Origin of the sequence: Spirosoma panaciterrae DSM 21099 (assembly GCF_000374025.1) — a bacterium.
Lineage (GTDB): Bacteria > Bacteroidota > Bacteroidia > Cytophagales > Spirosomataceae > Spirosoma > Spirosoma panaciterrae.
Map to the genome: position 1 here is coordinate 173,015 of NZ_KB893176.1, position 47,378 is coordinate 220,392.

Annotated in this window: 43 protein-coding genes and 1 rRNA gene (1 of these 44 cut by a window edge); 31 read left to right on the top strand and 13 right to left on the bottom strand. The window is 49.2% G+C overall.

Annotated features, from left to right (window positions below; all coding sequences use genetic code 11):
- Nucleotides 1-455 carry the 3' portion of an outer membrane beta-barrel protein gene (locus B153_RS0108205; protein WP_020596214.1) on the top strand. The gene continues 133 nt to the left of window position 1, outside the view, so 455 of the gene's 588 nt are visible here — the last part of the coding sequence; its start codon lies off the left edge, out of view; the stop codon is at nt 453-455.
- 40 nt (nt 456-495) lie between these two features.
- Here B153_RS0108205 and B153_RS0108210 read toward each other — a convergent pair whose 3' ends face one another.
- Nucleotides 496-1,107 (bottom strand): outer membrane beta-barrel protein, encoded by a 612-nt coding sequence (locus tag B153_RS0108210; RefSeq protein WP_020596215.1) that lies wholly within the window; start codon nt 1,105-1,107, stop codon nt 496-498.
- Nucleotides 1,108-1,260: 153 nt separating this feature from the next.
- Between B153_RS0108210 and B153_RS0108215 the strand changes: the two genes are divergently transcribed.
- Nucleotides 1,261-1,836 (top strand): hypothetical protein, encoded by a 576-nt coding sequence (locus tag B153_RS0108215; protein WP_020596216.1) that lies wholly within the window; start codon nt 1,261-1,263, stop codon nt 1,834-1,836.
- Between the two features lie 9 nt (nt 1,837-1,845).
- Here the strand turns inward: B153_RS0108215 and B153_RS0108220 are convergent, their stop codons facing one another.
- Together B153_RS0108220 and B153_RS0108225 are read right to left on the bottom strand one after the other, a co-directional pair.
- A complete protein-coding gene (locus tag B153_RS0108220) occupies nt 1,846-2,895 on the bottom strand; it encodes a sensor histidine kinase (protein ID WP_020596217.1) in 1,050 nt (349 codons plus the stop codon).
- A complete protein-coding gene (locus B153_RS0108225; RefSeq protein WP_020596218.1) occupies nt 2,892-3,941 on the bottom strand; it encodes a sensor histidine kinase in 1,050 nt (349 codons plus the stop codon). Before B153_RS0108225 ends, B153_RS0108220 begins: the two co-directional genes overlap by 4 nt.
- Nucleotides 3,942-4,312: 371 nt before the next feature.
- Between B153_RS0108225 and B153_RS0108235 the strand changes: the two genes are divergently transcribed.
- The 4 genes from B153_RS0108235 (at nt 4,313) to B153_RS0108250 (ending at nt 8,607) form a co-directional block, all read left to right on the top strand.
- A complete protein-coding gene (locus B153_RS0108235; RefSeq protein ID WP_020596220.1) occupies nt 4,313-4,993 on the top strand; it encodes a response regulator transcription factor in 681 nt (226 codons plus the stop codon).
- Nucleotides 4,993-6,375: a sensor histidine kinase gene (locus B153_RS0108240; protein WP_020596221.1), complete on the top strand. Its 1,383-nt coding sequence runs from the start codon at nt 4,993-4,995 to the stop codon at nt 6,373-6,375. The genes B153_RS0108235 and B153_RS0108240 overlap by 1 nt, the downstream gene beginning before the upstream one ends.
- Before the next feature lie 94 nt (nt 6,376-6,469).
- The gene (locus B153_RS0108245) at nt 6,470-7,414 is read left to right on the top strand and encodes a hypothetical protein (RefSeq protein WP_020596222.1); all 945 of its coding nucleotides are present in this window, start codon (nt 6,470-6,472) and stop codon (nt 7,412-7,414) included.
- A 44-nt stretch (nt 7,415-7,458) separates the two neighbouring features.
- On the top strand, nt 7,459-8,607 hold the full coding sequence (locus B153_RS0108250; RefSeq protein ID WP_020596223.1) for an endonuclease/exonuclease/phosphatase family protein: 1,149 nt from the start codon (nt 7,459-7,461) through the stop codon (nt 8,605-8,607).
- A 9-nt stretch (nt 8,608-8,616) separates the two neighbouring features.
- Here the strand turns inward: B153_RS0108250 and B153_RS0108255 are convergent, their stop codons facing one another.
- Complete coding sequence (locus B153_RS0108255) at nt 8,617-9,144, bottom strand: CopD family protein (protein ID WP_020596224.1); 528 nt, start codon at nt 9,142-9,144, stop codon at nt 8,617-8,619.
- 183 nt (nt 9,145-9,327) lie between these two features.
- On the opposite strand from B153_RS0108255, the gene B153_RS0108260 reads away from it, so the two are divergent.
- The 3 genes from B153_RS0108260 to B153_RS0108270 all read left to right on the top strand — a co-directional run bounded on the left by B153_RS0108260 (nt 9,328) and on the right by B153_RS0108270 (nt 11,656).
- Nucleotides 9,328-9,936, top strand: a complete 609-nt coding sequence (locus tag B153_RS0108260; RefSeq protein WP_020596225.1) for a hypothetical protein — start codon at nt 9,328-9,330, stop codon at nt 9,934-9,936.
- A 111-nt stretch (nt 9,937-10,047) separates the two neighbouring features.
- On the top strand, nt 10,048-10,536 hold the full coding sequence (locus tag B153_RS0108265) for a ferritin-like domain-containing protein (RefSeq protein ID WP_020596226.1): 489 nt from the start codon (nt 10,048-10,050) through the stop codon (nt 10,534-10,536).
- A gap of 163 nt (nt 10,537-10,699) precedes the next feature.
- The gene (locus B153_RS0108270; RefSeq protein ID WP_020596227.1) at nt 10,700-11,656 is read left to right on the top strand and encodes a nitrilase family protein; all 957 of its coding nucleotides are present in this window, start codon (nt 10,700-10,702) and stop codon (nt 11,654-11,656) included.
- 141 nt (nt 11,657-11,797) lie between these two features.
- On the opposite strand, the gene B153_RS0108275 is transcribed toward B153_RS0108270, so the two are convergent.
- The 7 genes from B153_RS0108275 to B153_RS0108305 form a co-directional block, all read right to left on the bottom strand.
- Nucleotides 11,798-12,961 carry a Gfo/Idh/MocA family protein gene (locus B153_RS0108275; RefSeq protein ID WP_020596228.1) on the bottom strand — a complete coding sequence of 388 codons (1,164 nt, stop codon included), beginning with the start codon at nt 12,959-12,961 and terminating at the stop codon, nt 11,798-11,800.
- 80 nt (nt 12,962-13,041) lie between these two features.
- Entirely contained in the window at nt 13,042-14,073 is a 1,032-nt protein-coding gene (locus B153_RS0108280) for a sugar phosphate isomerase/epimerase family protein (protein ID WP_020596229.1), read from the bottom strand.
- A gap of 133 nt (nt 14,074-14,206) precedes the next feature.
- Nucleotides 14,207-15,442: a class I mannose-6-phosphate isomerase gene (locus B153_RS0108285; RefSeq protein ID WP_020596230.1), complete on the bottom strand. Its 1,236-nt coding sequence runs from the start codon at nt 15,440-15,442 to the stop codon at nt 14,207-14,209.
- A gap of 96 nt (nt 15,443-15,538) precedes the next feature.
- Entirely contained in the window at nt 15,539-16,312 is a 774-nt protein-coding gene (locus tag B153_RS0108290) for a 3-keto-disaccharide hydrolase (RefSeq protein ID WP_020596231.1), read from the bottom strand.
- Between the two features lie 131 nt (nt 16,313-16,443).
- Nucleotides 16,444-19,116, bottom strand: a complete 2,673-nt coding sequence (locus B153_RS0108295) for a c-type cytochrome (protein ID WP_020596232.1) — start codon at nt 19,114-19,116, stop codon at nt 16,444-16,446.
- A 318-nt stretch (nt 19,117-19,434) separates the two neighbouring features.
- A complete protein-coding gene (locus B153_RS0108300; protein WP_020596233.1) occupies nt 19,435-20,961 on the bottom strand; it encodes a RagB/SusD family nutrient uptake outer membrane protein in 1,527 nt (508 codons plus the stop codon).
- Between the two features lie 67 nt (nt 20,962-21,028).
- Nucleotides 21,029-24,244, bottom strand: a complete 3,216-nt coding sequence (locus B153_RS0108305) for a SusC/RagA family TonB-linked outer membrane protein (protein ID WP_020596234.1) — start codon at nt 24,242-24,244, stop codon at nt 21,029-21,031.
- Nucleotides 24,245-24,489: 245 nt separating this feature from the next.
- Here B153_RS0108305 and B153_RS0108310 point away from each other — a divergent pair, with 245 nt between their 5' ends.
- The gene (locus B153_RS0108310; RefSeq protein ID WP_026261996.1) at nt 24,490-25,506 is read left to right on the top strand and encodes a GntR family transcriptional regulator; all 1,017 of its coding nucleotides are present in this window, start codon (nt 24,490-24,492) and stop codon (nt 25,504-25,506) included.
- A 62-nt stretch (nt 25,507-25,568) separates the two neighbouring features.
- Here the strand turns inward: B153_RS0108310 and murQ are convergent, their stop codons facing one another.
- Nucleotides 25,569-26,369, bottom strand: coding sequence for an N-acetylmuramic acid 6-phosphate etherase (gene murQ, locus B153_RS0108315; RefSeq protein ID WP_026261997.1), 801 nt, complete (start codon nt 26,367-26,369; stop codon nt 25,569-25,571).
- 125 nt (nt 26,370-26,494) lie between these two features.
- Between murQ and ilvD the strand changes: the two genes are divergently transcribed.
- The 21 genes from ilvD (at nt 26,495) to B153_RS0108420 (ending at nt 47,067) form a co-directional block, all read left to right on the top strand.
- The gene (gene ilvD / locus B153_RS0108320; protein WP_020596237.1) at nt 26,495-28,195 is read left to right on the top strand and encodes a dihydroxy-acid dehydratase; all 1,701 of its coding nucleotides are present in this window, start codon (nt 26,495-26,497) and stop codon (nt 28,193-28,195) included.
- 40 nt (nt 28,196-28,235) lie between these two features.
- On the top strand, nt 28,236-28,526 hold the full coding sequence (locus B153_RS0108325; protein ID WP_020596238.1) for a nucleotidyltransferase family protein: 291 nt from the start codon (nt 28,236-28,238) through the stop codon (nt 28,524-28,526).
- Nucleotides 28,516-28,881 carry a HepT-like ribonuclease domain-containing protein gene (locus B153_RS0108330; RefSeq protein WP_020596239.1) on the top strand — a complete coding sequence of 122 codons (366 nt, stop codon included), beginning with the start codon at nt 28,516-28,518 and terminating at the stop codon, nt 28,879-28,881. The genes B153_RS0108325 and B153_RS0108330 overlap by 11 nt, the downstream gene beginning before the upstream one ends.
- 27 nt (nt 28,882-28,908) lie before the next feature.
- Nucleotides 28,909-30,654 carry a biosynthetic-type acetolactate synthase large subunit gene (ilvB, locus tag B153_RS0108335; protein WP_020596240.1) on the top strand — a complete coding sequence of 582 codons (1,746 nt, stop codon included), beginning with the start codon at nt 28,909-28,911 and terminating at the stop codon, nt 30,652-30,654.
- A 145-nt stretch (nt 30,655-30,799) separates the two neighbouring features.
- Nucleotides 30,800-31,333 carry an acetolactate synthase small subunit gene (gene ilvN / locus B153_RS0108340; RefSeq protein WP_020596241.1) on the top strand — a complete coding sequence of 178 codons (534 nt, stop codon included), beginning with the start codon at nt 30,800-30,802 and terminating at the stop codon, nt 31,331-31,333.
- A 75-nt stretch (nt 31,334-31,408) separates the two neighbouring features.
- The gene (gene ilvC, locus B153_RS0108345; RefSeq protein WP_020596242.1) at nt 31,409-32,452 is read left to right on the top strand and encodes a ketol-acid reductoisomerase; all 1,044 of its coding nucleotides are present in this window, start codon (nt 31,409-31,411) and stop codon (nt 32,450-32,452) included.
- 128 nt (nt 32,453-32,580) lie between these two features.
- Nucleotides 32,581-33,825 carry a threonine ammonia-lyase gene (gene ilvA, locus B153_RS0108350; protein ID WP_020596243.1) on the top strand — a complete coding sequence of 415 codons (1,245 nt, stop codon included), beginning with the start codon at nt 32,581-32,583 and terminating at the stop codon, nt 33,823-33,825.
- A gap of 20 nt (nt 33,826-33,845) precedes the next feature.
- On the top strand, nt 33,846-34,163 hold the full coding sequence (locus tag B153_RS0108355; protein ID WP_020596244.1) for a nucleotidyltransferase family protein: 318 nt from the start codon (nt 33,846-33,848) through the stop codon (nt 34,161-34,163).
- A complete protein-coding gene (locus B153_RS0108360; RefSeq protein WP_040761039.1) occupies nt 34,132-34,503 on the top strand; it encodes a HepT-like ribonuclease domain-containing protein in 372 nt (123 codons plus the stop codon). Before B153_RS0108355 ends, B153_RS0108360 begins: the two co-directional genes overlap by 32 nt.
- A gap of 13 nt (nt 34,504-34,516) precedes the next feature.
- Nucleotides 34,517-35,434, top strand: coding sequence for a helix-turn-helix transcriptional regulator (locus B153_RS0108365; RefSeq protein WP_020596246.1), 918 nt, complete (start codon nt 34,517-34,519; stop codon nt 35,432-35,434).
- 33 nt (nt 35,435-35,467) lie between these two features.
- Nucleotides 35,468-36,052, top strand: a complete 585-nt coding sequence (locus tag B153_RS0108370) for a Crp/Fnr family transcriptional regulator (protein ID WP_020596247.1) — start codon at nt 35,468-35,470, stop codon at nt 36,050-36,052.
- A 107-nt stretch (nt 36,053-36,159) separates the two neighbouring features.
- Nucleotides 36,160-38,319: a DAPG hydrolase family protein gene (locus B153_RS37620; protein WP_020596248.1), complete on the top strand. Its 2,160-nt coding sequence runs from the start codon at nt 36,160-36,162 to the stop codon at nt 38,317-38,319.
- Between the two features lie 40 nt (nt 38,320-38,359).
- Nucleotides 38,360-38,695, top strand: a complete 336-nt coding sequence (locus B153_RS0108380; protein WP_020596249.1) for a DUF2147 domain-containing protein — start codon at nt 38,360-38,362, stop codon at nt 38,693-38,695.
- 196 nt (nt 38,696-38,891) lie between these two features.
- A complete protein-coding gene (gene leuC, locus B153_RS0108385; RefSeq protein WP_020596250.1) occupies nt 38,892-40,295 on the top strand; it encodes a 3-isopropylmalate dehydratase large subunit in 1,404 nt (467 codons plus the stop codon).
- 97 nt (nt 40,296-40,392) lie between these two features.
- Nucleotides 40,393-40,779 carry a GxxExxY protein gene (locus B153_RS0108390; protein WP_020596251.1) on the top strand — a complete coding sequence of 129 codons (387 nt, stop codon included), beginning with the start codon at nt 40,393-40,395 and terminating at the stop codon, nt 40,777-40,779.
- 83 nt (nt 40,780-40,862) lie between these two features.
- A complete protein-coding gene (gene leuD, locus B153_RS0108395; protein WP_020596252.1) occupies nt 40,863-41,459 on the top strand; it encodes a 3-isopropylmalate dehydratase small subunit in 597 nt (198 codons plus the stop codon).
- 91 nt (nt 41,460-41,550) lie between these two features.
- Nucleotides 41,551-43,071, top strand: coding sequence for an alpha-isopropylmalate synthase regulatory domain-containing protein (locus B153_RS0108400; RefSeq protein ID WP_026262000.1), 1,521 nt, complete (start codon nt 41,551-41,553; stop codon nt 43,069-43,071).
- 111 nt (nt 43,072-43,182) lie between these two features.
- Nucleotides 43,183-43,878, top strand: coding sequence for a class I SAM-dependent methyltransferase (locus B153_RS0108405; RefSeq protein ID WP_020596254.1), 696 nt, complete (start codon nt 43,183-43,185; stop codon nt 43,876-43,878).
- A gap of 138 nt (nt 43,879-44,016) precedes the next feature.
- A complete protein-coding gene (gene leuB / locus B153_RS0108410) occupies nt 44,017-45,093 on the top strand; it encodes a 3-isopropylmalate dehydrogenase (protein ID WP_020596255.1) in 1,077 nt (358 codons plus the stop codon).
- Nucleotides 45,094-45,354: 261 nt separating this feature from the next.
- Complete coding sequence (locus B153_RS34880) at nt 45,355-46,494, top strand: 2-isopropylmalate synthase (protein ID WP_020596256.1); 1,140 nt, start codon at nt 45,355-45,357, stop codon at nt 46,492-46,494.
- A 111-nt stretch (nt 46,495-46,605) separates the two neighbouring features.
- A complete protein-coding gene (locus tag B153_RS0108420) occupies nt 46,606-47,067 on the top strand; it encodes a hypothetical protein (RefSeq protein ID WP_020596257.1) in 462 nt (153 codons plus the stop codon).
- Nucleotides 47,068-47,165: 98 nt separating this feature from the next.
- Here B153_RS0108420 and rrf read toward each other — a convergent pair.
- Nucleotides 47,166-47,277: ribosomal RNA gene (rrf, locus tag B153_RS0108425) — 5S ribosomal RNA — on the bottom strand.
- Nucleotides 47,278-47,378: the final 101 nt, after the last annotated feature.

Below are 47,378 nucleotides of genomic sequence, written 5' to 3' on the forward strand. Positions count from 1 at the left end.
ATCGGGGCACCTATCCCACCACCACCTACACGTCGCCCCGTGTTCAGTATTTTATTACCAACGGTTGGTCGTTGGCGGTTGAAGGGCGGTTTTCAGGCAGTACGATCTACCCTCAATCCGTTGATAAGCCCGATTACAGGCAATGGAGTGGGGGCGTATCAACGCGTTACTATTTTCTGCGTGGGAAACGGCTGGCTACATTTGTCCATTTGGGCACCTATCATGGCCATAGTACACTTCGGATGAAGTCCGACGCTCCTGCTACCGAATCACGTACCTGGCAAACCGAAGTGGGCCTTGGCGCGCAATATCGAGTAGCGAAGCGGTGGTCTGTCGAAGCCATGGCCGGGCGAAGCTGGCAGAAGAGTTCGCCAACGAATTCCTATTTTCTCTTAACCCCCGACAATTTTAATCGATGGCAGGTGAGTATTGGTATTAACTACCAGCTCCACTGATCTATTCTTCAGCCTGCTGGAACAGGTAAAACGGAGTTGTTTATCGCCCGAAATAGAGCTGAAAACCGAAATCCATCGAAAAAAACTTTGAATCCACTGGTGGAAAGCTCTGCTGGTTGGCCGGAATATTATCCAGAAAACCTACTTCCATATGCTGAATGGTGTAGCTCAACCCTACATTCAGGCCAATGTTTCGGGTAATAAAGTAAGCGACACCGGCATGGGGCGCAATAGTCGTAGAATATCCCGTTGCTTTCGATTCGCCATTCAGAAACGATCGGTAGTAATTAACGGTACGATTATAACTATAGGCAGCACCGATATAGGGCTTTAAAGGGCCTTTTCCGAAATAGTAATTGACAAAAGGAGATAACCCATAAATCAACTGGTAGCTCTTGAAGTCGGGCGATTTGAGATAGCTGGTCGAATAGCTAACTGGAATCCCTGTTCCCAGAAGCAGGTTTTTAGCCACAAAGTACCCTAGCGTTGGAGTGATGGTCCCGGAAAAGCTTTTTTGGGCATACTGGCCCTCATTCTGATACCTGAGGTTACCGATCTGGCTACCGATTTGCCAGCGCCCTTTTTCCGTTTGCGACCATACAAACGAACACCCAACAAGAAGTAACAGGCTGGTTAATAGATATTTTTTCATAACTAAACATGTTTTGTTTCCAATATGATACTAAATACCGCCTTTCGGTTGTAATTCTTTCCCGCGAATCGCTTCACAAGCTATCAATATTCAAAACAACATACAACCATTTACTAATTCAGTGTATCTTGACGCTTATAAACACACTCCGCTATGAAAAATGGATCGTTCCTTCCGAAGCTATTTAACCTGCTTTGGCTGCCGGCCATGATCGTTTTAGGGCTATCAGGCTGCAAAGAGGCTGAAGTTTTCCGCCCATTGGCCTATCCCGATCTATTTGGCACCTGGACTACCAACGGCTTTGTATTCGAGTCAGGTGGCCCTTTGCCAACGGCTGATCAACTAGCCTGGTTTAAACCTCTGGAGGCCTCTTCTTTTACGTTTCAATCAGACAGTACCTACCTGAAACGCTCAAAAGATTCATTCGTAAACCCAACGACGGTTTTAGTGAAATTGGAACGTGGTACGTTTAGCGTTGCCAACGGCATTCTCAAGCTATCGACTCGCGATACAATCACGGGCGTAACCCGAAACATCTACTATCGGTGTGATTTCACCAAAAAACAGATCGGCCATTCCGAGATTCGGACGGTTTCGATGCATGCCACCAGAGATCTATTGCTAAAATCACTTGCCGATCAAAACCAGACAACAGCAATGATTCAGCAAAATTTCCCTTACCTGCTGGATCGTAACCTCTTTACAGTCAGCCAGGAACTTACCCGATAACTTGTTTAGCTACCCCACCTCAGCCAGCCGCCCTTCACTGACCAGGGGCAGGCTCACTACAAACCAGCCGGGGGTCTCTTCAATCAGCAAACTCCCTTCATTGAGGAGTTCGTAGCGCGTGGCCAGGTTGCTCAGCCCAGCCCCGGCGGTTTCGACCCGAAGGTTTTTGCGCTGGAGCGTATTGGCTACATGCAATCGCTGGTCGAGGGTCGTATAGATGCGTATGTGTAGAGGATTGTCGGGCAAGATTACATTATACCGCACCGCATTTTCAATCAGAATCTGTAAGGCTAAGGGCGGAATCAGGCCGTGCTTTTCCGACACGTCTTCCGACAGGTCGAGCACCAATCCATCCTGATAGCGCGTTTGCAGCAGATGAAAATACGAGCGGATAAACGCAATCTCGTCGCGCAATGGAACCAGTTGCTGCTCACTGGCCTGCAACAGATACCGAAAAACAGCCGTTAACTCACCCAGAAATGTATCGGCTTGAATCGGGTTATCGCCAATCAGCGACGAGAGGGAGTTCAGGCTATTGAACAGAAAATGCGGGTTCACCTGATGCTGTAACGACGCCAGCTGGCTTTGCAACGATACTTTTTCGAGTGTGCTGGTCTGTACGGTTTCGCGCTGCCACTCCTGCAAAATGTACCAGCCTTCATAGATAGCGAAGTAAACGAAATGGTAAAAGATCTGGATGCCGATATTTCGGCTCAACTCAACGGCGGTGGTATAGTACGTAAACGTACCTTCGATCAGAAAGCGCAGTAGATGGCGGAGCAGCCAGGCAAACCCGACCAGAACCGGCAGCGCAACCAGTAGCCATACCAATCGCTGACGTGTATTGTTCAGACCAGGAGAGCGGTGCTGAATGGTTAAAACGACCCAACGGGCAAGCTGCCAGCAGATAATACCAGCCGTTAAGGCAATGATAACATTGACCAGCAACGTATGCAGGGTACTGGTCGCGTACAGATCGAATCGAAAAAAAAGGCTCACGAACGCATAAAGCCCTACGGGACCCAACCAGCGAAGCCAACGATCATTCAGCGGTTTCATAACGTTGTTTCGGGTTCTGATTGAGCCACTACCAGGGGAAGGGTTATGACAAATAATCCGTTTTCCTCCTGAATGGAAATACCATGCTGGCCCAGCAATCGGTATTTGGCAGCTATATGCGCCAGCCCTACCTTGTTGGACAATACGGCGGTGTTTTTCCGTTGCAGGTTGTTCTGGACAATCAGCCTGTTCGCCTGCGTTTGAATCTCAATGACCAAGGGGCGGCTCGGTAAAATAACATTGTGTTTGACCGCATTTTCTACCAGGAGTTGCAGCGTCAGCGGGGGCAGACTATGTCCCAAGACGTCATCATCAACCCTAATAATTAGCTCGACACCAGCCCCATACCGGGTTTTCAGTAATTGAAAATACGAACGAATAAACTGTAGCTCACGGCTGAGCGTAGTCAGTTCCTGATCGTTGGCCCGAAGTAAATACCGATAGACGCTGCTCAACTCGTCTACAAAGGCTTCGGCCTGACGCGGACTATCGTATATCAGCATGGACAGCGAATTAAGACTATTGAACAGAAAGTGCGGATTGATCTGGCTTTTTAGGGTATCGAGCTGATGCCGTAATTTCGCTTTTTTGAGCCGCTCATTGCGTTCATACGCTTGCTGCCACTCGCGCAGGATATATCCCCCTTCGTAAAGAATAAAGTAGACGAAGTGATAAAACAACTGAATACCGATTGAATAGGTATAACTCGACAGGCTTTGGGTCAGATACGGCAAGTTATTAAAAGCCATATGCGCAAGCTGGCGGATCAACCAGGCAAAATTGACCAGTACAGGCAGCAATATGCCCATCCAGATCAACCTCCGACGCGTATTATCGAGACCAGGATACTGCTTCTGCAACTTCAATACGGTCCATCTGGTCACGTTCCAGCAGATATAACCGGCGGTCAGGGCAATCAGGTCCGAACGAAGCATCGTATCGGTCGATCGCTCAAGATACCAGTCGAGCCGAAAGAACAGTGTGCCCACCAGAAACAGAACAAATGGGCCAATGATCCGTAATTTTTTGTCAGTAAAGACGCTCACAGACGACGTTGACGTATAGGGATTTTGCTTTCCGAAGAAAGAGATGCGTAACCTACCCACCGTTGCAGAGCACGATCCTGAAAGTTGGCAAAAACAGCCGTTTCGGCCCTGGGGTAGTACGGGCTGTTGAAATTAATCCCCTTTCGGTAGATAGCCAAGAAAAAAGGTAGATTTAGAGTTGTTTGACGGATGAACGGCAGTTCATAGGCCACACACCCCTCTCCCCAACCTCGTTTGAACTTAAATAATATCCGATTGCACCCTACAACGTTTATAGGTTGTTCAGACTCCATACGCAAGAGGTTTGTTACTCAAATCGTCTATCCAATACGTTATTTCTATAAATTCGAGGGTCGTAAGAGCCGGACCCTATGAAAATTCTGCTGATTGAGGATGAAGTCAAAACGGTTCAAAGTATCAAACAGGGGCTCGAAGAGCACCAGTGGGAGGTTGATGTAGCCTACGATGGCATTCTGGGCTTTCAGCTAGCGACCCGGTCGCCCTATGCACTCATTATATCCGATATTATCCTGCCCGGCATGAATGGCCTGGAGCTTTGTCGAAAGCTGCGCGAATCCAATATAGCCACCCCAATTCTGATGCTTACCGCGCTGGGTACCACCGACGATAAAATTGTTGGGCTCGATGCCGGGGCCGATGATTATCTGGTGAAACCATTTGTGTTTGGTGAACTCATGGCGCGCGTTCGGGCGCTTACCCGCCGAACGCATCACACCCTTCAGTCGAGTAATGTGTTGAAAATTGCCGATCTTGAGCTGAACACCGATACCAAAACCGTAACACGCGCAGGTCGTGAGATTTCGCTGACTGCCAAGGAGTTTCAGTTGCTCGAATATTTTCTGCGTCATCAGGGGCGAGTGATCTCCAAAGTAGAACTGGCTGAGCGGCTCTGGGACCTGACATTCGACACGGGTACTAACGTCATTGAAGTATACATAAATTTTCTGCGCAAAAAGATCGATAAAGACTTCAATCCCAAATTGCTTCATACACAGATCGGTATGGGTTATGTGGTAAAGCTCGTGTCGTAATGACCAATATTCGCACCCGACTTACGGTTCAATTTGCCTTACTGGTAACGGTTATTCTACTGCTTTTTTCGCTCGGTGTCTATTTTTTTAGCAAACTCTACCTCGAAAAACGCTTTTTCCGACGCCTTCAGGACCGGGCCATCACCACCACGACGCTGCTGTTCGACCTCCAGCAAACCGATAGTACGGTACTGCGCGTGATCGATGCAGGCAACAAAGAGCCTCTGCTCAACGAGAATATTTCGATCTATAATGCCAAAACCAAAAACGTACTTTTCTCCACCAATCCGGCCAATACCCGATTCCACGAACAGTTTATTCCCCAACTCGACTCTGCCGCCCAAACGATCTACCTACGCCAGGGCGAATACCAGGTGGTAGCGATTCATCTGGCCAAAGCCAACAGCAGCGACTGGGTGATTGTCAGTGGTATTGATCAGACGGGGCATGAAGCCCTGGAAGACCTGAAAAAGATCCTGATTGTGATGGTGCTGGCAGCACTCCTGCTCCTGGGTCTTTCGGGCTGGTTTTTTGCCGACCGGGCCCTGGCCCCCATGTCGGGCATTGTGCAACAGGTGAATACCATTTTTCCGGCCGATGTGTCGAAACGGGTACAGCACCCTAACCGCTCCGACGAAATTGGTGTACTGGTGGCTACGTTCAACCAGTTGCTCGACCGCATTGAACAAGCCATCCACAAGCAAAAGATGTTTATCGCCAATGTGTCGCACGAGTTGAAAAACCCGCTCACCAAAATCAACTCTCAGATCGATGTAGCCTTAATTCAGAAACGCAATCCGGATGTGTACGAACGAACCCTGCAATCGCTACAGGAAGACACCCGCCATCTGGCCCAGTTGACCAACACCTTACTGGAACTGGCCAACACCTCCATGCGAGCCGACACCCTGCCGGTTGAACCAGTTCGTATGGATGAACTGCTGTGGGAATCGAAAACGCAGTTGCAGAGCTGGCATGAGGATTACCGCATTCAGCTCACTTTTTCCGATTTTCCTGACGAGGAAGACGCGCTGATAACACCCGGAAACAGAGCCGCTCTTAAAGTGCTTCTGATGAACCTGCTGGACAACGCCTGTAAGTTTTCGCCCAGCAAAACGGCCCAGGCCACGTTCCTTACCAAGGCAAATACAATCCTCATCAGCGTTTTTAACGAAGGGCCTCAAATTCCCGAAACTGACCTCCCGTATATTTTCCAGCCCTTTTTTCGTAGTAATGCCACGGCTCCATCGAGCAAGGGCCATGGCGTTGGCCTGGCCGTTGTAGCCCAGATTGTCGAGATCCATAAAGGCACCATTTCCGTCCAGTCGGCCCAGGAGGGCACCACATTTACCCTGACCCTTCCCAGCTTAGCTCCATTTTAAGGTAATTTTAAACTCAGATTAAGTCCTGATTAAGTTCGGTGTCGTTGTTTTGTAACGCCCATAAAGGGAGGGAACAGAAAACAACAACATAACTATGGAGATCGAAACAGTGAGCCACAAGCAGAGTGTTCTGAACATGACCATCGGGGCTTTGGTGGGCGTGCTGGCACTGCTGGCCTATTTGTTTGTAGGTTCCCGAAACGAAACCCTGGAGGTTCAGAAGCTGCTGACCACCAAAGTAGAACAATTTGCCGTTACCCAGCAAAAGCTCGATTCCATTTCGTCGGTACTGGACAACAAGATTATCGAAGTCCGAAAATTAGGTGGCAGCGTAAGTGAACTGGAACGGATTAAACGACAGTTGGAAAATGATAAAAAGAAACTGAAGTACGACCTTTCGTTTTCCATTCAGCAGTATAATCTGAAAATCAACGACTATAAAGCGTTTCTTGCCCAAAACGATGTCAACCTTCGCCAGCTAAAAACCGAAAATGGCAGCTTACTCAACCGGGCGCGGGCGCTTGAAGAAGAAAAGCAAACCATTCTGACCGAAAATGAAGGGCTGAAGCACGAAAAGGCCGCCCTGACCCAAACGGTTGACGATTACTCCCTCCAGAATGCAGAGTTAAAAAATAAAGTGTCGCTGGCATCGGCCATGAAAGCGGTCAATGTAGATGTATACGCTCTGGCGGCCAATGGCAAAGAACGCCGGGGAGGCATCTACAAAGCGTCGCGCATCGACCGATTGAAAATAACCTTTATTATGCCGTCGAACCCCGTGGCCGTCAGGAATAATAAGGAGATATATGTCCGAATTCTGGATGTGAATGGGGCTGTTGTGGGTGAAAACGGTGGGGTTATATGGGCTGAAGGCCACGAAATCGGCTATAGTACCCGCCAAACCGTCTTCTTTGAAAACAGCGATCAGCAGGTCGATATCCTCTTTCGTCGGGATGCGCCTTATAAACCGGGTGCGTATACGGTGGAGTTATATGCCGAAGGTTTTCGGATGGGCAGTGGCAACTTCGACGTCAAATAACTGGCCTGTTCTGAGGCTTTTATAGCGAACTCAACGGTTACTGTATGGCAACTTTTCACAACCTGATACAATCTCTTTTGACGAGTTTACAACCTTCCTTCAAAACGCTCGGCAAGCTGGCGGCCTGCTTAGTACATAAATACCGTCAGTTTCCGATTGCCTACACAGCACTCGGGTATCTGTTTTTCAGCATGGCCTTTTGCTACTATCCCGTGGTCGATCATTGGCTGGGCGGTTTTGTCATGATGAGTCTCCCGCTCGCTATTTTGGGCGGGTTCATCACCTGCATTTATCTGTTTCGCAAACACCAAACTGCCGTAGCCATGGCGGGTATGATCTGGGTGCTGTTCTCATTTGTGGTGGTCAAACGATTGCTGGGAACCGACAGTGGCGATACCGACATGAGCCAGGCGCAGACCTTGAAGGTGCTCAGTTTCAATAGCGAAACCTTTCAGAATAGCGTCGACCTCTCCTCGTTGAAGGCGGATATTGCCTGTTTTCAGGAATATTCGCCTAATAGTCAGATCGAACGGCAATACCCGACCAAAGTAGAAAAACTTACCTGTTTCGATAAAGACCGGGAAATAGGCCTGGCCTTATTCTCTCAATATCCCATCGTTAATCGGTATGGCCATATCTGGGATCGGTCGAATGGGCCCGACATCAACGGGTTTCTATGCGCCGACATCGCCTATGGGGCCGATACCATCCGGGTGGTTAATGTCCATTTATGGTCGATGGGCGTACGGACCAACCAGGCGGTCGATGCCCTGAAATCGGGGCACCTTATCCAGTTTGCCTCTGCCCTGATCGACACATTTCAGAAATTGAAAGAAGGCTTTGAACACCGGAACGAACAGTTTCTGGAAGTTGAATCGTATGTAGCGGGTAGCCGCTACCCCGTCATTATTTGTGGCGATTTCAACGAAACGCCCATCGGCTACTCGTACGGTAAGCTTCGGCAAAACTTCAGAAATGCCTTCGAAGAAGCCGGGCAGGGACTTGGTTTTACGCTGAACCGCCATCCGTATTGCGTCCGTATCGATCAGCAGTTCGTTAGTAGCGATTGGGCCATCAAAACCTGCCAAACCTTATCGGGCATTTCGTTTTCTGACCACTTTCCCGTTCTGGCGCAGTACGTACTCAAAAAGTCGCTCCATACACCCAATGATCTACTTGCGCAGCAGAAGTAGTTCAACACCCTACCCTTTCCGCAGCCGCTTATACATACGAATACCCATCATCAGGAGGATCATTAGCCCAAATAATCCCAACAAACCCCACAGCATATTCAGGGCATCTTTCAGAACCACCAGAAAAACGATGGCAAACAGAAATAGGGTCGATACCTCGTTCCAGACCCGTAGCTGTGTGGATGTATAGCGAAACTCCCCCCGCTGCTGCTGACGGTAAAGCGCATGGCACAAACCGTGATAACCGTACAAACCAGCTACCAGCACTAGCTTGTAAATCAGCCAATCAGGTGTTGAGCCATAATTGTACCAGGTAGTCAGCCCCATAATCAGGGTAATGACCGCCGATGGCCAGGCGATAATGAACCAAAGCCGATTTTGCATCAGTAACAATTGCTTTTGCACGGCACTCCGACCCGGCTCGTCCATTTGGTTGGCTTCGGTAGCATAAATAAACAATCTGGGCATATAAAATAACCCGGCAAACCAGGTTACCACAAAAATGATGTGAAGGGCTTTGGTATAAAAAAATGTCATGGCCGACTATTGTTGGGGTAAATATACATCAATGCGCCTTTGCGAGATTCACTGCCAATCCCATAACGTGCGACCATACCCTATCAAATTGCCTATAGTTTGGGGCTATTGAACCAGCCGATAAACAGATAAAGGGCTTCCACGTTTTATTGACGGCCATAAACTATTGACGGCTCAGTCACTATGGAACGGAAGCCTATTATCGATCGAATCGAACATGAAGTACAGGCCCTACAGGGCAATGCTACTAAAGATGTCAGCTACTCCAGTGAGCGTACACTAGCCAGCGCAGCCGACGCGCGGGAAGCGTTTAAGCTGGCGGTCAGCAAATTACTAAATGTGGACGGATGGTCGGGTTTGTCCAGCCTTACCGCCGATTTTCAGCTTCACAACGCCAGCGGCCAGCCTAAGCCGAACGGCCAGCCACAGGTGGGAGATTATATTCGGATAGCCTTGCCCGGCCCTGTACCCGAAAACTGGGTACGTGTCAGCCATATAGCCAACGCCGAGAACCGAGTAGAGTTTACGGTAAGGCCTAGCCATGATCCACACCATACGAATTCGGGCCAGATTGACCATTTCTTCCACAAAGAAGCGAAGAGTACATTCCGGATCGAGCTGTTGGACCAAACAATTACTGCCTCAGAAATCGGCCAGCAGGAGGGCATCAATAACCAGCAACCTGAAGCGGGCAATCGTGCCGCAATCAACACAGTGATTGCCGAAGGTGGCTGGCTGGGTTATCAGAAGTTTCAGTGGAAGCTATTGACAGACTATCTGGTAGGCTTATGAGCCTGTTCGCGGCCAGGGGCCTGCCCCATAGCCTTACTTCCTGATGTATTCACCTGAACGCATCGTCCTTTTCCCATACAACCGGGTTAATTCCTAAAAAGCGAATCGTTTATGAAAACCATGCAGGATTTAATGGAGCACACCATCCAGGATTTGTACTCCGCCGAAAACCAGATTCTTGAAGCACTGCCCCAGCTCATCAGTAAAGCAAAAAGCAGCCAGCTACGTCAGGCCTTCGAACAGCACCAGCGCCAAACCGAAAAACACGTTCAGCGCCTTGAGCAAGTAGCCCAACAGTTGGATATTGATCCTGATGGCGAAACCTGTATGGCGATGCAGGGACTCATTGAAGAAGCGCAGGATTTGCTGGAGCAGCTTGAAGGCGATCAGATTACCGATGCTGCCCTTATTGGGGCTGCTCAGAAAGTGGAGCATTACGAAATTGCCTCCTACGGCACCGCCCGAACACTGGCCCAGCAGGCAGGTCAGGACCAGATTGCCGATTTGCTCCAACAAACGCTGGATGAAGAAAAGCAGACCGACGAAAAGCTAACGGAAATAGCCACTACGAAGGCTAACCAAAAAGCCGTGCAGGCCTGATAACTCAGTCGGGTTTGTAGCTGGATACCCATGATACAAACCCGACTGGTCTTTCATAGGATTGAGCAACCTGCTGAACACCTCGTCGCTTCATAGGATAGCTTTTTGATGTATTGAGTCCCCAATTCGGGCTACCTTTGGTTTTCATTACCACAGAACAGCCATGCAAAATCTGAAGATCGCGACGGCCCAATTCGAGAATGCGAGTGGCGACAAAGCGTATAATTTACAGGTTATCAGCAACCTGTCGGCAAAAGCTGCTCAGCAGGGTGCCCAAGTTATTGCTTTCCACGAATGCTCGGTTACCGGCTACACGTTTGCCCGACACTTATCGCGCGAACAGATGCTCGACTTAGCCGAGTACATCCCCGATGGCAACAGTATTCAGGCACTCACCCAGATTGCGAAGGCCAACGACATTGTTATTCTGGCGGGTCTGTTTGAGAAAGATCAGCAGGACCAGCTTTTTAAAGCCTACGTCTGTGTCGACAAAAATGGACTGGTTGCCAAATACCGCAAGCTGCATCCGTTTATCAATCCCCATCTCTTACCCGGCGATTCATACGTTGTTTTCGACCTGTTGGGCTGGAAGTGCGGAATTCTGATCTGCTACGATAACAACGTTGTCGAAAATGTACGGGCTACGGCTTTGCTCGGAGCCGACATTATTTTCATGCCCCACGTGACGATGCTGACCCCCTCAACCCGGCCGGGAGCGGGTTTTGCCGACCCTGCTCTCTGGGAAAATCGCGCCAACGATCCTACCTCGCTCCGGCTGGAATTCGATGGTATGAAAGGTCGGGCCTGGCTCATGAAGTGGCTTCCTGCCCGGGCGTATGACAATGGCATTTATGTAGTATTCTCAAACCCCATCGGCATGGACGACGATCAGCTAAAAAATGGCTGTTCGATGATCATCGACCCTTTTGGCGACGTTATTGCCGAATGCCGGGAGTTGGGCAACGATGTGGCGGTAGCCAATTGTATACCCGAAAAACTACAGCAGGCAGGTGGCTATCGGTATCGAAAAGCCCGTCGCCCCGACTTGTACCGCGACATTCTGGGCCAGGAACACACCCCCGAACAAAAAGTAGTCTGGCTAAACACGGATGCCAGCTAACTACCCCTCAGATGCTCGTCCTGAACGATTTCGTAGTTGAATTAAAGTAGCGTATACGCTTAACGCCTGATGCCTACTAATAAAAAGTGGCTTAACCCAAATTTGGGTTAAGCCACTTTTTATTGATGACACTCTAATGGCCTATCCGGCAAATGACTCGACGCCGGTGTCTTTCCAGCTCCTTGACGACGCTGACTCCAACACGGCTTCACACACCTTCTGGGTTTCCAGCGCATCCAGGAAGGTGGGGTGACACGGTTCACTGCTCTCCAGACTCTTCAGGAAATCAGCCACCTGATGGATGAAACTGTGTTCATAACCAATTCCTAAACCGGGTACCCACCACTTGCTCATGTAAGGCTGATCGCCATCTGTCACATGGATCGAACGCCAGCCGCGCACAATTCCTTCATCGCCATGATCAAAATACTCCAGTCGGTTCAGATCATGCAAATCCCATCGAATGGAAGCATGTTCGCCGTTGATCTCAAAGGTGTATAATGCCTTATGGCCACGGGCGTACCGCGTCGATTCGAATAAGCCCAACGAACCATTCGCAAAATGGCAGTGGAAAATACAGGCATCGTCAATCCCTACGGGCTGTACCTTACCCGTCAGCGCGTGCATCCGCTCTTTCACGAACGTCTCGGTCACGGCCGATACATCGGTAATAGCCCCATTGAGCCACATAGCCGTATCGATGCAGTGCGCCAGCAGATCGCCCGTTACGCCCGAGCCCGCAGCCTCTACATCCATCCGCCAGGTACCCGCCCCTCCCTGAGGCACATCGGCACTGATGGTCCAGTCTTGCAGGAAGTTGGCCCGGTAATGAAAGATCTTGCCCAGCTTTCCTGAATCCACCAGTTGTTTAGCCAGTGTAACGGCAGGTAAGCGACGGTAGTTGTACCAGACGGTATTGGCTACGCCAGCCTGCTCAATGGCATCGACCATCTGCTGAGCCTCAGCTACTGTACGAGCCAGTGGTTTTTCGCAGAGCACCATTTTGCCAGCGGCTGCTGCTGCTAACGCGATTTCAGCATGGGAATCGTTGGGGGTACAGATGTCCACGGCATCAATATCATCGCGGGCGATGAGTGCTTTCCAGTCGGTTTCAATGGACTCATAGCCCCATTGATCGGCAAAAGCCTGCACTTTTTCTGCATTGCGGGAGCAGACGGCTTTCAATACCGGCTTGTACGCTAATTCAGGGAAGAAATGACTGACCTGGCTGTAGCCATTGGAGTGGGTGCGCCCCATAAAGCCTGTGCCGATCAAGCCAATGCGTAGTTCTTTTTTGGTTGACATAAATTGATGTAAGGGATTTTTAGGTAGAGATCAGCTCGCCGTTGTGGCCATACCTGGCATCTCTATACTAGGTGCTGTTTCTATGCTTCGTACCAGCCGTGAGCCTGACGTACTTTGATCATCGTTGCCAGCACGTCATTCCAGGTTTGTTGTTTGAGCATCACGTCGTTGGGGAACATACAGCCGTCCCAGCAAATATGCCGGAAAGCTTTTGTCAACTCGCCATTCTCATTGCGCAGCCAGTAGCCTGCATCGTGTACAATGTCGAGCTTCCCGTTGGGGTCCAGCGCCTGGCAGTGACGTCCTGTTTTATCGTGAGAGCCCGAGCCAAATACCGTCCCATCGTTCTGCGCGACGTGGAAGTCAATTGTCCAGGGGCGTAGGGCGGCTGTCACCTTCTTCAGAGCCTCCGAAAGGGCTTCCCGGTCGCTCCAGTCGAAATCAGGCGGCAGAATGCGATCTTCGGGACTATTGTAGCCCAGGGTGTAGAGTAAGGTATGAGCCATGTCGGCCTGGAAGCCCATATTAGGCCGGTTCACCGCAACCAGTGTATCGACCATCGCTTTCCAGCTGTGCATTCCTCCCCAGCAGATTTCGCCTTCGGCGGCCAGTTTCTCACCATAGTCGGCGGCCACATCACAGGCCTGCTGGAAAGTCGACACAATGAGTTTGCTGTTGCCAACCGGGTCCACCGCCCAGTCGTGGGGCGAACTGGCCGAATCGATGCGAACCACACCGCTGGGCCGAACTCCCAACTCCGTTAAGCGCTGCCCGATGTGGCAGGATTTACGCACCATTTCGACAAACTGAGCCCGTTGTTCTGGACTACCCATGGCTGGCCCGCCCCAGATAGGCGCTACCAGCGAGCCGATTTTAAGGTTATAGCCGCCTACTTTATCGGCCAGCCGCTTAATATCATCGTCGGACAGGTTGACATCAATGTGCTCAAAGAGAGCCAGATCGACCCCATCGAATTTAACCCCATCGACTTCGGCATTAGCCGTCAACTGGAGCATGGTATCGAAGTCGATAACGGGCTCGGAGTCGGGTCCTTTGCCGACTACACCGGGCCACATGGCATTGTGGAGTTTAGGATAGTTATTCTGGTTCATGGAAAGAGAACTGTTTGAAGGTTTTAGGTAAAACGCTAACCCAGAGATTCGTCGAAAAACTACAAAGATTCACAGAGATTTCAGAAAAACTCCGTGTAATTTCCCTCTTCTTTTTGGACCTCTGTGTTGTTTTTTACACTGCGCTCAGGTCCAGATCGGGATTGGCCGGGCCAAAGTGCTTTAGCATTACAATGGGGTCGGTGGAGGACGGGTTGACAATGGTGACGCCTTCCATAGCCGCCTGCTCACTAACGAAGAATTCGTCGTTCGTCAGTTGACCATACCGGATCATGGTTGGGGTTTCAATGTCCCATACCCCCAGCTTCCCATGTCCCTGCATCATAATCAGCCCATAGGCCGCACTGTCCTTGATGGTAACCGTTTGACCAGGAAATACGGTGAGTTCTTTGGCGCTAAATGCCTCGTTTTTATAACAAACCCATACTTCGCGATAGCCTTCAGCCGCCATTTCGGCTTCATCACGGACAGGCTTAGGACGCATAAAGCGGTTCGCCATCATTTGTGGGTCGGTGTTCAGATCCCAGTCGATGGCTTCCATGAGCTGGTCGTAATCGCCAATCCGGTCTTTTGGCGTACCATTCCAGAGCAGCTCTTCAGGTATGATGGCTTCGTTGACCAGCGATTGGTACATGGCAAATACATCGGAGGCTTTCTGGGGTTCATAGGTACACAGGCTACCCGGTGCATGCAGCAAACCTGGCGGTACATCCCAGCCTGTGCCCGGTTCGAGCCGGTAAGCCGACGAATAGTTGGTAATCTTGTTATCACCTTTGGTGAAGTTCTGAAGGCACTCCTTGATCTGCTCTTTCGTAGTACCGGGAGCGATACCAATGAAGGTGTAGGGGAAATCACCACCGTGATTGTTCACCTGTGGTGGAAAGTAATACGCTTCAGGTTTACCCAACTGACCAATGAGGGCTGCCTGCTCATCGTTGTGATGAAGGTGATGCGGCAGCGGTCCCATGTTATCAAAGAATTTGGAATACATCGGCCAGCTTTGATACTGATCCCAGAGACGATCGCCGATCAGTTCACCTTTGAGTTCATCAACGGCGTCTTTGAGCAAAAACTGAACTTCCGTACCGTCTTCATCAGTGAAAACGATATGACTCAATCCTTCGTTTTCGCCGGTAAGAGGACCATTTTTAGCGGGAGTAGTCGAAGAGAACCAGCGTTCATCGATACCGCCCCGCTCTCCTCCCAGCACATAGTAATCGTCGGGATGGAGTTTGATACGTCGACCGGGTACGCAGAAGGATCGGGGTACCCAGGTAGGGGTTAGTCGCAGAACGCCCTTACCTTGTTCCAATGCTTTTTTTGCTACACTAACTGCTGAGGTTGTTTCCATTAATCAATAAGCAATTGTTTTATTATAAATAACCTGACAGGGATTGGGCCAAGGTGGCTCTAAAACGATTCGTCACCCCTATCCATTTGTATACACTTATAACTGTTTTATCATCAAATTCCGGTATTGTACCTTCATGGGCGGTCCTACGTGCACCTGCACGCCCAGTAGCCCTTTGGCTTTTCGGTTCACCGTATCATCGTCTGTCACTTCACTCATCAGCACATCATTGATGTAGTGTTGTAAACGATTGCCTTTGATCACTAAATGGAACGTGTTCCAATCTTCGCTTTTGATAAGTGTTTTGAGTGAATCGGAGCTGCCCAGCGACCCCGTGACAGTCATTCCGGTCCAGGCATTGCCTTTTACATTGGCCCGCACGGCTTCCGGTGTATTTTCTCCCGTGTAAGGTGCAATGGTCGTTTTCTGTCCGCGATAGGCCAGTGTGGTCCGTTTACGCTCCTCGTAGTTTTGGCCGGTGTATCGTATTTTGCCATCAATATCAGCCTGATACCCCTTGAGGGCAAACGGAATATCGGGCAGTCGATCACTCCGATAATTGATCCCTGAGTTCCCGGCTTCGGTAATCTTGAATTCTCCTTTTAGCTCAAAATCGGCAGGCTCCCCGCCCTGCCAGATGATAAACGAATTCGTTTTCAGCAATTTTTCAGGCGTTATTTCTCCAGTCAGACAGCCATCCTCAACCCGCCAGTAGTTTGGGTCACCATCCCAGCCTTTCAGCGTCTTCCCGTCGAAGATGGAAACAAACCCGTCTTTCTTTTTCTGCGCTATGCAGGATGTGCTGGTACCCGCGATCCCCAAAGCTGCCACGAGAAGCAGTACAGCGCTGAGATTTCTTTTTCTTACCATATCAAAATTTCGTTAAAACCAGGCAGTCTTTGTCATGCTGAGGAACGAAGCACCTTCGGTAACTGAGAAGATGCTTCGTTCCTCAGCATGACAAAAGCCTCAATTTACGGTCTAATTCTAAAAACTACTTATTACTTACCCTTCGATCCACCCGCACCTTTGTACACGTCACTATCCTGCTTTCCGCCCGACTTCAGGTAAGCGATCAGATCGGTTAACTCGCCTGGATTCAGGCTGTTGATCAGCCCCGGCAACATAATCGAAACGGTCGAATTCTTTTTCGATATGACATCCTTCTTAGGAATTTTCCGAAGGAAATCAGGAGCGAATGGGTTCTGCGAAATCGAATAGTTCACCTTATCCTCACTCACGAGCCGCCCCAGAACCGACTGCCCATTTTTCAGCGTGAAAATGGTCGATGCGTACTGATCCGAAATGGCTTTGTCGGGGTTGATGATCGCATCCAGAATGTCCTTATTCGAGAAGCGAGTTCCCAGTTGAGTCAGATCGGGGCCAATATCTCCACCCTGACCACCCATCGAGTGGCAACGGCTGCACAAAATAGCAGAGTAGATTTTCCGACCTCTATCGAAGTCGAGCGAGGCCACAAGACCTGTGTCGACGGCTGCCACGGCATTATCCAGTTTCCACTGCCGTCCGGGCCCTTTTGGCGAATAGTCGCTGACAATATCGTTGCCGGATGTGGTCAACAAATCGGCACCAGATAGCTTGTTGTATTTTTCGAACTGGTCTTTCGGCACATGCGCCAGCGCCAGTTTACGGGCTCTGTCGATAAAGCCAATATAACTCCGGCCACCCTGGAATTTGAATCCATTCGCAAACCAGGTAAAGTATTTATTCCGCAGCTCGGGTGTCCAGCCCGCATCGGCACGGCTTAGCATAACCGCATAGAATGTCTGTTGAAGGGGCGGAACTTTCTCCAGCATTTTGGCAATATCGAGTCCATACTGCGGGTTTCGCAGGATCAGGTCCGACGAGGCCGTAGCGGTTTCAAGGCCGAGATCGTGGCTACCGGGCTCATCCTTAATATCCATCAGGGCCAGCGTTTTATTCACGACGCCTGGGGCATCGAGAGAAATAAGCACCCGGCTCAGCCCCCGGTTCATCAGAGCCGTTTTGGCGGGATAATGCGGATTCAGGTACGCAATGACCCGATCTTTATCGGCCCCTTCGGGCATACCCATGCGCAGGCATATCAATTCAATAGCCCGGCATAAATCAAACTGCTGCGATTCGGGCAGTTGACCATAGTTGATCTTTAGCAGCGCGTTCAGGAGTTTGCTTTTTTGCGAAGCATCGCCCTGTCTGGCCAGTGCAACCGCCGACTGGATCAGCCGCTGGGGATCGGTTTCGGTAAAGACTTTGTCCTGCCACTGAGCCACGGGCTGGTGTTCAACCGCAATACGGGCCGCATACCGTACAAATCGGTCGGGGCTGTTCAGATTAGGCCAGGCCGCAGCAATAGCCGCTGGATTGGCACCATGATGGTACTGCTCCAGTTGAGTCCGAAGCTGATGCTCTTTTGTCAGAACAGGTGCCTTCGCCACAGGAGCTACCGATTCTGTTCCGGTATAGGTAACCCGGTAAAGATCCGACTCTAAACGGCGACCTCCGGTCAGGAAATACAACGCGCCATCTGGTCCGAACATACCATCGGTCAAAGGCAGTGGTGAGCCTGAAATAAACTCTTCCCGTTCGGCTTCATAGGTTGCTCCTTTCGGTTTCAGGTAAATCGAATAGATGATCCCGAAACTCCAGTCGAAGGCAAACAATGACTGGCGATACCGTTGCGGGAACCGGGCATTATCGCCATAAACCAGATTGGTGGGCGAGCCCTGGCCAATGTTCAAGACAGGTGGTAAATTATCGGGATTGCTGGGTAGCCACTTCCCATTTCCTGTACGCCAGCCAAACTCAGCCCCGCTGGTAACGTGGCAAATACGCGTTGGGCGATACCAGGGCAGACCAAAATCCCACTCCATATCCGAATCATAGGCGAACATATCGCCCGCTTCGTTGAAGGCAATATCGAACGCATTTCGGAAACCAGCCGCCATTAGCTCCCACCGCTTTCCTTCCGGATCAACATTGGCGATCCAGCCGCCTGGTGCCATCCGGTCGTTGGCATGACCACGCGGGTCTTTTATCTGCGGAAACAGGTTATCTTCTTTCCAGTTGGACGGTAACCGATAGGCATCCATTTGGGGCACATCGGTATGGTTACCAGAAATGACGTATAAGGATTTCTTATCGGGCGAAAGTTTTATACTGTGCGGACCGTGTTCGCCTTCGCCTTTCAGGGATTTCAGTAAGGTTACGGTTTCGAACTGGTCATCGCCATTAGTATCCTGAAGCCGGTAGAGTCCACTGCCTTTACCAAAGTTCTTGTTCTCCCGGTTATTCACCATCACATAGAGGCTATTGAAGGCATATAACAAGCCTTGCGCATAGCCCATACCGATGGTGGTATCGCCCGGCTGGACATTACCGACTTTAAGTTTCTCGATTTTGGGTTGCGACGAACCGGAGCCTATCGGCGGTAATTCCAATCGATACAACGAGCCGTATTGATCGGAGGTAATCATCCGGCCTTTGTCGTCGAATGTCATGGCAACCCATGATCCCATCTTATTCTCAGAAGGACTGTACAAGTGTTCGGCTTTAAAACCGGGCAGAAGTTTCAGTTTGTCGATTTTAGGGTTCTGCGGATCGACCGTTGTGATGGCTGCTTCCTGCATGGTAATCCAGGATGTCCCCAGCAGGACAATCGCAGCAACCACCATAGCTAATCGGACAGGTCTGTACGTCAAAAACATAATAATATTGAGTAATTAAGTGTCAACACGTCTATTGAGTGGCTGTCAGTTTGCGGATTGACGATAGGGTCCAGGCTTACAAAAGCACAGGCCGTTGAGGTTTTACCGCCCTTACTGGATGAATAAATACATGAAAAAAGAAGCAGAGCCGATACGAATCTGCTTCTATATACTCCATTACCAACCTATATTAATGCGTGAAATCAGCCCAAATGGGCTACTCGTCTTTAGAAGAAATTTATCACTCCTTCCACTTCCAGCTGGAAGCGGAAGGAGTGAAGTATATTAGAAATAAGGAGTTAATGCCGACTCAACCGCTGGCAACGGATAATAGTCGTCAAGATTTGTAAAGGCGTTTGGTGGCGGTACGGCTCCGGCAGGGAAGTAGTAATCGGCCGGATTGGCTTTCACCCGAGCACCGTAAGCCGTAATAATTTCCTTCACCCGGCCTGTGCGTGTCAGGTCGAACCAACGCTTGTTTTCGAAAGCCAGCTCAACGCGTCTTTCTTTGAAAATAGCTTCCCGCATATCGGCTTGGGACGAGGCTTTCGTAGCCGCCAGCCCCGCACGCGCCCGTACCTGATTCAGATAGATAGCCGCATCGGCCGTTTTACCCTGCTCATTGAGGGCTTCGGCCAGGAACAGCAACACTTCAGCGTAGCGATAAACCGGCCAGTTTTGCCCTGTGTTGTTGTGCAACGCGTGGGTACGAGCGTATTTTTTGATGTACGGATACACTTTATTCGCGCGTAGGCTGGTGCTCAACGTAACCGTTCCGATCGAAATATCCTTCCGCTTGTCGCCCGTTTCGTAAGCCGCGATCAGATCAGGCGTAGGAATGTTATTGCTTTCCTGCGATGTGGGCTGCGGGTTCGACGTTCCCGTAATGGGAGCAATTTCAGCAGCCGTTATCGGCGAAGGCAGGAATCGATAGATCTGGTTGCCGTTATAACCCGCCGATCCTTCCATATACTGGACTTCGAACACCGACTCATTATTGTTTTTGTTCGTGTTTGTATATGAAAACGCATCATTATAATCAGGCGTCAGGCTATACCCGTCGTTGGTCACGACATCTTTCATGAGCGTTTCGACCTGCGACCATTTTTTCTGCGTCAGATACAAATTAGCCAGTAGTGTTTTGGCCGCTCCCGAGGTAACCCGACCAGGTTCCTGGCTTTTTTTGTTCAGCAAGTTTTTACTGGCATCGGTGGCGTCTTTTTCAATCTGCGCATACAGTTGCTCGGTTGTAGCTAGCTCGGCTGGCGCATCCTGACGACCTGTTACGGGGGTTAAGTGCAGCGGAACTTTACCAAATAGCCGTACCAGATCGAAATAGGCAAACGCTCGAAGAAACTGGGCCTGGCCTTTCAGGTTATTTTTAACGGCATCACTACTAAACGTAATCCCATCGATCAGACTCAGGATCTGATTGGCCCGGGCAATGATCACATAGTTCAGTCGATACTGCACCAGCACGTTATCGTTGGCTGTCACCTTAGCCCCCCCATCGCCTGTTCCGACAGGGATGGCAAAATCGGCCACGTTTTCGGTTGCGTCTACCGCACCATACAGTGTGTTACGAGCATAATAGGTATTGTCGGAGTGCATTTCTTCCAGCACCCACGCCCGTTCGTTATACATCTGTCGGAGAGGCACATAGGCGCCATTGACTGCCTGAACAAAGTCGGCTTCGGTTTTGAAAAACGTGGCCGAACTCAATGCAGTTTCGGGCACTGCGGTCAAAAAGTCATCTTTGCAGCCGATCGATGCCAGGGTCAATAGCGCGACTGCGATATATTTTATTTTCATTGGAAACAAGGTTTTTAGGATTAGCCGCTGGTGTTATTTCGCCCCAGCGACATAATGACTACTGGTTTTAGAAATTCAGCGTTACACCGGCAGTGTACGTGCGAGGAACGGGGTAATTCGAAAAATCAACACCCTGACTCAGGTTTCCGCCATCGCCATTTCCGGCACCATTTCCGCTCGTTTCCGGGTTGGGGCCGCCCCAGTACTTGGTGAAGATGTACACTTGCTGACAGGAAGCATACACCCGGGCCGATTTAAACAGTTTATTCACTGCACCGATGTTATAGCCCAGCGTTATGTTTTTGATCGTGAAAAACGACGCATCCGCCAGGAACTGTGTGCTGTTCCAGTCACGCTCGATACCCGTGTAGTTACCACCATTGTTGGTAGCGCCGAACTGGCCAGCTCCCTGCGTGATTACGTTGGTAGCCACGGCAGCCCCATTGACAATGGTATTCTGAACCCGGAAACGATCTTTTACCCCTTCAACCATGTTGAACACACCATCCAGATTGGCCGTGCTGTACAGGTGCCGAACCCACAACTGGTTTCCGTACGACCCAGACCCCGTGATCGAAAAGTCGAAGTTGCCGTATTTCAGGTCGTTGGTAAGCCCGTAGGTAAACTTGGGGAATGGGCTACCGATGATCGTGCGGTCGTCGGCATCGCCACCATAGGTAATCACTCCGTCGCCGTTCACATCTTTCATTTTGATCGTTCCAATAGCTGAACGCCCTGGGATAATCGGCGAATTTTTGAGGTCTTCTGCACTGGTATAATACCCTTGTTTGACCAGGCCGTAGAACTGACCAAATGGCTGACCTACCTGCGTAATGTGGAACGTTCCATACACCCGGTCGATACCCGGTGCCAGTGACACGACCAGATTCCGGTTGAACGAAATGTTGGCGTTGGTGGTCCACTTCAGCTTGCCCATTGTGTTTTTGGTGGTCAGCGAGAATTCGTGGCCCCAGAATTTAATTTCGCCAATGTTATCGTTGAAGTTGGTGAAACCGGATTCCTGTGGCACCTGCACCGCATACAACAGGTTGGTGGTCCGCTTGGTATAGAAATCATAAATGAACTGGATGCGGTCGTTGAACAGACCCAGGTCAAGCCCCATGTCAAACTGCTTCGTCGTTTCCCAGCCCAGGTTTGGGTTTGCCAGCGACGTCACCACAGCCCCCGTTGCAACTGTGCTGCCAAACACGGCATTGGTGGTATTGTTTACCAGCGCGTACTGTGTGTAGTTACCGATGTTGTTGTTACCAATCACCCCGTAGCTAGCCCGTATTTTGGCAAACGAAACCTGTGGAACGGTTTTCAGGAAATTTTCGTCCGACATAATCCAGCCTACCGAAGCCGATGGGAATGTACCCCAGCGATTGTTCAAACCAAATCGGGACGATCCATCCGCACGAATAGCCGCCGTCAGCAGGTATTTGCCTTTGTAGTTATAGGTCAGCCGAGACAGGTACGAGGTCAATGTCCATTGGTTGGCACCGTTTTGCGAGTTGGTACGGTCAATGTTCAGTGCGCCCTGAATGGTTGGCAACCGGTCGTCGGCATAGGTATTGGCCTGGACCTGTGTAAACTCCGACCGGAACTTCTGATTTGTAAAACCAGCCAACAGCTCAAAGTTATGATCGTTGAAGCTCTTTGCATAGGTTGCCAGGTTCTCGTTCAGCCACGACATGCTCTCCAGCCCCTGACGGATGGACACCGCCGTGGTCGGAATCGGTACGTTGATGGCACTGGTAGCCGTCGACGGATTGAAGAAGAAGAATTTAGAATTCGTATATTCTATATTCATCGTCGATTTCAACGTCAGCCCCGTAATGGGCCGAAACTGAATGTAGGCGTTACCTAAGAGGTTGGTGTTCTTTGTTTCGTTCACCAGTTCGTTAGCGGCTCGTACCCAGTTCGGATAGTTGAAGATATTACCCGTGCTGCTCGGTAAGGTATTGTATTTTGTCAGCTCCCCATTGGCGTCATAAATCGGCATGATTGGCCAGGTATGCAGGGCATTGAACAGAATCCCGGTTCCCCGGTCGCCGTCGGTACGGGGCGTATTATCAAACACATACGAAGGCGCTACATTGAACCCGACCGCAACCTTATTGGAGAGGTTATAGTTTGAGTTCATCCGCAGGGAGTACCGTTTGTATTTGTTATTGAGTACTACCCCGTCCTGATTGAAAATACCAGCCACCAGCGATGTGTTCGACTTTTCGGTATTGTGCGAAATACTCAGGTTATAGCTTTGAAGGGGTGCTACACGGAGTAAGGCATCGTACCAGTCGTTGTTCTTCCCTTCATACTGCGATGGGTTCTGGAAAATGTCAGGTACAGGCAGCAACTGATCTTCGTAGAATTCTTTCTTAAACTGGGCAAACTGTACAGCATTCAGCATTTTTACCCGACCTTTTACAGGAACTTTTTGTAAACCCGTGTAGGCGGTGAAGCTGATATTCGTCTGACCAGGTTTGCCTTTTTTGGTGGTGATGAGCACCACGCCATTGGCCGCCCGTGACCCATACAACGACGTAGAGGCCGCATCTTTCAGAATCGAAAGGTCCTCAATTTCATCGGGGTTCAACTGCGCGATATTGCCCGTAATGGGGAAACCATCGATCACGTAAAGCGGATCGCTACCTGCCGACACCGAAACCTGCCCCCGAATCCGAATGCTGATTCCCTGGCCGGGTTTACCCGTTGCCTGGTTGATCTGAACACCCGCCAGTCGGCCCTGTAATTTCTGCCCGATCTGCGAAACGGGCAAGTCTTTAATTTCCTGAGAGCTGATGGTTTGAACAGCCCCGGTTACTTCTTTCTTTAACTGGCTACCGTACCCCACAACCACGACTTCATTGAGGGTCTGATCGTCGGGTGTCAGGGCCACAGTCAGGGAAGTCTGGCTACCTACCACGACTTCTTTTTTCGCATAACCCACAAAACTAAACACCAGTGTAGCGCGGGTATCGGGTACGGCAATCCGAAAGCTCCCCGTCCCATCCGTTGTGGTTCCCTGGGTGGTCCCTTTTACAATAACACTTACCCCTGCCAGCAAATCCCCCTTCTCATCCGTCACCTTCCCCGAAATGGTTATGTCCGCAACCTGCGCGGTTTCATAAGACAAGTCTGGTCGGGGAACATGCAGTGCCAGCAATTGCCCTGCCAGCAAATCACTTCGTTTCGGCTCAATACTCTGCATCGTCTGAGCGAAGCCGGGTACGATTCCAGCTATCAGGCTCAGCGTAGCTAGTTGATAAATTTTTTTCATGGAGGTTTAGATCGAATAGGGTTACCAGAAATAGATATAGAAAAAACATAAGCGAATACTCAAATATTGATAAACATGTAGGGGCAACTTTCCTATACCTTCCCAGTTTTAGTATTATTTGATTAAGATTTTAAGAATTTTCAATATATCAGGCGGTATTCCTGCTTTTTAGTAGATACTTGCCTTTACTATACATCCCTAAAAGCAAGTCTGCAGTGATGCTGTCTGGACATTTGACATCTGAGATGATCGATCACATTAAAATCAACGACTATTCGAATACACCCAAATACCAGCAGATTTATAACTCAATCGTAGAAGGTATTGAAAATCGGGATATTCTACCAGGCGATAAACTACCGTCGATTCATGAGCTATGTGCGTCATTCGATGTCTCGAAAGGCACGATCGAGCGAGCGTACGAGCTGCTAAAAGAGAAAGAGATTATTGGCGGGGTAAAAGGCAAAGGGTTTTATATCAACTATACCCCAACGGGAAATAACCTGAAAATATTCCTGTTATTCAACAAGTTAAGCGCCCACAAAAAAATTATCTACGATTCGTTTGTCGAGATGCTGGGCGATACAGTAGCCATCGATTTCTTTATTTATAACAACGATTTTCGATTATTTCGGGATTTAATCCAGCGTCAGGCCCATAATCATACCCATTATGTCATCATTGGCCACTTTTTCGATGGCGAAGAGAAGGCGGCAGAGTTAATCAACAGTTTACCCAAGCATAAACTGGTGATTCTCGACAAACTGCTGGACGGTATAACCGGCAATTATGCGGCTGTATTTCAAAACTTTGAGAAAGACCTTTATCAGGCGTTGATTGAAGCCTTACCTCTCCTACGGAAATACAGAACCATAAGCATCCTGGTGCCTTCCTACACCTACCATCCTAAGGCGATCTTAAACGGGTTCTATAAATTCTGCTATGAGTACGGGTTTCAGACCCGGGTCATTCACGACATTCGGCAGGAACCTATCCTCTCCCAACAAGCCTATATTAACCTGATGGAGGAAGACCTGGTCGAACTGATTAAGAAGATAAAGCAGACTGCCTATGGCATCGGACAGGAAGTGGGCATTCTTTCTTATAATGACACGCCCCTAAAAGAGTTTCTGCTGGAAGGCATTACGGTGATCTCAACCGATTTCGCGCAAATGGGACGAACGGCCGCCCAACTTATATTGAATGGTAGTCAGGAGCATATAGAAAACCCCTTCCGCCTGATCGTACGAAAATCCCTATAGAAATGCATGTGCCAGGTGGTGTCGATACTTTTAACCGACATCACCTGGCACATGCCCACTACTTACGGCTTATAGCCTTCAATTGCCCCCCGAACGTTGCCAAACTGGGCCAATAATGTTTCTGCCTTCTCGCGATCGACACCCAATTCGTCCATGACCATACGGGCAGCCCGGTCCTGGAGCTTTATATTCGACAATTGCATATCGACCATTTTGTTGCCTTTTACCCGGCCCAGACGAATCATGACCGATGTCGAAACCATATTCAGAACCAGTTTTTGAGCTGTTCCTGCTTTCATTCGGGTGCTGCCGGTCACGAACTCCGGGCCAACCACAACTTCAACCGGATATTCGGCCGCTTTGGCGACAGCCGAGCCTTCGTTACAAACAATGCACCCAGTCAGTAGGCCCGCTTTCCGGGCTTCTTCAAGGCCGCCGATCACGTAGGGCGTTCGGCCCGAGGCCGCGATTCCGATAACGGTATCCAGCGAATCAGGATGATAGGGGGCCATGTCTTTCCAGGCTTGTTCGGGATCATCTTCAGCGAATTCGACAGCTTTGCGAATAGCCCCATCCCCTCCGGCAATAAGACCAATGACTAAATCGTGTGGAACGCCATAAGTTGGCGGACACTCCGACGCATCAACGATGCCCAATCGGCCACTCGTACCTGCTCCGATATAAAACAGCCGTCCGCCTTCTTTCATACGTTTAGCGGTTTCTGTTACCAGCGCTTCAATCTGCGGAATAGCCTTCTCCACTGCCAGCGGAACCGTTTGATCTTCCTTATTTATTGTAACGAGCAAGTCATGAACCGACATCTGCTCCAGATGGTCGTAATGGGATGTGCTTTCTGTTGTCATACCTCAAAAGTAACACTCACACATTTTAACCGACAAATAATCATTTTTTTCTTGCCTTTTCGAAAAACATAATTTTTCTTTACAGCGTTATTACACCAGCAGCGAAATTTCGCTAATTGTAAAATATGCTTACCGAATCGACTCCTACTGAACTGAATCGCTTTAGTCGTACCCTTACGCAGGAAATTAGTAACCCAGCCGCCAAAGCTATGCTCTACGGAGTGGGCCTAACGGAAGACGACATGCAAAAGCCTCAGATTGGCATTGCCAGCACGGGCTACGAGGGCAACACCTGCAACATGCACCTGAACGGGCTGTCGGTGTACGTTAAGCAGGGCATTCAGGCGAATGGACTCGTTGGGCTAATTTTTAATACGATTGGTGTATCGGACGGGATGACCAACGGCAACGACGGTATGCGGTACTCGTTACCCAGCCGTGACCTCATCGCTGATTCGATTGAGTCGGTAGTAGCTGCGCAATGGTATGATGGCGTAGTAACGGTGGTCGGCTGCGACAAAAACATGCCGGGTGCCATAATGGCCATGGCCCGGCTCGACCGACCTGGTATCATGGTTTATGGGGGCACCATTCGTTCGGGTCATTATAAAGGACAGAAACTGGACATTGTGTCGGCCTTTGAAGCACTGGGAAAAAAATACGCCGGCAACATTTCCGATGAAGATTACGAAGGCGTTATCAGGAATTCGATTCCAGGTGCTGGTGCCTGCGGTGGTATGTATACCGCCAATACCATGGCGAGCAGCATCGAAGCGATGGGCCTTAGTCTGCCATTTAGCAGCACCTATCCAGCTACTCACGAAGGCAAACAGGAAGAGTGTAAGAAAATCGGGGCGGCCATGCGGCTGTTGCTCGAACGGAACATCACACCGCAAGAGATCATCACCCGCAAATCGCTCGAAAACGCCCTGACCATTGTAATGGCGCTTGGCGGCTCGACCAATGCCGTTCTGCATTACCTGGCTATTGCACGAGCGGCAGGTATTGAACTTACCCTCGACGAAATTCAGGCTATCAGCGACCGAACTCCCTTAATCGCCGATCTGAAGCCAAGTGGCAAATACTATATGGAAGATATGCTTGCCATTGGGGGCGTTCCGGCCGTCATGAAATACTTATACCAGAATGGCTATATCCATGGCGATTGCCTGACCGTAACCGGAAAAACGGTGGCCGAAAATCTGGAAGATGCTGCTGATCTGAATTTTGAAACGCAAAAGATTGTCTTCCCGCTGAGCCAGCCGATCAAAGCAACCGGACATATTCAGATTTTACGCGGTAACCTGTCGCCAACAGGTGCCGTTGCCAAAATTACGGGTAAGGAAGGTCTTAAATTTGAAGGAACAGCGAAAGTTTGCGAACATGAAGGTGAAGTGATCGAAGCGCTGTCGAAAGGTGAAATTCTGCCCGGACAGGTACTGGTGATTCGGAATGCAGGCCCCAAAGGAGGCCCTGGCATGAGCGAAATGCTAAAACCCACCTCGGCGATCATGGGAGCCGGGCTTGGCGATAAAGTAGCGTTGATTACCGATGGCCGATTCTCAGGGGGTACGCACGGATTCGTAGTCGGTCACGTAACCCCCGAAGCCTACGAAGGGGGCCCAATCGCCCTAGTCCAAAACGGCGACCGCATTACCATCGATGCCACCACCCGTGAAATCATTCTGCATATTTCGGACGAAGAAATGGCGTACCGCAAGAGTGAATGGAAACAACCTGCCCCGCGCTTTACCAAAGGTGTACTGGGCAAGTACATTCGGAACGTGAAGTCGGCTAGCGAAGGCTGCGTAACGGACGAAGCATAACAGACGTTTATCTTTACGTCTGTACAGATCATATTATAGCATGACAACCGCTTTTCAAAACCAGCAAATTCTTGAGTATCTCAAACCGTATCAACCAGAACGGATAGGAATTTTTGGTTCATGGGCGCGGGGAGAAAACGGCCCTAACAGTGATCTGGATGTGCTGATAAAATTAAGTAAGCCCGTATCGTTGCTAACCTTCGTTCAGATGGAAGATGAGTTATCAAACAAACTGGCAACCAAAGTAGATCTGGTTTCAGAAGGAGCGATCACTAATGAGCGACTGAAAAGGCATATTTTTCAAGACCTGAAAATTATCTATGAAGGATGATCTCGTCTATATAGAACATATTATACAGGCTTTGGAACGCATTAGCAGCTATACTGATGAGATGACAGAAGACGCTTTTCTTAGTGATACAAAAACACAGGATGCCTGCATCCGACAATTTGAAATCGTGGGAGAAGCTACAAAACGTCTTTCACTATCTTTTCGAGACCGATTTACCCAAATCCCCTGGCGAAGATTAGCCGGTATGAGAGATAAGCTTATACATGATTATATCCAAGTCGATTTAGCAGTAGTGTGGTCAACAGTTTCCAATGACGTCACTCCTCTATTCATCGAACTGGAAGCCATTTATGAAATCCTGTTAAACGAAGAACAGAGTAATACAACAAACTGAATACGACCTTAAACCGCTACAAGCATCATGGAAGCTATCGCCAACGTTATGCCGGAAGCCATTGAAACCGCCCCGGCCCCTACCTACATCAACGGTTCGCACGCCCTCATGCAGGCACTTGTGGCAGAGGGTGTCGATACCATTTTCGGCTATCCTGGTGGGGCAATTATGCCCGTCTATGATGCCTTATACGATTTTCAGGATCGTATCAATCACATTCTGGTTCGTCATGAACAGGGAGCTGGTCATGCAGCTGAAGGCTATGCCCGCGTAACAGGTCGGGCAGGGGTTTGCCTGGTAACCTCTGGGCCGGGAGCTACCAATCTGGTAACAGCCATTGCCGATGCGCTGATCGACTCGACGCCAATGGTCTGCATTGTTGGTCAGGTAGCGAAAAAACTGCTGGGTACGGATGCGTTTCAGGAGGCCGACGTTATGGGTGTAACGATGCCCATTACCAAATGGAACTACCAGATCACCAGTGCCGATGAAGTACCTGAGGTTATTTCAAAAGCATTTTACATTGCCCAGTCTGGTCGTCCGGGACCTGTGTTGATCGATATTACCAAAAGTGCCCAGCTGGAGCTGATGACCCAGTCATTTGCTTACGAGCGCTGCCAAAGCATCATTAGTTACAGACCTCGCCGTGTACCGAAGCCGGAACAGGTCGAAGCCGCAGCGAAGTTGATCAACAACGCCAAAAAACCCTATATACTGGTTGGGCATGGAGTCCAGATAGCTAAAGCCGAAGATGAACTCCGCGAGTTTGCCGAAAAAACGGGCATTCCGGTTGCAACCACCTTACTCGGGCAATCTACGATCTCAACGGATCACCCGCTGTATGTAGGCTGGCTGGGTATGCATGGTAATTATGGCCCGAACGTAATGACCGATCATGCCGATGTGATTATTGCCATCGGGATGCGTTTTGACGACCGTGTCACGGGCGACGCCAGCAAATACATAAAGCAGGCCAAGGTGGTCCATATCGAAATTGACCCAGCCGAAATCGACAAAATTATCCGCGCCGATGCTCCAGTCGTCGGCGATGCCAAAGAAGTCCTGAAGGCCTTGATCCCGCTGGTCACGCCCAATGACCACACCGTTTGGCGGAATGAATTCCGAAAATACGATGCTATTGAAAACGAAGCCATTACACAGCCTGAGCTGTCGAACCAGATGGGTAAAATCAAAATGGCAGAAGTGATCAATATGCTCTCTCAAAAAACAAAGGGTGAGTCGATCCTGGTCACCGATGTAGGGCAACACCAGATGATGGCATCGCGCTATTACCAGTTCCGTCGGCCCAATAGTCTGGTAACGTCGGGGGGTATGGGTACAATGGGCTTTGCTCTGCCAGCCGCTTTTGGAGCACAGGTAGGCGCCCCAGACCGTCAGGTGGTAGCCATTATCGGTGATGGTTGTTTCCAGATGACGCTCCAGGAACTAGGAACCATTGTTCAGAACAAGCAGCCTGTGAAAGCCATCATCCTGAACAACAACTTCCTGGGTATGGTCCGTCAGTGGCAGCAGTTGTTTCACGAGCGTCGGTACTCATTTGTAGAGCTACAAAATCCTGATTTTGTAACGATTGCCAAAGGTTTTGGTATGGCCGGGCACACCTGTAACGAACGCGAAAGCTTATCCGATTCGCTCGATACTCTATTGAACTCCGATGGCCCGTATCTGCTGGAAGTCATTGTCGAAAAAGAAGAGAACGTGTTCCCGATGGTACCCGCAGGTGCCAGTGTCGCGCAAATCAGATTGAAATAGTCATTTAGTACTATGTCATAAACTAGTCATTTGCTTTCGGCATCGTTTATGGTGATCAATACAAATTGCTGTAAATACAACCCCTAAGAACGAAGTGAATGACCCTACATGGCAGCGAAGCCTAATGACCCCGAATGACCATAACATGACAACATACACCATCTGCATATTTACGGAAAATACCATCGGGCTGCTCAACCGCATCACGATCATTTTTACCCGTCGACGCATCAACATCGAAAGCCTGACCGTGTCTGAAACGGAACGTAAAGGCGTATCGCGTTTCACAATCGTCATCAAGCATGAATCACGTGAAGAGGTCGAAAAGCTCGTCCGTCAGATTCGTAAGATCGTTGAAGTGCTGGCCGTATTCGGTTACCTGAACGACGAAATTGTTTTCAATGAAATAGCGCTGTTCAAAGTGTCGACCGGGTTGGGTAGCAAACCCCTCGATGTCGAAACCATTAACCAGCAATACAAAGCCTGGGTTGTTTACTGGGGTCTCGACTACGTGATTATCGAGAAAACAGGCAATGACACCGAGATTTTCGAGTTTTTCAATTACATCAAACGACACGAGATTCTGGAATTTGTCCGCTCAGGCCGTGTAGCGGTTGGCAAAACCGAGAAGGGGCTTGTTGAATACCTTCCCGAAGCCGACTGGGCGTATTATATGTAAACAAAGTCATTCCTGAACCGGACTGGCACTAACCAAGTAGTAACCCCCAAATCAGAGTACAAAACCAATTAAACAATGGCAACGATTAATTTCGGAGGAGTTGAGGAGCAAGTTGTGACACGGGAAGAGTTCCCGCTGGAAAAAGCCCGCGAGGTGCTGGCAAATGAAGTGATCGCCGTGATTGGCTATGGCGTACAGGGCCCTGGTCAGTCGCTCAACATGCGCGACAACGGTTTCAACGTGATTGTTGGCCAGCGGAAAGGCAAAACCTACGACAAAGCCGTAGCGGATGGCTGGGTTCCAGGCGAAACACTGTTCGAAATCGAAGAGGCTCTCGAAAAAGGCACCATTATCTGCTTCCTGCTTTCCGATGCTGCTCAGATCGAGCTCTGGCCAACTGTAAAAGCCGCTCTTAAGCCCGGCAAATCGCTGTATTTCTCGCACGGATTTGGCGTAACCTATAAAGAGAAAACCGGCATTGTTCCACCCGCCGATGTTGACGTATTCCTGGTTGCTCCGAAAGGATCAGGCACATCCCTGCGTCGTCTGTTTGTAGAAGGTAAGGGGCTGAACTCGTCGTTCGCTGTTTACCAGGATGCATCGGGCAATGCTCGCACCAAAGCCATCGCGATGGGTATCGGTGTTGGTTCAGGTTATCTGTTCGAAACCGATTTCTACAAAGAAGTAACCTCCGACCTGACTGGCGAACGGGGTACGCTGATGGGTGCCATCCAGGGTATCTTTGCCGCTCAGTATGAAGTACTGCGTGCCAATGGCCATAGCCCATCCGAAGCCTTCAACGAAACGGTAGAAGAACTGACCCAATCGCTGATGCCGCTGGTAGCCGAAAACGGTATGGACTGGATGTACGCCAACTGCTCGACTACCGCCCAGCGTGGTGCCCTCGACTGGTGGAAACCTTTTCGCGATGCAACCAAACCCGTGTTTGAACAACTGTACAACTCGGTAAAATCGCAGGAGCAGGCCGAAATCAGCATCACCCGCAATTCGCAGCCCGATTACCGTGAGAAACTCGAAGTAGAACTGGCCGAACTGCGTGACTCTGAAATGTGGCAGGCTGGTGCCGCCGTACGCTCGCTGCGCCCAGAACGTAGCTAGTCTAAAGCCAATAGTACAGGAATGTACAATGAATAATGTAAATTTGAGGAAATGGGCAGCCATTGCTTCATCAATACATTACTCATTGTACATTCTTCTTTTTCACCGTGGTTGATACAAGCTCAACAGTGACTTTTCCCGATCTCGATACGATCTATCTGGCGGCCAAACGACTCCAAGGAGTAGCCGTTCATACACCGTTACAGGAAAATGTGAATCTCTCCGACCGCTACGGGGCCAATATCTACCTCAAACGCGAAGATTTGCAGGTTGTCCGGTCCTATAAAATTCGGGGAGCGTACAATAAGATGGCCAGTCTGCCTGCCGAAGCCCTCGCTAAAGGTGTGGTATGCGCCAGTGCGGGCAACCATGCGCAGGGTTTGGCCTACGCCTGCCGAAAAATGGCCGTTCGCGGCACCATTTTCATGCCCACTACTACGCCCAACCAGAAAATCAAACAGGTAAAATTGTTTGGGAAAGAGTTTGTGGAAGTGGTTTTGGTGGGCGATACCTACGACGACGCATTCTATGCCGCCATGGAGTTCGTCAAAACGCACGATAGCACGTTTGTCCATCCTTTCGATGATGTGCTGGTAATGGAGGGACAGGGAACCGTCGGACTGGAAATCTTCAAGGACTCCAACGTGAAGATTGATTACCTGCTAATGGCTATTGGCGGGGGCGGTTTGGCCGCTGGGGTATCAACGGTGTTCAAGCAGTTAAGTCCGAAAACAAAGCTGATCGGGGTAGAGCCCCTGGGTTCGCCTTCGATGAAAGTATCGATCGAAGAAGGCCACGTAATCGCGCTCGATAAGATCGACAAATTTGTGGATGGTGCTGCCGTAAAACGACCCGGCGACATTACGTTCGAAGTATGTCGTAAAAATCTTGACCGTATCCTGCTCATTCCGGAAGGTAAAGTGTGCACCACCATCCTGAAACTGTACGATGAAGATGCCATAGTTGCCGAACCGGCTGGTGCGCTGACGATTGCCGCGCTGGATATGATCAAAGATGAGATTCGGGGCAAAACCGTAGTTTGTCTGGTTAGTGGTGGCAATAACGATATTACCCGTACCGAAGAGATCAAAGAACGGTCGTTATTATACGAAGGGCTGAAACATTATTTTATCATTCGATTTCCCCAGAGGTCGGGCGCTTTCCGCGACTTTCTCAACGTACTTGGCCCCGAAGACGACATCACGCGGTTTGAATACACCAAGAAAACCAATCGGGAAACCGGCCCGGCTGTAGTAGGCATCGAATTGAAGCATCGCGAAGATTTTGAGTCGCTCATCCAGCGAATGGAAGCCCAAAACATTGTATACGAGTACCTCAACGACCAACCGGATTTGTTTCAGTTTTTAGTGTAACCCACTAAACGACAAATACCATGATAACTGCCGTTCAAAATAAACAGCAAGCTTTCGAGCGTATTCAGGCCCACCAGAATAAATTAAAACAATTTGGCGCGGCTCGTCTGGGCCTTTTTGGCTCATTTGTTCGCGATGAGCAACAAACAGACAGTGACGTTGATCTAGTTGTTGAGTTTAAGCCAGGTGCCAAAAAACTCCATAATTTCCTGGATATGGCCGATTATCTTGAAGAAGTAATGGCGCGTAAAGTTGATTTACTCACCTGGGATGGAATGGCAGAGTTCGTCCGCAAACACGTTGCCAATGAAGTTGAATACATCACCTTTGCTGATTGATTTTCTAAAGCATATCCAATCCGAACTTGGTTATATTATCAGGGCCACAGCCAATCTGGATGCAGACAGCTTGTTATCCGACGAGACAAAAAGCCGTGCTGTTACCCACAGTTTGCTAATTGTTGGCGAAGCCTGTAAAAGAGTTCCTGATGAGTTTCGGTTCGGCCATCCAGAATTTGACTGGCGAGGATTCGCAGGGCTACGAGACCGACTTATCCATCATTATTGGGGGATCGACCAAACGCTCTTTTGGGAAGCCGTGACCGTTGATGTACCTACCAATAAAGAATGGATTGATGTAATTATTGAGCGCGAATCAGCTAAGCTCTCTAGTGAGTAACATTCCTTCATTTATGCTTCGTGTCCCTTCGTCCATACAGCCCGATCAGTTTCAGTCGCTGAACATCCAACGTCCCGATGGGTCAGAAATGACGTTTGTGGCCTATCGGAGCGACGTGTACCCCGAACGGAATGAAGTTTTTTTTGAAGAACCTGCTGTCATTGTCGTGCTGGAAGGCGAAAAGAAATTTAGCTCACCTACGCAGGAATTGCATGTACGTAAAGGCGACATTCTGTTTTTCCAGCGGGGTTGCTACTCCATGAACGAGTCCATCGATAACAGCTACCGCAGCCTGGTTTTTTTCGTAAACGAGCGGCTTCTAAAAGAATTCGTTGGGCAGCATCTGACTTTATTTCCGGCTACTTCGATTAGTGTACCAGCCGATCTGATTCTTGCCTACTCATCGTCTGCCGCCTTCACCACCTTTATCGACTCACTATTGCCGTATTTTGGCTCCAGAACCCCTTACCTCAACGAATTTCTCCGGCTAAAATCCCAGGAATTACTACTTCATCTGCTGGAACTGGATACAAAAACGCAACTACAGTCCATTCTGTGGCACATTTATCAGGGGCAGAAAACCGACCTGGATTATCTGATGAGCACCTACCTGCTTAAACCCCTTTCGATGAACGAACTAGCCCGGTTATCGGGCCGGAGCCTCTCGGCATTCAAGCGTGACTTCGAAGCTCATTTTCGAACCGCACCGGGGCAATGGATTCGCCGAAAACGCCTGGAACACGCCCATTTCCTCCTTCGGAATACGACCCAGAATGTATCGGAAGTAAGCCTGGAAATTGGCTACGAGAGCGTGTCGCATTTTATTAAAGCCTACAAAAACCAATACGGCTTTACCCCTAAACAAGCCCATCAAAATCCCACGGCGTTACCCCCGACCACTTTAGCGTCAAAAATGCTGCAAGCGATGTAGTCCTCTAGTCTAAACGACACATCCCGGCAAGCCATGCTACCACCCTACCTTATTGCCGAACTGAACAAAGCAAATGTAGCTCCCCACTCGTTGGAAAATATCTTCCAGTACGTTTCGTTTCTGGACGTAAAAAATCAAACCCAGCTCATCCGGCCCGGGCAGGTATGCGACCAAATCTATTTCGTTATGTCGGGGAGTTTTGTGTGCCGGTACATTGACGAAGACCTGGAGATCGAAAAAACGATCAACTTCTTTATGGAAGATTTTCACCCGTTTATGAGCTGCGTCGACAGTTTCTTTTCGGGCGAAAAAACCAGGTGTGAACTACGGGCCATCGCTCATTCAACTGTACTGGCCCTGAACAAACATAAATTCGAATCGCTGATCGATACCGACCTGAACCTGTTTCGGTTCTATCATTCGGTCGTCACAACAGCTTTGCAGGAAGAAAACGATTTCAAACTCAAAATCATTTCCTATACGTCGGAGCAGCTTTATCAATATCTGATCAGCACCTTTCCGATTATTATCCAGCGTGTGCCTTCTCGTTTCATTGCCGAGTTTATGGGAATTTCGCCCGAATGGTTGAGCAAGCTGAAACATAAGTATAGAGATTAGCCAGAATAAGCCGTTTCTTCCCGGTCAATGCATTTCTTGAATTAATTCAAGTGTTGCTCCTGATGCATTCCGGTAGGTTTGAGCCATCATTTTAACATCTCAAACCAATGGCAAAAGAATACCTTGGCTACCAGTCGCCCGACTATGCCACCCCATTCGCTACCTTCTACAACGAAGCGTTTCTGCCGCTAGCCTTGCCTATTCAGGAAGCTTTAGCCCATTCACCACTCGAGCCAGAACGCTTACCCGCCTTTGCAGCCGCTCGCTATCTGGAAACCGAAGGATATACCGACTGTGAAAACGGCTATACCCAATACCAAGACGGTAGTATTCACGTAGCTGTCCGCACAGTTATGCCCAACGTAACCCCACCCATGTGGGATTGGTGGTTTGGCTGGCATGGTTGTCAGGATAGCCGCTATAAACTGTGGCATCCGAAAGCGCATGTGAGCGCTCGTTGGGAAGATGGGCAAAATGATGTAGCGTATATAGGCCGCCATTCTATTATCAAAGAATATATCGGCAAAGAGTTGCAGGATGCTATGATCCAGTTTCAATCGCCCACTGATTTTGGGTTTTCGTTCGACGCGGTCAACCATCCCGAAAAAGCCGTGTATATCTGCGCTCGTCTGGGGCACCCCACCCTCCCGGTCGATTACGGCTATCTGGTACATCAGATTCGGGCCATTGAGGGCGGTTCAGAAATGCGTTCCCGCTTTTGGGTAGGCGGTCAATACGTGAGTGTTCGAAAAACGGGAATACTGGCCGATCTGGCTTCTGAATTTATCCGCAAGGTCAGGTCATTACCCCAAAACTTTGCTCCCGACTTACTCCAGCACTGTGCCGAAGAGATGACGCATCTGGCCGCTTTCCTGCCCGCTTTGTATGCCGAAAACAACCGAAAATCCGATGACTTGCAGGTTGCGGGCCTCGTTACCCGACGCTCCGACGCGGGCTTTGACCAACTGGTCATGGGTACGTTATTCAACAAAATCGACCCCGGCAAACGACCCGATCTGGTTGTTGAGCCGAAAAGTGTTCAGGATATTATCGCCACGCTCAGGTACGCCCGGTCGGTAGGTAAAAAAATTACTGTTTGCTCGGGAGGGCATAGTTTTAGTGCCAACCACCTGCGTAACAATAGTGTGCTGATTCTGATGAAAAACTTCAATCAGTACGAGATCAATGCCGATGCCATGACGGCCAAAGCAGAGCCGGGTGTAGGAGGTAGCGTTCTGATGCAGGAACTGTATAAACACAATCTGTTTTTTCCGGCAGGTCACTGCAAAGGCGTCTGCATTGGCGGTTATCTGTTGCAGGGAGGCTACGGCTGGAATGGTCGAAAGCTAGGAATTGCCTGCCAAAGCGTGATTGGGCTTGACATTATCACAGCCGACGGCGAACTGGTACATGCCAATGCCGATCAACATGCGGATCTGTTCTGGGCAGCACGAGGGGCAGGGCCAGGCTTTTTCGGCATCGTTATCTGCTTTCATCTGAAACTGTATCCGTTGCCTAAATACCGCGCCATTATTGCGCACGATTTTTCGATGAAGCATCTGGAAGACGTATACCGTTGGGCGTATGAAGTAGGGCCGGGTATTCCCAATGCGGTAGAATTCCAGATGATTATGAGCAACAATATGCTCAGTGTGCTGGGGCCGGGTATCGAAGCCATCGCGCCCATTTTTGCCGATACCCAGGAGGAATACGAAGAAGCGATGGCGTTCATGAAAAACAGCCCGATCAAACGTAAAGCCATCATTGCCACGCCAGCTTTCAATCCGGGTATCGACATGCTGTATAAAACAACCATGACCCATTATCCCGAAAACTGTTACTGGGGTGTGGATAACATGTGGACACACGCCCCGCTCGATGACTTAATGCCGTTTATCAAAGAGATTTCGAGAACCTTACCACCGGCACCGTCGCATTTTCTGTGGCTCAACTGGCATCCGGGTAGTCTATCGACCGATATGGCCTACTCCAACGAAGACAATACGTATCTGGCCCTGTATGGAAACTGGCAAAATGCAGAAGATACCGCAACATATGGTGATTGGGCGGCCAATATGATGCGGCAGATGGCACACCTTTCTACAGGCATCCAACTGGCCGACGAAGGTTTGCATAAACGCACAGCCCCTTTTCTGTCGGACGGTCATCTCAAAAAACTCCAGCAAATACGCGCCCAACGCGACCCGAACGGCCTTTTTTATGAGTGGCACAGCCGTCCGGCTATAAACGAATCAGCGCTTTCCTAACCAGTCCAGTCTATTTTTTATTCGTCAAAAATCATCTACCATGAAGCATTTAGTTTTCGTTTTCAGCCTCTTGCTCAGTATTAGCAGCGCATTTGCCCAAAAATCGACCGATAATCTGGCGGGCACCTATAAAACCGACGATGATGGCGTTTTGATCATTGTCAGCAAAACCAGCAATGGATTTGTGGGCATTGACCCTGCCAAACGAGTTGTTCTGAAGGATATAAAATTTGTCGATGGGCAATGGAAAGGAATGGTCTACAATCCTAAAAAAGACATAACTGCCGAATGCGAACTCTATCTGGCTGGTAACAAATTGAAAATCGTAGCCCACAAAGGTATTCTGACCAAAACCGTTTACTGGGAAAAGCAGTAGACGGTTCGTAGGGTCTCAATAGGCATGTTCAGCATTACTATACATGCCCAATGAGACCCCATATAGTTTTCCGGCCAGATACACCTATAGAACCAAAATCGCTATTTATTGAGCGGATAACGAGATCGATTATCCATTGGTATTTATCAATTTTGTAGCAGAGAAGTACACGAATTTATTTAATGACTGCTTTGCTATGAGCACCCCAAAAACGCTATTCGATAAAGTATGGGACGCACACGTTGTCCGCCATATCGAAGATGGTCCCGATGTATTGTTTATCGACCGCCACTTTATTCATGAAGTTACCAGCCCGGTGGCGTTTCTAGGTCTCGAAGGACGGGGCGCATCTGTGCTGTTTTCTGGCCGAACCTTCGCTACGGCCGACCACAACACGCCAACCCTCAACCAACACCTGCCCGTAGCCGATCCGCTTTCGGCCAATCAGCTTGCGGCACTGGAGCGTAACGCGACTAAATATGGCATTTCGCACTGGGGTTTAGGCCATGAGAAAAACGGTATCGTACACGTAGTAGGGCCGGAAAATGGCATCACGCTGCCCGGAATGACCATCGTTTGTGGCGACTCGCACACGTCTACCCACGGTGCATTCGGAGCCATTGCTTTCGGTATCGGTACATCGGAGGTTGAAATGGTACTGGCATCGCAGTGCATCATGCAGCCTAAGCCCAAGAAAATGCGGATCAGCGTGAACGGTACGCTCAGCAAAGGGGTATTGCCTAAAGACGTTATCCTTTACATTATTTCGCAGATTTCGGCCAGTGGCGCCACGGGTTATTTTGTCGAATATGCTGGTGATGTATTTGAGAACATGAGCATGGAAGGCCGCATGACGGTCTGTAACATGAGCATTGAGATGGGGGCTCGTGGTGGCATGATTGCGCCTGATGAAAAAACCCTCAGCTACCTCAACGGCCGTGAACTGGCTCCTAAAGGCGAAGCCTGGGACAAACTGGTGCCCTACTGGGAATCGCTCAAAACCGATGAAGGTGCCACTTTCGACATCGACCTCACCTTCGCTGCGGCCAACATCGAACCACAAATTACCTACGGTACAAATCCGGGCCTGGGTACGGGCGTTACACATCAGATTCCGGTAGCCGAAGCCGTAAAAGATGGTGCTGCCAGCTATAAAAAGTCATTGCAGTACATGGGCTTTTCCGAAAATGAATCCATGATCGGCAAGCCTATCGATTTCGTATTCCTTGGAAGCTGTACCAACGGCCGAATCGAAGATTTCCGGGCATTTGCTTCCATTGTAAAAGGTCGTAAGAAAGCCGACAACGTAACGGCCTGGCTGGTTCCAGGTTCACATATTGTCGAAAAGCAGATTAAAGACGAAGGGATTCTGGATATTCTGACCAGCGCTGGTTTCCAGCTTCGTCAGCCGGGCTGCTCGGCCTGTTTAGCCATGAATGAAGATAAGATTCCGGCAGGCAAATATGCGGTTTCGACTTCCAACCGCAACTTCGAAGGTCGCCAGGGACCAGGTGCGCGCACGTTACTAGCTAGTCCGCTGGTTGCTGCGGCTGCGGCTGTAACCGGCGTTGTCACAGATCCGAGAGAGTTTCTAAATTGATTTTTTGAACTGCGAAGGCGCGAGGACGCTAAGAAACTTATTGCTAGTATCTCCGTCTTAGCTAGACAAATCTTCGCGTCTTTGCGGTTCAAAAACTATGGATAAAAGCCAGTATGAAGCAATTGCCCGGCAACTATTTTTTGCGTCCCTTGAAGTTCACAAGATTATGGGCCCTGGGTTACTTGAATCGGTTTACGAACTATGTCTGTTAAAAGAATTGTCTTTACGAGGTCTTCTAGCCGAGTGTCAAATCCCTATTCCGTTAGTATTCAAAGGGTATGAGTTATCGAAAGAATATCGAATAGATATTCTGGTTGAAGACAAAATAATTCTTGAGTTAAAAGCAGTTGAATCGATTTTACCTATCCATGAAGCGCAGATGATTTCCTATTTGAAACTAGCCAATAAAAAGCTGGGATTCCTTATCAATTTCAATGTGCCAATGTTAAAAGATGGCTTCCGTCGATTTGTGAATAACTACTAAAATTTTAAATGAACCGCGAAGGCGCAATGACGCCCAAATAAATCCTCGCGTCTTTGCGTCTTCGCGGTTTAAAATAAAACAAAATGGCTTACGATAAATTCACTATACTCCGCAGTACGGCCGTTCCGATGCCGATTGAGAACGTCGATACGGACCAAATCATCCCCGCTCGTTTCCTGAAGGCCACCGAGCGTAAAGGCTTCGGCGATAACCTCTTCCGCGACTGGCGCTATAATAGCGACGATACCCCCAAACCCGATTTTGTTCTGAACAATCCAACCTATTCCGGCAAAATCCTGGTAGGAGGCAAAAACTTTGGTAGTGGTTCGAGCCGCGAGCACGCAGCCTGGGCCATTTACGACTACGGTTTCCGTTGTGTTGTATCGAGTTTCTTTGCCGACATTTTCAAAAACAACTGCCTGAACATCGGTATATTACCCGTTACGGTCAGCCCTGAATTTGCGGATAAAATCTTTGCCGCTATCGAGGCCGATCCAACCACCGAACTGGAGGTTAACTTGCCTGAGCAAACGATTACGCTGCTCTCGACCGGCGAAAGCGAAAGTTTTGCGATCAACGGTTATAAAAAGCACAACCTGGTCAACGGCTACGACGACATCGATTATCTGCTCTCCATGAAGTCCGAAATCGAAACCTTCGCCGAAACGAGACCCTTCTAGTTTTGAATGATTGATTGATTGAATGATTGAATTGGCGGGCGCAAGCTTTTCTATTCAATCATTCAATCATTTAATCATTCTATCATTAAATATGAAACGTCGTTATATTGAAATCATGGACACGACACTGCGCGATGGTGAACAAACCAGCGGGGTGTCGTTTTCTGCGTCCGAAAAATTGGCTTTAGCCCAGTCGCTGTTGACCGAGGTTAAAGTTGACCGCGTTGAAGTAGCATCGGCAAGGGTATCGGCCGGTGAGCTGGAAGCCGTCCAGCAGATAACCCATTGGGCTGCCGGGGCAGGTTTGCTCGATAAAGTTGAAGTGCTCACGTTTGTTGATGGGCAAGCCTCCCTCGACTGGATGCGTGCGTCGGGGGCCAAAGTAATGAACCTGCTGACCAAAGGCTCGCTGAATCACCTTACCCACCAACTTAAGAAAACACCCACTGAGCATTTCAACGACATTCAGTACGTTATTGATCAGGCACAGCAATCCGATCTGCTGGTCAATGTATACCTGGAAGACTGGAGCAACGGCATGCGCAACTCGCCCGATTATGTACTTCAGTATCTGGACTTTCTGCAAACCCAGCCCATCCGTCGTGTGCTGCTCCCCGACACGCTGGGCGTATTGACCCCTGCCGAAACATTCACCTTTGTCAGCCAGCTCGTTGATCGCTATCCAGAGCTTCATTTCGATTTCCATGCCCATAACGACTACGACCTTAGCATTGCCAATGTGATGGAAGCAATTCGAGCGGGAGCGCATGGGCTGCACCTAACCGTCAATGGGCTGGGCGAACGGGCAGGTAATGCACCCATGGCAAGTGCTATTGCGGTTCTGCGTGATTTTATGCCCGACATTCGAACGGGTGTGGTCGAAAAATCGCTGTATCAGGTTAGTAAGATCGTCGAAACGTTTTCAGGACTTCGGATTCCCGACAACAAGCCCGTGGTCGGGGATAATGTGTTCACCCAAACGGCCGGTATCCATGCCGACGGCGACAAGAAGAACAACCTGTATTTCAATACCTTATTGCCTGAACGCTTCGGCCGGAAACGAAGCTACGCCCTTGGCAAAACATCCGGCAAGGCCAACATTGAGAATAACCTCCGTGAGCTAGGGATTCAATTGTCGGAGAGCGATTTAAAGAAAGTAACCCAACGGGTTATCGAACTGGGCGATCTGAAAGAGGTAGTCACACGCGAAGACTTGCCGTATGTTATTTCGGATGTACTGAACACGAATGCCATTGCCTCGCGGGTCGAAATCCTCAACTACGTACTGACGCATTCGAAAGATCTGAAACCATCGGCCACGCTACGTGTGCGGATTGAAGAAGAACAGTTCGAAGAAAACGCTCAGGGCGACGGACAGTATGATGCCTTTATGAATGCCCTGAAGAAAATCTACAGCAAAAAGAAGCTTGTGCTTCCCTCCCTTACCGACTATGCTGTACGGATTCCGATGGGTGGCCGTACCGATGCGCTTTGTGAAACCATTATTACATGGAAATTTAAAAATCGCGAATTCAAAACCCGTGGCCTCGATTCTGATCAAACCGTATCGGCTATTAAAGCCACGCAAAAAATGCTAAATACGCTGGATTAACGCTGACCGCCAGATAAGGGCAACGTCCTAAATGGGATTATTGCCAATTCGTTTAATAAATTCGTGTTTTGGCACTGAACACAAACTGTTATCACGTTTCATTCGTCCTTTATGAGTCAGGCAAAACAGACAGCAGAAAAAGTAGAGTATAATGGGTCAGATAATCTGGCCATGATGAGTCATGCTGTCAATTACAACAGTGGGCTGTATAAGTGGGTGGCCCGCGACATTCGTCCCGGTGAAGCAGTCCTGGATTTTGGAGCTGGTAACGGCGAATATGCCAACCGCTTTCCGATTGGCAGTGTCGATGCGGCCGAAATTGACCCAGAGCTGCTACCGCTGATTAAACAACCCGTTTACACCGACATCCGCCAGCTCCCCAAAAAATACGACCTGATTTACACCATCAATGTGCTCGAACACATTGAGCATCATGGCGACATGGTCAAGGAGTTATACACTATACTAAAACCCGGTGGCCGCATCAAGGTCTTTGTTCCGGCTCGTCAGGAAATTTTCAGCAATATGGATGAGCACGTCGGCCATTACCGCCGTTACGACAAAAAGCTGGTGCGCCAGATTTTGGAAGATGCCGGTTTCCGGGTTACGGATTGCCGCTATTACGACTTCGCCGGTTACTTCATCTCGTTGATTTACAAATGGCTTGGTAAAGACGGCCGAATCACCAAAGAATCGGTGGTCCTGTATGATCGCGTCATTTTTCCCGTAAGTCGTCTGTTCGACAAACTAACGATTGGTCAGGTTATCGGTAAAAACGTCATTGCCGAAGCCGTACGGCCCAAATAGCCCAATTTAGTAAGCAGCTTAACAACCCAAACGAGTACGTTCACAGTTAATTTATACCCGTTAAAAGAGTATTGTGAAAAGCCGCCCGTATAACCCTGCCAGCGCTCTTTCACGCCTTCACTCTTTGCTCTTTAATCAATGAAAAAACACATCCTAGTAGTCCCCGGCGACGGTATTGGGGCCGAAGTAACCACCGTTGGTAAGCAGGTTCTGGAAACAATCGCTCAGAAGTTCGGGCATGAATTCACCTACGACGAAGCCCTGATCGGCCACGTCGCAATCGAAGCTACTGGCTCTCCGCTACCCGAAGAAACCTTAACCAAAATGAAGGCCGCTGATGCCGTTCTGTTTGGCGCTGTAGGACACCCTAAATACGATAACGATCCATCGGCCAAAGTTCGGCCCGAGCAAGGGCTGTTGAAAATGCGGAAGGAGTTAGGGCTCTATGCGAATCTGCGTCCGATCAAGCTATTCGACGAACTCCTCGACGCATCCAGTATTAAGCCCGAAATTCTGCGAGGAGCCGATATTCTGTTTTTCCGGGAGTTGACAGGAGACGTTTATTTTGGTAAACGCGAACGGCTTGATGACGGTAATACGGCCTACGATACAATGATCTACAGCAAATATGAAGTAGAGCGAATTGTTCGGAAAGCTTTTGAAGCCGCTCGTACCCGTGGCAAAAAACTCTGCTCAGTCGATAAGGCCAACGTACTCGAAAGTAGCCGTTTATGGCGCGAAGTCGTACAGGCCATTGCTCCCGAATACCCAGACGTGACGGTTGAACACCAGTTTATCGACGCTGCCGCCATGCTGCTCATCAAAGATCCGAAACGGTTCGATGTAGTTGTGACTGGCAATTTATTTGGCGACATACTGACCGATGAAGCCAGTCAGATTGCAGGTTCGATGGGTATGCTGGCTTCAGCTTCAGTTGGTGATCTAACAGGCGTTTACGAACCCATCCACGGCTCAGCCCACGATATTACGGGCAAAGGGGTAGCTAATCCTCTGGCGTCGATTCTTTCAGCCGCCTTATTACTAGATATATCGTTCGGCCTGAAAGATGAGGCCCAGGCCATTATTAATGCTGTAGATGCTGTATTAAAAGCGGGGTATCGTACACGCGATATTGCCAATAGCGATACCCCGGCAGACAAAATTCTGGGCACAGAGGCTATGGGTACTCAGATACTACAGCAGTTAACGGCCTAATACCGAGTGAATCAGCTTCGTTAAAAATTTTATAGAGAAGCTTGCAGGAAATTCAAAAAGGGCTATTTTTGTAGCGTATTTACGCAATCAGCGAAATTTCGCAAACTAAAAATGGCTATGTTCTCTACCAACCGGCTGCAAAACCTAATCGTTTTCTAAGAGCGGAGAGAAGGATATATTTTGCCCAAAAAGCCCTTCCTCCGCAGGAATGGGCTTTTTTTATCATTACTGAGTCAATACTAATTCAATCAATATCGGACTATGAGCCAACGAGTTTATATTTTCGACACCACCCTGCGCGACGGCGAACAAGTGCCAGGCTGTCAGTTGACCACTGAAGAAAAAATCGTAGTTGCCAAAGAACTGGAACGGCTCGGAGTCGATATTATCGAAGCTGGCTTCCCGATTTCCAGCCCTGGTGACTTTCGGTCGGTTGTCGAAATTTCAAAAGCCGTAACAGAACCTACCATCTGCGCCCTAAGCCGAGCCGTAAAAGGTGATATCGATGCGGCTGGCGAAGCCCTAAAATGGGCCAAACGGGGCCGGATTCATACAGGTATTGGCTCTTCGGACATTCATATCCGAAATAAATTCAACAGTACGCGGGAGAAAATTCTTGAGCAGGCCATTGCCGCTGTTAAGCATGCCAAATCGTACGTTGAAGATGTAGAATTTTATGCTGAAGATGCAGGCCGTGCTGATTTGGCCTTCCTGGCTCAACTAACCGAGGCTGTTATTGGCGCAGGGGCAACGGTCGTCAATATTCCTGATACAACAGGTTATTGCCTACCCGATGAGTACGGGAAAAAAATCGCTTATATCTATGAGCATGTTTCCAATGTTCATAAAGCCACCATTTCTATTCACTGTCATAATGATTTAGGTCTGGCAACGGCCAACACACTGGCAGGTGTCATGAATGGTGCTCGCCAGGTTGAAGTCACGATCAACGGCATTGGTGAACGGGCTGGTAACACATCGCTCGAAGAAGTGGTCATGGCTATCAAGGTAAAGAAGGAAATGGGGCTGTATACCAACATCGACTCAACCCGTCTTTACCCAGTCAGTAATCTGGTATCGCAAATGATGCGAATGCCTGTTCAGGCTAATAAAGCGATTGTTGGCCGAAATGCCTTTGCTCACTCCTCAGGTATCCACCAGGATGGTTTTTTGAAACATTCTGAGAACTATGAGATCATGAATCCCCAGGATGTTGGCGTGCCCAAGTCATCGATTGTCCTGACTGCCCGTTCTGGCCGCCACGCGTTGAAGCACCGCCTGGAACTGCTCGGTTTCCGTTATGACAAACCAACCCTGGATGGCATTTATTCTCGCTTCCTGGATATGGCCGACATTCGAAAGGAGGTCAATGACAAAGATTTAATGGAACTGGTCCGCTAAAAAGAAAGCCCGTCGTGCGACGGGCTTTCTTTTTGCCAAGAACAAAATACGAGAAATAGCTGTTTCGCCAACAAAGAATAGTAGTCCATTAACCTGCTAATCAGTCTTATCATGGCTCGTCCAACGCCTGAACTTATCAATGCACTTCGCAAAACTGCGAACAATCTTAAAAAGGGAGCACCTTACCAATGGGGACACATGGGAGGTTGTAACTGCGGAAACCTTGCCCAGGAACTGACCAAATTGAGCAAGGATGAAATTCATCGTTACGCCATGCAACGTTATGGCGACTGGAACGAGCAGGTAGAAGATTATTGCTCGACAAGTCAAATGCCAATTGATCTTCTAATCAGTGAAATGCTCGGTGCTGGTCTTACCCTGGAAGATCTAAAGCATCTTGAACGATTAGACGATCGTGAAATTCTGGCACAGCTCCCCCCTGAGAAAAGGCATTTAAAACACAATGTGCGAGAAGATGTCGTTTGCTACATGAACACCTGGGCAGACCTGCTAGAAGAACAGGTATTAGCTAAAATAACTTTGCCTGTAATTCGTGACGTTGAATTGGTTTGATCCACACTAGATGAATCAAGGTCAAGTAGTACAACGTATTCAAGAAGGGTATAAAACAGAAAAGGCCTGTCCAAGTTGGACAGGCCTTCCGATTTCATAGGTGGCACCTACCTACTCTCCCGCTTGTGACAGCAGTACCATCGGCAGTACGGGGCTTAACGGCTCTGTTCGGGATGGAAAGAGGTGTTCACCCGCCTTAACAGCACCAACCTATTGACTCTTCTGAGTACAGATCCCCTGCACTCTATATCAATGTAGCTTTCAAAGACCCCACAGAAAGAGATTGCCAATCACTCTATCAACACAAGTTT

Excerpts from the sequence above, each read along its gene's own strand:
- B153_RS0108210 (WP_020596215.1), bottom strand. The coding sequence starts at position 1,107 with ATGAAAAAATATCTATTAACCAGCCTGTTACTTCTTGTTGGGTGTTCG.
- B153_RS0108215 (WP_020596216.1), top strand. The coding sequence starts at position 1,261 with ATGAAAAATGGATCGTTCCTTCCGAAGCTATTTAACCTGCTTTGGCTG.
- B153_RS0108220 (WP_020596217.1), bottom strand. The coding sequence starts at position 2,895 with ATGAAACCGCTGAATGATCGTTGGCTTCGCTGGTTGGGTCCCGTAGGG.
- B153_RS0108235 (WP_020596220.1), top strand. The coding sequence starts at position 4,313 with ATGAAAATTCTGCTGATTGAGGATGAAGTCAAAACGGTTCAAAGTATC.
- B153_RS0108240 (WP_020596221.1), top strand. The coding sequence starts at position 4,993 with ATGACCAATATTCGCACCCGACTTACGGTTCAATTTGCCTTACTGGTA.
- B153_RS0108245 (WP_020596222.1), top strand. The coding sequence starts at position 6,470 with ATGGAGATCGAAACAGTGAGCCACAAGCAGAGTGTTCTGAACATGACC.
- B153_RS0108250 (WP_020596223.1), top strand. The coding sequence starts at position 7,459 with ATGGCAACTTTTCACAACCTGATACAATCTCTTTTGACGAGTTTACAA.
- B153_RS0108255 (WP_020596224.1), bottom strand. The coding sequence starts at position 9,144 with ATGACATTTTTTTATACCAAAGCCCTTCACATCATTTTTGTGGTAACC.
- B153_RS0108260 (WP_020596225.1), top strand. The coding sequence starts at position 9,328 with ATGGAACGGAAGCCTATTATCGATCGAATCGAACATGAAGTACAGGCC.
- B153_RS0108265 (WP_020596226.1), top strand. The coding sequence starts at position 10,048 with ATGAAAACCATGCAGGATTTAATGGAGCACACCATCCAGGATTTGTAC.
- B153_RS0108270 (WP_020596227.1), top strand. The coding sequence starts at position 10,700 with ATGCAAAATCTGAAGATCGCGACGGCCCAATTCGAGAATGCGAGTGGC.
- B153_RS0108275 (WP_020596228.1), bottom strand. The coding sequence starts at position 12,961 with ATGTCAACCAAAAAAGAACTACGCATTGGCTTGATCGGCACAGGCTTT.
- B153_RS0108280 (WP_020596229.1), bottom strand. The coding sequence starts at position 14,073 with ATGAACCAGAATAACTATCCTAAACTCCACAATGCCATGTGGCCCGGT.
- B153_RS0108285 (WP_020596230.1), bottom strand. The coding sequence starts at position 15,442 with ATGGAAACAACCTCAGCAGTTAGTGTAGCAAAAAAAGCATTGGAACAA.
- B153_RS0108290 (WP_020596231.1), bottom strand. The coding sequence starts at position 16,312 with ATGGTAAGAAAAAGAAATCTCAGCGCTGTACTGCTTCTCGTGGCAGCT.
- B153_RS0108295 (WP_020596232.1), bottom strand. The coding sequence starts at position 19,116 with ATGGTGGTTGCTGCGATTGTCCTGCTGGGGACATCCTGGATTACCATG.
- B153_RS0108300 (WP_020596233.1), bottom strand. The coding sequence starts at position 20,961 with ATGAAAATAAAATATATCGCAGTCGCGCTATTGACCCTGGCATCGATC.
- B153_RS0108305 (WP_020596234.1), bottom strand. The coding sequence starts at position 24,244 with ATGAAAAAAATTTATCAACTAGCTACGCTGAGCCTGATAGCTGGAATC.
- B153_RS0108310 (WP_026261996.1), top strand. The coding sequence starts at position 24,490 with ATGATCGATCACATTAAAATCAACGACTATTCGAATACACCCAAATAC.
- murQ (WP_026261997.1), bottom strand. The coding sequence starts at position 26,369 with ATGACAACAGAAAGCACATCCCATTACGACCATCTGGAGCAGATGTCG.
- ilvD (WP_020596237.1), top strand. The coding sequence starts at position 26,495 with ATGCTTACCGAATCGACTCCTACTGAACTGAATCGCTTTAGTCGTACC.
- B153_RS0108325 (WP_020596238.1), top strand. The coding sequence starts at position 28,236 with ATGACAACCGCTTTTCAAAACCAGCAAATTCTTGAGTATCTCAAACCG.
- B153_RS0108330 (WP_020596239.1), top strand. The coding sequence starts at position 28,516 with ATGAAGGATGATCTCGTCTATATAGAACATATTATACAGGCTTTGGAA.
- ilvB (WP_020596240.1), top strand. The coding sequence starts at position 28,909 with ATGGAAGCTATCGCCAACGTTATGCCGGAAGCCATTGAAACCGCCCCG.
- ilvN (WP_020596241.1), top strand. The coding sequence starts at position 30,800 with ATGACAACATACACCATCTGCATATTTACGGAAAATACCATCGGGCTG.
- ilvC (WP_020596242.1), top strand. The coding sequence starts at position 31,409 with ATGGCAACGATTAATTTCGGAGGAGTTGAGGAGCAAGTTGTGACACGG.
- B153_RS0108355 (WP_020596244.1), top strand. The coding sequence starts at position 33,846 with ATGATAACTGCCGTTCAAAATAAACAGCAAGCTTTCGAGCGTATTCAG.
- B153_RS0108360 (WP_040761039.1), top strand. The coding sequence starts at position 34,132 with ATGAAGTTGAATACATCACCTTTGCTGATTGATTTTCTAAAGCATATC.
- B153_RS0108365 (WP_020596246.1), top strand. The coding sequence starts at position 34,517 with ATGCTTCGTGTCCCTTCGTCCATACAGCCCGATCAGTTTCAGTCGCTG.
- B153_RS0108370 (WP_020596247.1), top strand. The coding sequence starts at position 35,468 with ATGCTACCACCCTACCTTATTGCCGAACTGAACAAAGCAAATGTAGCT.
- B153_RS37620 (WP_020596248.1), top strand. The coding sequence starts at position 36,160 with ATGGCAAAAGAATACCTTGGCTACCAGTCGCCCGACTATGCCACCCCA.
- B153_RS0108380 (WP_020596249.1), top strand. The coding sequence starts at position 38,360 with ATGAAGCATTTAGTTTTCGTTTTCAGCCTCTTGCTCAGTATTAGCAGC.
- leuC (WP_020596250.1), top strand. The coding sequence starts at position 38,892 with ATGAGCACCCCAAAAACGCTATTCGATAAAGTATGGGACGCACACGTT.
- B153_RS0108390 (WP_020596251.1), top strand. The coding sequence starts at position 40,393 with ATGGATAAAAGCCAGTATGAAGCAATTGCCCGGCAACTATTTTTTGCG.
- leuD (WP_020596252.1), top strand. The coding sequence starts at position 40,863 with ATGGCTTACGATAAATTCACTATACTCCGCAGTACGGCCGTTCCGATG.
- B153_RS0108400 (WP_026262000.1), top strand. The coding sequence starts at position 41,551 with ATGAAACGTCGTTATATTGAAATCATGGACACGACACTGCGCGATGGT.
- B153_RS0108405 (WP_020596254.1), top strand. The coding sequence starts at position 43,183 with ATGAGTCAGGCAAAACAGACAGCAGAAAAAGTAGAGTATAATGGGTCA.
- leuB (WP_020596255.1), top strand. The coding sequence starts at position 44,017 with ATGAAAAAACACATCCTAGTAGTCCCCGGCGACGGTATTGGGGCCGAA.
- B153_RS34880 (WP_020596256.1), top strand. The coding sequence starts at position 45,355 with ATGAGCCAACGAGTTTATATTTTCGACACCACCCTGCGCGACGGCGAA.
- B153_RS0108420 (WP_020596257.1), top strand. The coding sequence starts at position 46,606 with ATGGCTCGTCCAACGCCTGAACTTATCAATGCACTTCGCAAAACTGCG.